Source organism: Brucella grignonensis, assembly GCF_002252505.1.
GTDB lineage: Bacteria > Pseudomonadota > Alphaproteobacteria > Rhizobiales > Rhizobiaceae > Brucella > Brucella grignonensis.
Genome location: NZ_NNRL01000158.1, coordinates 168,993 through 225,118, shown reverse-complemented (window position 1 = coordinate 225,118; position 56,126 = coordinate 168,993). Strand labels below are relative to the sequence as shown.

The following is a 56,126-nucleotide window of genomic DNA, read 5'->3' as shown; positions in this document are numbered from 1 at the left end:
TACCTTTCTCGTTGAGACGCTCTTGGAACGGCAGGAAAAGAAGTAAGGCGCGGCTTGAGCCGCCCCTCGCATCTACTCGACGCCCACGTCCGCATGAACGCCGGATATGCCAGACATATCGAGCTTTGGCCGGATCGTCGGAGCCATCACGGTTGAGGCCATGCCCTGAATGTCAGCCATTAGCTTTGCCATGATGGCGCGAGCTTCGTCGGCCTTGGCCTGCATGGTTTGATTGAAACCGCCCATCGTCACATCGGCGGCGGCCGAACCTGCAGCGCTATTGCCTTCAGGCGCTAGGTCTTTGACCTTCTGGTCGAGCATCGTCCGCTCGGCCTGCAAGTTCTCGCGCTCCATGTTTGGCATGTCGCGCATTGACGGATGCGTGTTCTTCTCGATCTGAGAAAGACGAGCATCAATCGCGGCCTGTCGAGCCTGCCATTCGGCAAGATCGTGTGCCCGACCTTCCTCCGGCGTCGCTTCCGGGCCGACCCGTTCGCTTGCGCCGACCTTAGACGGATTGATCCCGGTCTTGCTCGCGACCCATGCGTCGATCCCGCTCGTCAGGCCCCACAGGTTGCCTTCCGGGTCGATGGCGCCGAGGGCTTCGTTAACCGTCAAGGCCGTGCCGACGATGCCAGCACCCTTGAGGAGCTTCCTGAAAAGAGAGGTTCCCTTAGAAGCTGCGCCAGCTCCGGCCGCTGTGCCTGCGGCCGCCGATCCTGCCGCCCCGCCTGCCGCCGCTCCGGTTACGCCCATTGTCGCCGCCGCTACCCCTAGCGTTCCTTTACCAAGGGCGACGGCGATCCGCATAACATCTATGAGAGACCGGAAAAAAGAAAGTACGCCAGCGCCGACGATAGTAATCGGGCCGAGCGCACCCGCGATCAAGAGCGCGTAGGTGCCAAATTCGAGCATCTTCGGATTGCTCTCCGAAAGCGACTTGATGCCGTTTGCCAGTGCCTTAAACGCTTCCGAGGCCGTCTTGAGGACGCCGCTCTCCGCAATCGAGACGAACAGATTTTCGACGGACGCTTCAAGCTCGGCCCAATCCCCGACGATACCTTTCATCATGGTCTTAGCCATGCGGTCGGTCGAACCCTTCGCGCCGCCCTCAACATCGGCCTTAGCCTTGTCGAGATCGCCCGCGAGGAGCGTAATCAATCGCGAACCTTGCCGGGCGTCGAAGATACGAGCGATATCGCCGAGGTCCGCGCCCTTCTCTCGAAGCGCTCGGATAAAGCCGAAGAAATCGACCTCAGAACCCGCCGCCGTGAGGGCGTCGGTAATCGTCTCCGAGAGCTTCGCCTTATCCATAACCGAGCCGTCGCCGCCGATGACATTCGTCAACCGCTCCGAAAGCTTGCTCAAGGATTTATTGAGGCTCGGATCGTTAAGAACCTGCTCGATCTGCTTCGCGTATGAAGTCGCGTCGATGCCGTCAACGGCAAGCGACGAGACGATATCCTTCGCGCTGATCTGTCGTCCGCCTTTTACGAAATCATTGACATTGACATTCATACGCTCAAGAGCGGCGAGCATTGGCTTAGTCGGCCGGACCATGCGGACGAGAGCGGATCGCATTGCGACGCCCGCCTCGCTCGCCCGGATGCCGTTTCGGGCCATAACCATTGAAGCGGCCGCGACCTCTTCAATTGACATTCCGGCTGCGGCGGCCATCGGGCCGACGTACTTAAAGGTTTCGCCCATCATGCGAACATCGGTATTCGAGTTCGAGGCGGAATAGGCGAGCGCGTCGTTAACGCGGGTAAGGCTTTCCGATGCCTGCTCGACGGTCTTCATCGGCAGGCGCATAGCCGTCAAAATATTGGTGGCAATGTCGGCGCTTTCCTTGATCGCGATATCGCCAGCAAGGGCCAGATTGAGCATTCCTTTCATGGAACCCATAATCTGATCGTACTTGAAGCCAGCGCGGCCGAGTTCGTAAGCGCCTTTCATGATCTCGGAATTTGTCGCGGGAAAAAGCTCGTTTAGCTCTTTCGCGTAATTCTGGATCGCTTTGCGCTGAACGTCCGTCGTGTCCGTTACCGCCTGCAAGGCGTTCGACGTTTTCTCGAAGTCATAGACCGCGCGAGCGCCGAAGAACGTAAGGAAACCAGCGGGCATTGATAGCCCGGTGGTCATGTTGTGCATATTCCGCCGCAGGCGATCCGTCGCCTTACCTACGTCCGTCACCATCGAATTGACCGCGCCGCCGATTGCAAGGCGACGGGCGTTCGTGGTGTCAACGGCATTACCAATTCCACGGATGGAATTAGCGGCCGCACGCGCCGGAGCCGTAACCGCGTCGATCAAGCGGACGGTAAGAATTGAAGTAAGATTTGCCATCCCGTGGCCTCTCTATTGTGTTTCCTTGCTCCGATGGCAAAATTTCGGGTAGGCAACGCTGCAAAAAAGTAAGAAATAAGCCGCTTTTGCCAATGTTAAGTATATCAAAATCGATAAATCGTACGATTGACAATGACTGACAGTTGAAGCTGGTGATGCGGAATTTTTCCAACTTGGATTTCCAAACGATATTCCAAATATATTGTCCCGTTTAAACGTGCATCATGCTTTCTTCTTTGTTGAGGAAAGAATATGATGATTGCATACGAGCCACTTTCGAAAGCGCAACGGCGGGACGTCGCCCGGCTGGCCTTTATGGCAGTCCGGGCCGGTAGCATCCCGGCGAGACAATGGCGGGCATGGCGTCGGGCCTCTCCCGTCCGTGTCCTGTTCATGGCGATGGACCCGGAAGGCGAGCGAGCGAAGATATTAGCAGAGGCACGGTATGGAGGTCAGAACACATGAAAGCAGCCCCGGCAGCGTCGAGAAATGCGAACGAGCGTCCCAAGGTCCGTTTCCGCTCACCGCCTCTTGAGGCGATTGCGGATGCCGTCGAGAAGGCCGTCGCGAAGCGAACGTCCGAGATCGAGAAGAATGCGGAGAAGCGCGTCAAGCAGGCCGAGAAGCGCGCCGCCGAGGCAATGCCGCGTCGTGTCTGGTACGGCCCCGACAAGATGCGCGCGGCGTATCTCGCAGGGCAAGGCAAGAGCGGCGAGGAGATCGCACGGATCATTGGCGGCACCACAGCGCCTCGCGTTCGCACCATGCTTCACGGACACGATATTCCGCTCATGAGAAATGGCGGACATGACGACTATTGCTTGCTGAAATGGAAAAAGGCGGATCGCGAGTTGATAGAGAAGTACGCCGCCAAGCGGGAACGCGATCCGGCAGAGCTTGCGGCTCTTCTGGTTAGAAAGATCATGCAGGGCGGCGATAAGGCTATCGACGCGCTCGTCAGCGAGTTTGACGTAATCGGTTAATCCGCGTCGCTTTCAAAGGCTTGCCGTCACAAACGGTAAGAAGCACGTCACGCCCCGCTGTTTACGCGGGGCTTTTCTTTGAAAGGTGCGGGATGGTCTGAAATGCAAAAGGCCGGGAAAACCCGGCCTCCATACTCTGCTTGCGCGTACATCCGGCGTCAGGCAAAGCGCTAATTTCAATATGGTGTCATTCGCCGGGATGGCAAGGTGGGCAGCAGGATTATCCAAAAGTTGTTTGTAGGGGATCGTTGCTACTCGCAGGTGCAAACAAAGTTTCTGCCGCTATACTTGGCCGGATTACGGGGGGCGATTCGGATGTGGATAGGGGTGCGGCAGCGGTTCCGCCGATTTCATGATGGTCTGAAGTTATCGAAGGATCAACTTGATGATGGCGTGGGCAAGCAACTCGGTGTGCGGAAGTCGCTTCACCGGGCGTATTATAGCGAAGCCTCCGATAACCCGTGCGGGTTTATCGTGGGGTCTTGGGGCAAAGGAACCGCAGTCGCTCCCCCAAGCGATGTAGATATCTTTTTTGAGTTACCAGTTGCGGTTTACCATCGCTTCGAAGCGTACCAAGGCAATAAGCAGTCGGCGTTGCTTCAGGAAGTTCGTGAAAATCTCTCGAACACCTACCCACAAACGACCATGCGCGGTGATGGGCAAGTCGTTATTGTGGGGTTCAATACTATCACCGTAGAGGTTGTTCCAGCGTTTCGATACGACAATAGCGGCCGGTTCTACATGCCCGATACGAATGATGGCGGGCGGTGGAAGATGGTCGATCCACTGGCTGAAATTGCTTATATAGATGCGGCTGATCTCAACGCATTTGGCAATGTGCGGCCGATGGCGCAGATGCTCAAGACATGGAAGCGGCATTGCAACGTACCGCTAAAATCGTATCAAATAGAGTTGCTCGTTGCCGAGTTCATGCCGAGCTACGTGTATCGGCATCAGGATTATTTCTATTACGATTGGTTTATCCGAGATTTCTTGATTTGGCTTTGCAACAAGGCTTGGACGAACCAAACCATCCCCGGAACATTAGAACTCGTCAATCTGGGCGATACGTGGCTTTCACGAGCGCAAACCGCCCGTGATCGAGCGATCCGGGCGTGCGAACATGAACATGAAGATTACACCATCTTGGCAGGCGAAGAATGGCAGAAAATATTCGGGGATCGGATACCAATCCACGTTTTGTAGATGATCGCCGACGAGCGATTATCGCGGAATGCAAGAGGCAGGAGGAGTCCTGTCTGTATACCTCCACCACGCTCTACATTTGGCTGCGCCGGGTTCGCCGTCAAAAGCAATTTTTTGTTGCCGCTCCTATCATAATCGGCGGCGTCGCCGGACTTTCGATCCTACAGGATTGGGGTTGGGATTGGGTTGTTGCGGTGTTGGCTTTTATCGCCAGCTTGTTTCCGGCTATGGCTGACGCGTTGAAGTTTGAAACGAGCGTCGATGAAATTTCCCGTTTAGCAGCCGATTTCAAGGCTTTGCAGGATCGCTTCAGGCGAACGGCGAATATCACCGCTTTAGGCGACGTGCAGGCAGCTGAAGCCGCACTGGCTGAGTTGATGGACCGGATGGATATTGCTCGAAGTAGCAGCATTACGCCACCTGAAACAGCTTTCAAGGAAGCTCAACGTAAAATCGCCGACGGCCATTACGACTTTAGCGTCGACAGCGAAATTCATCGGAGTAACTAACCGCCCGCGTCGCGCTGCTTGCGCCAATCCCACGGCGCGATTGACGGACTTTGCCAGACACCGCGACGGGCGGCTTTGGCCGCCGTCTCGGAGGGGACATAATCGAGAGAATAACGACGATAGGCCCACGCGAGGCCGGAACGGACAAGTGCTTCGCCGATATTGATCCCCTCGGCGAAGCAGTCGGCCACGATCCGTCCGTAACGATCCCGATCAACCGGGGAGCATTCGAGGCTTCGATCTGCGATAACCTCGACAAGCCGATCCGTAGCGGCCTTTCCGCAGTCCCATTCCGTGCCGTCCGTAAGCTGGCAAGTCTGCCCGTCTTCCGGTGCGTCGATGCCATGGAGCCGGATGCGAACAACGCCCATCGCGACCGTATCGCCATCGAGAACGCGCACTGACCCGCTGATGATCGTTTCGGCATGGGCCGGGGCGGAGGCCGCGAGAGCCGCCGCGACAAAGATGGAAAGTCTATTCATCGTCCTGATCTTCCAGCGGATCGCGACCGTTCCGCAACTTGGTGACCGCTTCCGCGACCTTTGCCTCGGCTCGTTCGAAAGCGGTCCCGGCAGCGGCAAGAGCGAGCGGCAAGACCTTAGCGTCGAGCGTCCCCATAGAGGCCAGGACTTCGGCCCGCAGGGTCGAGAGAGTATCGGTGAAGAACCGATCAAGGTCGGCAGTTTCGATCAGCGTCGCAGCCGCGCGAGCGTTCCGAAGTTCGATCTCGCGGCGCTTGGCGTCGGCTAAGGCCACCGCCGCGCCGTCTGTCCGACCGGGATTGTTCGTGAGAAAGCGGACATAACCTTGCACCGATCCGATGAGAGGATAAGCGCCATTTATAGCGGCAGGGATCACACCTTGTCGGGCAAGCTGGCGAAGTCGCTCAAGAGAAAGGTTCAATAAAATTCCAAGGCGGCGGGCCGGGATAAAGCCGGAGGGTATTTCGGTCATTTTGGAAACCCGTTCTTTTGTTTTTTCAGGACGTTTCAGCCAAGCAAAGTTGAGAATTGGAAACGTGAGAAACACGCGAATAGGGGGAGGCGGCGACCCCGCAAGGCACGCCCTAGGGGTACGGTCCCTATTCGCTTTCCGGGCTTTGCCCCTGTTCGCCCCGTATCAGCCCCGTGGCTCGCGTTCAGCGTCTTTGCCTTATCGGGATACCCGTTCTCGCTCTCGCGCTTGTATGGCCTGTTATGAGAGGAAAGGGTCGGGGCGTCTTTGAGTTGATTGAGAGGAGTGAGGGCGCGGGTCTCACTCCTCTCGGATACGTCCGGGGAGGTCTGCGGGGTTGGATGCCCCTTAGACCCGGACGATAGGATCAGGCTTCGATATTGAGATAGGCACGTGGGTCCAGATCGAAGCGACGAGCTATAGCTAGGCCATCAACAGCCGCAGTCGCGATCAAACATTCTTCTATGCGTTCAAGTTTGAGGCGTGCAGCGGCAAGATCAGCAAAAGCTGTCTCGCGTTCATCGTCACTCATTGCGCCTGCCTGTGGCAGCGCATTGATCATCGCGGCAACGGCCCCTTTTAGGTCGTCGCGAAGAAGCCAGACCAGAACTTCAGAACCGCCAGTGCCGATCAGCGAATTTTCACCCACCAGCGCGATAGAGAGTTTTTGAGCAAGGCCGAGCGGCGTGCCGGTACGGTTTGAAGGATGGACTTTGAGAACGCCGGTTTCCGCAATCCTATCGATCTCAGCAAAAGCACGGCTTCTGAGATCATCGGCCGGAACCGGTGCCCGTTCAACCTTGGCGAAGGTCGCTTCAATCTCAGCGATGCGAGCGCGGATTTTCGTAACTTCTGTAGCAAGGGGGCCTTTGGTTTTCACGAGGGCCGGATCAATCCGCGCCTCGCGAAAGTGCCCGCCCGGCGCCGCGGTACGGCGCAACCATTCCAAAATATTTTCAAGAAAGGCGAACTTGTCCTGATGCTCACCGGCGCGCTCCCTCGCAGCGGAAGCCACTTGCAGCGCCCGTTTTGCAGCCTCTACCGGAGCGGAAATTCGCTCCTGCGTTGTCGCAGTCGGCTTAGGATCAGGAGCGCCGGGATAAGTCGTTTGAGAACCGGGATGGGCTTTGAGCCGACTGGCTGCGAAACCACCTACGAGGCCATATTCAGCGCGGGCCGACTGTTCGCGGTCTGATGCTTGGCGATAGGCTGCAAATGAAGCGTCACGGTCAGCTAAGTGACGCTCAAGCTTCATGCGAGAAGCTTCGGGCAAGGTGTCGAGAATTGCGTCTGGAAGATCGAGCATGTGGTGGCTCCGGCTGATTGGTTTGTTTCCTCGACAATGCCAAAGCCGGTCGCGTTTTTCTGCTGACAGGATGAGACATGTTCTGCCAGAAAAGGAAAAGGCGGCTCGAAAGCCGCCCTCATTGACCGAACAGCCTGCGCCGACTGATCCATATGCGACCAAATACTTTGATCGCTATGTCCCGCTCCGCGTGCTGCCGCCAGATGGTCCGTTCTGAAACTCTCGCAACTGCGGCCGCCTGTTGCGGGGTCAGCCATTGTCCGTCGTTCAGATCGATGGTTGCAGGGTCCGGGGGCCAGTTCAAATCGGTCTTGTCAAAAAGCTCCATTGTATCCGCGCCTCATAATCGGTTGCGACGGCAGCCGTCGCGCCGTCGTTAACCTTGGATTGCGTGACCATCGGCGTTGAGGTCGCCCGTGATTTTCTTCCAGAGCGATTTCGTCTTCTGCTCAGGCGACTTGCGTATCGCTGCATGTGGATCGGGGGTCCGCTCGAAGCTACTAAGCGAAACGCTCGGAGTGACGTTGCTTCCGCCATCTGATCCCACATCAACCGAGGCAATCGCCCCGGCTGCGGCATCGAAGGCCACAAGCCCGGTAGATGTGTTGCAGGCGCGTGCGACTGTTGCCGGAAGGCTTTGAAGTGCCTGCGCTAGCGTCGCCGGGGCGACGGTTTGCATGAAAGCAATAGCTTCCTTGTCCGTCATAGACGTACCGAACGCGAGATGCTTTGCAGCATCCATTCGGTCGGCTGCGAGCGGGTCCGTCAAGATCGCCCGGAGGCGCTGGCGCTCGAAGGCGGCTCCGGCGCGACGGCCGTCCTCGCGTGCTTCGTCAAGCGATGCTTGTGGCACCGGCTGCTGTGGCAATACAGGCGCGGACGATGTGCCCTCGACCGTTGGTTTTCCCTTCCATTGCTCGGCAAACGAAACAAGCGTCGCCTCGGTGCCAATCAGGCCCGACAGTTTGGCTGCCTCGATAAGTCCTTCGAGAAAAAGGGCATCGTTTCCGCGAATGTGTGCGTCTGCGATGTGCTGTAAGGTTGGGCTGAGTTCCATATTCAAAAATCCTTTCGATACGGGCGGGCCGCTCACGCGTCCGCCATGCGGTCGGTTTCAGTTCAGTGTGGGTTGGTCGGCGGCAGGCTCCGGTTCGCCCGTTACGTTGGCCTCGAAGTTCGCGAGCTTCGCGTTCAGATTGGCGTGGAACTCCGAAGCCCGGCGCTCTAATGCCTCCTGCGCCGTCGCAAATCCGGCTGCTACACCGAGTTCGTAGGACGCAGCCTCCGCGTTGATGTTCGCTGCAACGGCCAAGATATCGGCCTCGCTTGCTCTAGGCCGGATAGAGACCGCAATCTCGAAGCCCCGAAGCCAATTGTCCGATGCGTGCGGGTTGATTGCCTCCGCAATGATGCGAAGACGGTCGGGGCTTATCGTTGTTTCAGGCTTGTGCTTGCCGGGCATGGGGTTCGTCCTGATCGTGTGAAGGGAAGGGAAGCAGCGCCTCAAAACGAGAGGGTTTTTGGAAGCAAGGGAGCGGATTGCGATATTCTTCGCGCGCCAGATCGGCCCATGCTGAAACGTCGGCCTCAGCGACTTCGCGGGACAGGCCACAGGCAATCCGGCTGCGAATAAGCGCTCCGGTTCGTTTTCCCCATAACTTGCGACGTTCTTCGATAGTGGGGATTGCTCGAAGCTCCTCTCCAAGAAGTCGTGAGGATGCAAAGTGGCGGGCGAGCGGAAAGGCAACAATTGTGCCGAAAGGCTCCGGCTCGGGCTGAATGGCCGGTGTCGTGATTGGTTTGTCGAAGTCAAATTCCATTTGCATATTCCTATCTCCAAGCCTGCTGCTTCTCTTCTTGATGGCTGTCGAACGGAAGGACGTCGGCGTAATCCTCATCCGTCCCTTCGAGGGGTTCGAAGTCATCTTCCGGGTCTGGCGTTTCGGCGTCGTCGTCTTCCTCGACTATCGGAGCGAATGCGCCACCGCCGACTTCGATCTGATCTCCGGTATGAGGACCGTCGAGATTGTCGGGCGTCTGAACCTCTGGAAGCGGACAATTATCGAGTTCGATTTCATCGGCTTCCGGGATGAAGATCGCTTCGTCGTCGGAAGGGTCGCTGCTCTTATCCTCGCCGGTATCTGACAGGCTTGCGTAAGCAAAAGCCTGTCGAGAAGATGAGTTCTCCTCATCCTTTAATTGGTGAGGATTGATATTAAAGGCGGAGGCCACTTGAGTGGCCCCGCCAGTAATCAAAGGCTCTACGGTATTTGGGGGTAAAATTTGATCCTTTGACTTAGGGGTAAAATTTGATCCCTTGAGCGCCGTTTCACGAGCGTTCTCTATTGGGGGTAAAATTTGATCCCTTGAGGAAAGCTCTCTTTCTCGATCTGAGATCATTAAAGCGACGACTTCGCGCCTCTCATTCCGAAGTTCATACCGGGTTGCGCCTCGCTGTGCCGATGGTCCCTTGCTTACCAAATATCCGAGATCGATCAGCTTGCGCCGGGTCCGCTTGATTGTCGGCTCTGAAAGATTTGTCCTCGCCACGAGGGTGGACATTGCGCAGTATGGGAAGGGGTTATCTTCCGTGCAGAAATTGAGATAGACGCGAAGGATGTTCAATCCGCTCGATGGTATCTCCGGGTCGCCGTTGACGGTGTCTTCCAACTCAAATTTCCAAGTCGCGGACAATGGCTCGGCGACCTTTTTCTGCTTGTGTTTCTCGGTATCGTTTGACATATTGTAATTCCTTTTGTTGCTGCGATTTGCGAAGCCCGGTCCCAAGCCGGGCTTTTGCTTTTCAGGCTGCAATCCGTACGATAGCGATGCCGATGTTTAGGCCGATCATCGCTGAGAAGATGATCGCGAAGCTCATTGGAGAGCCTGCAATGTGCTTGATCTTTCCAACTGCGTTTGACATGGTTATCTCGACTTTCATTTGCTGGTGAATGTCTCGCCCTGCTGATCCTCCTACGGACGGCGGGGCTTTTCTTTTGCGGTATGTTCAGCGAGAAGCCTTTCGAGTTCAGCCCGTGCGTCCGCCTTGGATTGCCGGGCTTTCGGCCTGCTGTGAAACTCGGTCGGGATGGTTGTGTCCGAAATGCTTTCGGAGCCGTATCGGCGTTGCCTGTCGGCTGATGCGCGCTTGTGGAAATCAAATTTCGCCATCGTCATGCTCCTGATCTCGGAGAGCGACGCGGCTTTCCATCCACGCGGTGACTTCGTGCTCAAGAAAGCCCCGGCGCTTTTCGAGGATTGGTACAGCTCGCGGGAAATCTCCGGCGTTGCGGAGCTTCAAAAGCATCGAGCGGGAAATGGATACGCGATCAAGGACCTGCTTCACGGATAGGAAGCGGATCGGCGCAATGTCGGTTGTGGAGTTGGTATCAGTCACAAATCACCTGTTCGAACGTTGTCAAGCCTTTTGGCTTGGGTTTTTGTTGCTTCGTTCGACGGTTGATTTGCCCGTTGAGGTTATTAGGCCGGACAATTCGGTAAAAATCAATAGTGGGCAAATAAATATTATCAATCAAACCAATTTATCGCGGTGAATATGTCTTCTGGTTGTTGATAACTATGTTTGAGTTTCTAAAGTTATTATCAAAAACATGGGAATTTGGAAATCTATACATCAAACGACACGGCCCGGCTTTAAGGCCGGGCGCGTTGTGCGTAAGTGATTTGGGTTAAGCGGCTTCGCGAGACGAGAGCCAAGCATCGAGATCGGCTTTGCGATAAAGCGTCTTGCGCGTGCTCTGTTTGATGTGGATGGGGCCGCCGCCGTACATGCGATATTTCGCCAATGTGCTGGTGCTTGTGCGGAGATAAGCGGCAGCTTCGGCGCTATCCAAAACGGTGAGGGTCGCTAGAAATTGAGGGTCAAGGTTACGCTTGTTCATTGTCGGCTTTCCTTTGTTGAAGTCAGCCGACAATTGCCCTTGTCGTTCTCGAACGCGAAAAGATAGAAAAGAAATATTTGCAGTCTAAATTTTCTTGAAACCGTATCGAGCGAAAGCGCCGACCGGATAGCCGTCGGCGATTAAGCCGAGATCGAAGGCCAGAGCCTCGGCAATCAGATCGCGGGCTTTGATCGCGTCTGCGTTCGTTGGCCTAACGCTATCCTTCCACCATGCCGAGAACGCCGTGAAATAGCCCCGCACAAGGTGATCTGTTCTATTCCCTCCCTTCGGTACTATCTCGCGCTCTGTCGCGATCCTGCGGGCTGCTCTGGCGGTTTCTGCAAACAAGGTTGCTTGACGCCGCCGCTCGGCGACCATCTCGTCCGTATCTGCGTCCGTCGTTTCGGTGGCTTCGAGCAGCGCCGCCAGCGCGTCGGCTTCGTCGGATAGATCGAGAGCGAGGAGATCGAGAGCCTTCGCCACCTTGCGGGCCGATGCCTGCCGTTCTTTCGCCGCCTCTCTTGCGTCTCTTTCGCCTTTGGCGATCAAGGCTTCGCCCCACGCCTCAGCAACGATAAGCGCAAGGCTCAATCGATGATCCTGCTCGTCTCCGGCGAGAATACCGGCATCGATGGCCGCCTTTAGCGGCTCATCGACTGCGCAAGCCACATCGGGCGCGAGGAGCCGGGACGTTCTTCGGATAAGCCGTTGCCGGAGTTGCCTATCACTCATTTCCGGCGACCTTCCGCATCGGGATCACTTCGGCTTTGCGACCCGTCATAGAAGCGGCGATCCGTCCGGCGACGGTGTCGGCTGCGGCCTTGAGCGGATCGTCCGCAAGGTGGGCATATCGCTGCGTCGTGGCCGCTGACGCGTGTCCGAGCATCTTTCCAATGACGGCAAGCGGAACACCGCCTGAGGCTGCAACCGAGGCGAAGGAATGGCGGAGATCGTGGATACGAACGTCATCAAGCCCGGCATGGGCGCGGATTGCTCTCCATGGTCGATTAAGATCGTGCCGAGGCTTGTCGCGAGCATCGCCCCGGATCACGTAATCGCCGAGATTTTCAATCTCTTGCAGGAGGGTGAGGGCAGGGGCGGAGAGAACAGCATAGCGTCGCCCGGTCTTGGTATCGGGCAGGAGCGCGACGCCACGCTCGAAATCGATATCGGCCCATTTCATATTCAAGACTTCGCGCAATCGAAGGCCGGTCAGGATCAAGAGCCGGATCGCGTCGCAGGCGTGCCGATCTATGACGGTTTTCTGATTGGTTTTCGGGACGTGTTTGCTCTGGCTCTCCTTCCACGGCAGGCCGTCGCTCTCGGCGAGCGCCAAGGCGTCGCCGAGGCGGGCAAGCTCATCAGCCGAAAGAAAACGCTCGCGGCCTTCCTCTCGATAGGCTGCAATGTCGGCTGCCGGGTTGTGACCTTTGGGGACGTGGCCCGCGAGGCCAGCATGGCGATAGATCGAAGATACGATCTCAAGCATCCTGTTTGCCGTCGTCGGCATGGTCTTCCCCATCCTGCGATGAAGACGGGCAACGTCTGCCGTGGTCACCTTGTCGATCTGCAAAGTCCCGAAGGCGGGATTTATATGCCGGTTGATGGCGCTCTTGTAATTTGCCAGCGTTCGGACCTTGAGCCGGTCTTCCTCGTCCTTGAGGAACGTATCGACCGCGAAGTCCTGAAAGCGAGGAATTGATCGCTCCTTTGATCTCTCCGCAGCCGGATCGCCGCCAAGGCGAACGGCGGCGAGGACGTCAGAGGCACGTTTACGGGCATCCTCCGGGCTAATCTCAAGAGACGTTCCAATCGTGTATCGCTTCTTTGCAACGTTTCGCCCGCCAGCGCCGGGACGGTATTCCACAAAATAGGTTTGCCGACCGCTCGGCTCGACACGAAGGCCGAAGCCCGCGAGTTCTGCGTCATAGAACGTTGTTCGTTTTTCGACGGGTTTGATCGACGCGAGGCCGCGCCGTGTAAGTTTCGCAATTGGCATCTTCATTCACCCTTCGGGGTCGTCGTTCGCCACCGTGCGCCACATGTGCGCCACGGCGGATTGAATTACATGGAACGACGTTAAGCGATGCAATACGAAAAAAGCAATATGGCGCAGCAATTTAGTAGAAACGCGGAACGACACGAAACGACGGTGAATGTTAAAAAATCAAACTCATAACCTGAAGGCCGCAGGTTCAAATCCTGCCCCCGCAACCAAATATAACAAACCCGTCGCAACAGCGGCGGGTTTTTGCGTTTTAAAGAAAACAAGCCTCAACGCAGAAAGAACAGAGAAGGACGCCCTATCTGAATCTACAAGCCGATGGCAAAAACGCCCTCAGCTTTTTTGCGGGTTGAGGGTCGTAGGGGTGCTGTTGAGAAGAGGATTTCCAGCCATTCAAGCTCGCTTTAGCTATTCTCCAACACATGGGGTGGGGGTGGCGTTAATGCGTTGCCAAATGAAGAGACGTTTTGCTCGGGGCAGGTAACAGTTCCCAACATTTATAATGTGCCGATCATTCTGGCGCGTATGATGCTCAAAGAATATGGCTGGCAGCCAGAGCAGAGCAGGCAGGAACCAGATGCTACGTCGCAGGGCTTGCTGGATATGGGGATCAACGAGGTCGACGGCTGTGCGGGAACAGGCTGTGGCTTCTGTCGCTTCGCATATAAGTATGCCGGTAACAGCCTTTCCGTCACAACAGTGGGAGACTCGCCCGATACGCCGTCCGTCATTTCTTACGATGTGAAGTGCTCGAATTAGAATACAGCCCGAAATGTATGAAATTGCTTTCGTATTTTAAGTCACCACAATCTTTGCTTTAACGAAGACGTCGTAGCGCGTGCTTTTGCCCAATATCTGATGGGAGGGCTTGCGTAGCCCAGCCATGGGTTCTGCACGCAAGGGCCATTTCAGCACGACACGATTTTGCACATACTCCAGTGCGATCAGCATCAGCTTTTCGGAATCCGGGTCGGTGCCGACAATGTTCCGGATTTGGCGCATTTCCTTTTTGACCAGTGCTGAATTGCCTCGTGGCGGATGCATGGGGTCAACCAGCACCACTTGTGGCTTGAGTGTGGGGAGCAACTGGCAGGAATCGCCGTGCAGCAACGTCATTCGCGCCACAGTTTCGGCATATAGTCCGCCCTCAGCTGCCGCGCGTGCCAATCCTTCGGTGAGCAGATCGTGCATCTTTTGTGAGCGCTCTATGAGTGTCACCCTGGCACCCAGTGACGCGAGCAGGAAGGCATCCCGCCCAAGTCCCGCTGTTGCGTCCACGATATCGGGTGTGACGCCGCCGACTAGACCTGCAGCCTTGGCGAGTGCCTGGCCGCGACCTTCTCCAGAGCGGAATCTGTGGCCAACTGCGCCACCAACAAAATCAACGATAAGCTCTGATGCTTCGGCTTTTTGCGACATGGTTGCTCTTAGAACGGGCAGGGAACGGTGAATTTAACATCGCGACCATCAGGATGACGAAAAGCGACTTCTTCTGCATGCAATAGCAAGCGATCTGCGGCGGAGAGGGCAACCCCTTCCGCATAAAACTCATCACCAAGAATCACATGACCGATTGCTTTCATATGAACGCGCAGCTGATGGGTGCGTCCAGTCATCGGAAACAGACGGAGCCGGGTTGTGTTTTCACCACGCTCCAGAACCGTCCAATGCGTCTGAGCGGGCTTACCGTTTTCATGGTCAACCCGATGGCGTGGTTTGTTGTCCGGGTCAATTGCCAACGGCAGGTTAATCATCCCCTCATCTTTTTCCACGAGTCCGAAGACTTCAGCCACATATGACTTTTGGGTCGTTCGTGCCTCAAATTGTGCGGCAATGGCAGCATGCGCTTTGCGATTGAGCGACATCAACACCAGGCCAGACGTATCCTTGTCCAGACGGTTGATCATCAGTGCATTTGGAAACTGTTTTTGTACGCGTGTCGCAAGACTATCCGACAAGGCAGGATGACGCCCCGGCACAGACAATAACCCGCTCGGCTTGTCCAGCACCAGAATGTCCGCATCACGATGAATGATCGAAATATATGGCTCCAAGGGTGGAGTATAAATGGGAAATTCAGAAGATAGCACACTCATATTGGTGATCTAGCACGGTTTGGCTCTCTCCGAGAAGTGCAGAGACCAGGTAATTGGATATGCTGGGCTGACGCAGTTTAGCTGTAAGTGCGCCAGTCTGAGAATTGTAAGTGCACAGTGCCGATAGGATAATGACGGAAAGGGTGGAGTAGCAGGGTCGTTGAGCCTGACGTGTATATAGGTTATCTTCACAAGCAATAGCTTAATAATAAGGTCCTTTGGGATCCAAAAGCGTGACTGACATTGTTGCTGCAACGGTAGAGAATATTAATGCCCATCAAGAATGACGTCGTGCTGAGCAAGTTGCGAGATGAGCTGGAGTGTCTGCGACTTGAATTAGAAAGCAAAGAAAAGCTCCTCAATGAGCAGGCACAAACGCTTTCACACTTCAAAAAAATATACGGGCAATCTTCTATTGTCGCTCAAATCGGCATTTGGGAGTGCACGTTGCCCGAAGAGGAGTTAACGTGGTCGGACTATGTGTATGATATTTTTGAGCTTCCACGGGGCGCGCCGCTTAATCGAGCTGAGACACTGACTTGCTATACTGAGAGTTCCCGGCAGGAACTGCAAAAGCGCAGATCAGGTGCTATTGCAGAACGTAGCGGTTTCACTCTGGAAGCTGAAATACGGACATTTCGCGGTAACAAGCGCTGGATACGCATTACAGCTTCCATCGAATGTCAGGGTGATATGCCTGTCAGAATTTTTGGTATGAAGCAGGATATTACCGATCAGAAAGCTTTATTTGATCGGATCGTTTATCTTGCTGAGTATGATCAAATGACAGGGTTGGCTAATAAGAGCCAGTTCCATTTAAAGCTGGCTTCGGCGCTGGAATATGCCAGCATCGATAGTACGTCAGGGTTTCTTTTGCTCATTGATCTGGATGGGTTCAAAAATATAAATGACGACTATGGTCACCTCGCCGGTGATGAATGTATCAAGGTTATGGGAGAGCGCCTCAATACAATAAATCACGTAGGAAATAGTATTTTCAGAATAGGCGGAGATGAGTTCGCAGTTATTACGTCGAACTGTTATGATAAAGAAGCAACCGAGAAGCTTGCTCAAAACATAATTGACCGTCTCTGTGAAGATGTGATTTTTGACGATCAGAAACTAAGGCTCGGAGCATCTGTTGGAATAGCGCGGATATCTGGAAGTTCTGCATCGAGCGTATTTATCAATGCGGATGCGGCACTTTATTCTGCCAAGGCTGACGGGAAGGCGACGTTTCGTTGTTATCAGACGGGTATGGAAAGCCGACCATCCAGAATCGAATTTTGATCAGAGTTGAGTTTTTGCTTCCAATTGTTGGGTGCTGTCTTAGCTTATAGGAGCGCGTGTCCGGAAACGGCTCGTATTGCTGCAACAAGGGAGATAGCGAATGTCACAGTTGAATGTAGCTGTTCTGGTTGGAAGCCTGAGAAAAGATTCGTTTAATCGCAGAGTGGCTGTGGGGCTGAACGCGGTTGTGCCGGATGGTATGACTTTAAGGATAATCGAGATCGGCGATTTGCCGCTTTACAATCCGGATCTGGATACGGATACACCACCCGCAGCATGGACGCGGTTTCGATTAGAAGTGAGCAAGGCAAATGCTGTTCTGTTTGTGACGCCCGAATATAACCGATCCGTGCCTGCTGCTTTGAAGAACGCACTCGATGTGGGTTCGCGCCCTTATGGTCATAGTGTGTGGAGTGGAAAGCCAGCTGCAATTATAAGCGGTTCACCGGGAAACCTCTCTGCTTTTGGCGCCAATCATCATCTGCGACAATCGCTGGTATTCCTCGATATGCCGATCTTGCAACAGCCCGAGGCTTATCTCGCGCATGTTGATAGGCTCGTTGATGAAAGCGGCAAGCTGGTGCCTGATGCCGCCAAGTTCCTCGGCGATTTCCTCATCGCATTTGACAGATTTGCTCAGAAGAACCTTTAAAACTTCATGCTGCTTGCAAGCACTGGCGCGCTTTCGGAACGGGAGCCGCCTCTGATTTCCGGATCGTAGTCGGGGAACAGTCCAGTACTACACGCTAAGCCCGTTTGGTGTCTGTTGACAGGGGTTGCGGGTGACTCTAGTTTATATTCAGATGTTCTAAAATATATTATAATTTCATGGTGATAGGATGATGACTCGCCGCCAAACCTTGTTGGGTGCTGCTGCCGCTGCCATTGGAATGTCTATGCAGTCACGGAGGGGGCAGGCGAAAGGTTCATCGGCTCGCTCTGCCGGTTTTTGGTATCCGGAAGAAACGGAGCCGCATGAGCGTACTTTCATGCAGTGGCCGGTCAATCCGAATGTGTATGACGATCCTGATTTTCTTGATGATATTCAGAAAACGATCGCGAAAATCGCCAACACTATTGCAGAGTTTGAGCCAGTTGTGATGCTTGCCGCAGCAAAGCATCATCCTGCTGTTCGCAAGCTGGTGTCGCGGAATGTGGAATTATGGGACATTCCGACCGACGATTTGTGGTGTCGCGATTCCGGCCCGTCCTTTGTCATTGATGGTAAGGGCGGGCTGGCCATTACACAGTTCAACTTCAACGGTTGGGGCAATAAGCAGACCCACGCGGCAGACGGCAAGATCGCCGCGCGGATAGCCGAACGGATGGGGTTACAGGTTCTCGATGCAGGTCTGGTGGGGGAGGCGGGCGGTGTTGAAACCGATGGCCATGGAACGCTGATCGCTCATGAAAGCAGTTTCATCAATGCCAATCGTAACCGGGGCAGCAAAGCTGAAATTGAGAAGATGCTGCTGGACACGATGGGTGCACGCAAGATGATCTGGGCACCCGGGATCGTCGGTGCCGATATCACCGATTATCATATCGATGCGCTTGCGCGTTTTGTTAAGCCGGGACAGCTGGTAATCCAGATGGGAGATAAGATCGATCCCGACGATCCCTGGTCGGCTGCCGCCTTCAAAACACATGACATACTGGCTGCAGCAACCGATGCTGAGGGGCGCAAACTGGATATGGTCGTTTTGCCGGAACCTTATAACATCCGCTCGAGCAACAGCGACTTTGTCTCTTCCTATGTCAATTACTACGTTTGTAACGGCGCGGTGATTGCTGCCGAGTTTGGTGACCGCGAAGCCGATGAACGCGCTGCGGCCCTTCTTGGCAAGCTGTATCCCGGTCGGGAGATTGTTACGCTGAATATCGATCCGGTGGGTGAAGTTGGCGGCGGTATCCATTGTGCCACCCATGAGCAACCCAAGGTCTGAGCATGTGGAACTGGTTACGGCGCAATACTGAACCATTAGCCGCTCTTGGCGGGATTGCTACGGCCTTTGCCGCACTCTCGGCACTGGTTATCATTCCTTACCAGGTCAGTCAGGCCGATCTCATTCAGCGTGATCAGACGGCACGCGAAATATATCGCGAGTTTCTGAACCTGACGGTGCAAAAGCCCGAACTGGCGCAGGCCAGTTATTGCTCGCTGAGAGGCACGGCACAGCTCACCGCCTATGGGGCATATGTTGAGTATCTGCTTTATACATCTGAACAGATGATTGAAACTTCGCCAGACTGGCGTGCGCCAATGGCCGGATATTTGAGTGATCACATGGAGTATCTGTGCGATCCCGAGGGGTTGGGTGCGCGTGACGGGGTGGCTGATCTGCTGGCGCAGGCCGGACTGACTTGCAAGCCGAAAAATACCTGTCAGTGAAAGCATATAAGTTTGAAGAAAATGGCGGAGAGGGTGGGATTCGAACCCACGGTGGAGTTACCCCCACGCCGCATTTCGAGTGCGGTACTTTCGACCACTCAGCCACCTCTCCGCATTGTGCACTACGGTAAAACGATTTGTGAAAACCGCGCCGTTGGTAAGCATCTAAAGCGAATGCTAAGTGTGTAGCGGCTCAATAACGGGCCAAACACAATTAGACAAGACCTAATTTGCATTCCAGGACGAAAATTCTTGACTTTTCCGCTACCTCATATCTATAAGCACCTGACTTTATGTGTGGGGTAGTCCGCGCTTATTGTTTTGATTGGAGATTTCCGGTTTTCGGGTCTCTGGTCAGGGGGGCGAAAAGCTTCCAAAATCAATCGACTGATAAAAAGACGGCCCGTGCCCAAGGCGCTTGCGTTGCAGGGTATGAGAGCTGGACCGAACGACCCGAAAGGAAAACAAATGTTCGCAGTCATTAAGACTGGTGGCAAGCAGTACCGCGTTGCCGCAAACGACCTGATCAAGGTTGAAAAGGTTGCTGGCGAAGCCGGTGACATCGTAGAATTTGCAGAAGTTCTGATGGTCGGCACGACCATTGGCGCGCCAGTTGTTGAAGGCGCTCTGGTAACGGCTGAAGTCGTTGAACAGGGCCGCGCTCGCAAGGTTATCGCGTTCAAGAAGCGTCGCCGTCAGAATTCCAAGCGTACCCGCGGTCATCGTCAGGAACTGACGACCATCCGTATCTCGGAGATCCTCACCGATGGTGCGAAGCCTTCCAAGAAGGCAGAAGCCAAGAAGGCAGCTCCGAAGGCAGACGCCGCTGAAGGCGAAGCCGCAAAGCCAAAGAAGGCAGCGCCTAAGAAGGCTGCAGCCAAGGCTGAGTCGGCTGAGTAAGTAGAAGAGATTAAAGGAGAAATCCAATGGCACACAAAAAAGCTGGTGGTTCGTCGCGTAACGGTCGCGATTCAGAGTCGAAGCGCCTTGGCGTAAAGAAGTTCGGTGGCGAAGCTGTCGTTTCTGGCAACATCATCGTGCGCCAGCGCGGCACGAAGTGGCATCCGGGCGCCAATGTTGGCCTCGGTAAAGACCACACTATTTTTGCTACCACCAACGGTTCCGTTGCTTTCCGCACGAAAGCCAACGGCCGCACCTACGTATCGGTTAACCCGATCGCGGAAGCAGCAGAGTAAGCCGGGCACTCATAAATACCGGCGTCCCATTGGACCCGGTATATATGGCGCCAGCCTAAAGATCGAAGGGAAGATGGGACAACCATCTTCCCTTTTTGCATCTGGAGGACAGAAAAATGGTCGTCGAAGTTTTGGAAGAAGATTATTACGAGAGCTGTAGTGAGCGGGAGGACAGCTATGCTGATCTCTCGCCGGGTTTAGAGCATGCACTGGATTGCCCCGTTCTCGTCACAGACAGGCTGGTTCTGCGCCCGCCACATACCGAAGACGTGGATGCAATTTCCTATCTTGCCAATAATACCCGCGTCTCCGTCATGCTCGCCCGTATGCCACATCCATACACCCGCGAAAATGCCGTCGATTTTGTCGAGCGCGTCCGAAAAGGCGAGATGGGCAATTGCATTTACGCGATTACCCAAGCTGAAACCGGTATATTTATGGGCTGTTGTGGCATTCATGCGCATAAGCATGGCGAGGGGCTGGAGATTGGGTATTGGCTCGGCGAGCCCTATTGGGGGCATGGCTTCGCTACGGAAGCCGCTCACGCTCTGATCGATCTGGCCTTCCGCGCCACGCCAATCGAACGGTTGCATGTTTCGTGCCGGGCCAGCAATGACGGCTCGCGTCGTGTGATCCATAAGTGCGGCTTTCAGTTCAGCGGCATGGGCATGTCGGATTCGCTTGCTGCCGGGAATGTCCCTGTCGAGCGTTACGTCCTCGACAGGCGTACATGGATAGGCCTGAGAAGCTGGCAGTCATAATCAAAAAAGACGGTCCTGCGCGATAACCGCAGGACCGATAAAAATCGGGGAATATGATGAACGATATTTATGCTGTCGCCCGTGAAAGGGTTGTTGTTCGCGCACTGGACAAGGGTGACTTGCATCGGTTTCGCGCGATGCGGCTTTCGGCACTGCAGCTTGCGCCGCAAGCCTTCGGCTCGACCTTTGAAGAAGAAAATGCCTATTCCGACAATGTGTTTGCGCGTCGTCTGGAACAGGTAAACGGCAATGTCATTTTCGGTGCCTTTGATGGTGAGAACCTGATGGGCATTGCCGGGCTGTTCCGGCATGAGCGCAGGTCGGAGCGCCATCGTGGTACGCTGGTCAGCGTCTATGTTGCTCCCGAAGCGCGTGGGCTGGCTCTGGGCAAGGCACTCGTTGGACGGATTATCGAACATGCGGCACAGCATGTGGTGATACTGGATGCGAAGGTCGTGACAACCAACGAGCCCGCGAAGCGTATCTATGATCAGCTTGGCTTCAAATCCTATGGTGTTGAGCGCAAGTCGCTTTATGTGCAGGGGCAATATCTGGATCAGGAACTGCTCTATATCGACTTCAGCGATCCTGCGTGGAAACTGAATTTGGGCTGAAATCCATTCGTCTTCAATAGTGGCTGGTTGTCTTCTCGATTTCGACATTTGTTTGTTGCTTGTCGCAGAGTGATGCAAATGTCGAAATCAGACCACTAGCTGTTTGCAGGACAAGGGTTTTGCTGTAATTGCAAATCGGATTGCGCGAGATTGCGTGCGGTCCCAAGTTTAAGACGCGCTACGATACAAGTTTCGAATGCGTCACAAGAGGTAAGTTCAATGAAATTTCTCGATCAGGCCAAGATTTACATTCGCTCGGGCGCGGGCGGTGCGGGCGCTGTTTCGTTCCGGCGCGAGAAGTTTCTTGAATTCGGCGGTCCTGACGGCGGTGACGGCGGTCGCGGTGGCGACGTCTGGGTCGAGGCCGTCGATGGTCTCAATACGCTGATTGATTATCGCTACCAGCAGCACTTCAAGGCCAAGACCGGCATGCATGGCATGGGCCGCAACATGACTGGCGGCAAAGGCGATGATGTCGTGCTCAGAGTGCCGGTTGGTACGCAGATTTTTGAAGAAGATAATGAAACGCTGATTTGCGATATTACCGAGCTCGGCCAGCGTTATCGTCTCGCCAAGGGCGGGAATGGTGGCTTTGGCAATCTGCATTTCACCACATCCACAAACCGTGCGCCGCGCCGGGCCAATCCCGGCCTCGACGGTATTGAGCGCACAATCTGGTTGCGTTTGAAGCTGATAGCCGATGCCGGTCTGGTCGGTTTGCCGAATGCGGGTAAATCCACATTCCTCGCAAGTGTGACAGCGGCCAAGCCAAAGATTGCTGACTATCCTTTTACCACGCTGCATCCCAATCTTGGTGTAGCGCGTGTTGATGGTCGCGAGTTTGTGATCGCCGACATTCCAGGCCTTATTGAAGGCGCAAGCGAAGGCGTGGGCCTTGGCGACCGCTTCCTTGGCCATGTCGAGCGCACGCGCGTTCTGTTGCATCTGGTGTCAGCGCAGGAAGAAGATGTTGCAAAGGCTTACACCGTCATTCGCGGTGAGCTTGAAGCCTATGAACATGGCCTTGCCGAGAAGACAGAAATTGTAGCTCTGTCGCAGATTGATACGCTTGATCCGGATGCGCGCAAGGAAAAGATCAAGGCACTGAAGAAGGCCTGCGGTCGCGATCCGCTGCTGCTCTCCGCCGTCAGTCATGAAGGTCTGAATGATGTCTTGCGCCAACTTGCAAGCGTGATTGACAAGAGCCGTGCAGCGGAAGCTGGAACAGCCGAAGAAGAATAACAGTTGAGGACGCGGCGCGGGAACTGAATGCATGTTGAAACAACTCAAAGATTATCGCCGCATCGTTATCAAAATCGGATCTGCGCTTCTCGTAGATCGTTCAACGGGTCTCAAGCAAAGCTGGCTTGAAAGTCTGGGCCAGGACATTGCCAGCCTCTCGCAAGCAGGTGTGGAAGTTCTGGTCGTTTCTTCGGGAGCCATTGCGCTTGGCCGTACGGTTCTTGGTTTGCCGAAAAAGTCTTTGAAGCTTGAGGAAAGTCAGGCTGCAGCTGCTGCTGGTCAGATCGCACTCGCCAAGGCCTACGCCGATGTGCTCGGTAGCCACGGCATCAAGTCTGGTCAGATTCTGCTCACACTGGCCGATACTGAAGAGCGTCGCCGTTATCTCAATGCGCGAGCGACCATTGAAACGCTTTTGAAGCTTGGCGCTGTGCCGATCATCAACGAGAATGATACAGTCGCAACCACTGAAATTCGTTATGGTGACAATGACCGTCTGGCGGCTCGAGTTGCGACTATGATGGGAGCAGATCTGCTCATTCTGCTTTCAGACATTGATGGGCTTTATACAGCCCCGCCCCATAAGAACCCGGATGCGCAGTTCCTACCTCTTGTGACGGCGATTACTCCGCAAATCGAGGCTATGGCGGGAGCTGCCGCATCCGAGCTATCCCGCGGCGGTATGAAGACCAAGCTTGATGCGGGCAAGATTGCCAATGCCGCAGGCACGGCAATGATCATTACATCCGGCACGCGTATGGCGCCGCTTTCAGCTATCGATCATGGCGAGCGCGCAACCTTGTTTGAGCCGTCGCGTGCGCCGGTCAATGCCTGGAAGACATGGATTTCCGGCAATCTTGAACCTGCAGGTAAACTGCTGGTCGATGCGGGTGCGGCAAAGGCGCTGAAGTCTGGCAAATCGCTACTGCCCGCAGGTGTCAAAGAGATTGAAGGTCAGTTCGAGCGCGGCGATACGGTTGCAGTGCTGAATGAAGATCGTCGCGAAATTGCGCGCGGCTTGATTGCTTATGATGCCGCCGATGCGCGCAAAATTGCCGGGCATAAAAGCGATGAGATTAGTACCATTCTTGGTTATGATGCGCGCGCTGCGATGATACATCGCAATGATCTGGTTGTGCGCGGCGTGACTGCGGTTGAGACAGAAGAAGCATAAAGGGTGGAGCGGATGCTGAACAAAGTGGATGGGGGAGCTGACATTGCAGCCATCATGGCGGAAGTTGGTCGCAAGGCCAAAGCTGCCGCAGCACCACTCGCAATAGCAAGCGCCGAGCAAAAGAACAAAGCTCTGCTTGCCGCCGCCGATGCGGTCCTCGCAGACAAAGATGCAATTCTTGCAGCCAACAAACTTGATCTCGCCAATGCAGCAGAGAGCGGCATGGCTGCATCTTTTGTCGACCGATTAACGCTCGATGACGGTCGCATTCAGGCGATTGCCGATGGTATTCGCGCGATTGCCGCTCTACCCGATCCTGTCGGTGAGGTGATTGCCGAATGGGACCGTCCCAATGGTCTGCATATCGAGCGCGTGCGCACGCCGCTCGGTGTGATTGGTGTCATCTATGAAAGCCGCCCCAATGTGACGGCGGATGCAGGTGCGCTCTGCCTCAAGGCCGGTAATGCGGTGATCCTGCGTGGCGGTTCAGATTCTGCCCACTCCTCGGCTGTGATTCACAGGGCCCTTGTGACTGGTCTTGAAGCCGGTGGACTGCCTGCCGATGCTATCCAGATCGTGCCCGTAACGGACCGTTCTGCGGTTGGCGAAATGCTCAAAGGTCTGAACGGCACGATTGATGTGATTGTGCCCCGTGGCGGCAAAAGCCTTGTTGCGCGGGTGCAATCAGAAGCGCGTGTTCCGGTCTTTGCACATCTCGAAGGCATCTGCCATTTGTATGTCGATGCTTCTGCCGATCTTGATATGGCACGCGCCATTGCCGTCAATGCCAAGATGCGCCGCACCGGCATTTGCGGCTCAGCTGAAACGCTTCTTGTGGATTGCGACGTTGCCGCAACGCATCTTGTACCAGTTCTGCAAGATCTGGCTGCAAAAGGCTGTGAAATTCGTGGAAGCGACGAGGTGAGGGCGCTTTATCCGAATGCCAGGCCTGCAACGGAAGAGGACTGGTCGACCGAATATCTCGATGCGATCATTTCCGTAAAGCTCGTCGACGGTGTTTCGGGCGCGATCGAGCATATCAATCGTTACTCATCACATCACACCGAGGCGATTATTGCTGAGGACGCCGAAGCCGTTGCACGCTTCTTCAACGAGATCGATTCAGCCATTCTGCTGCACAACGCCTCGACGCAATTTGCTGATGGCGGCGAGTTCGGTATGGGCGCGGAAATCGGTATCGCAACTGGCAAGATGCACGCACGCGGGCCGGTGGGCGTCGAACAACTGACCTCGTTCAAGTATCGTGTTCGCGGTAACGGACAAGTTCGCAGCTAATGCGTTTCGGCTTCGGGCTTTCCGCACTGAAAGAGCAATATCCGGATGTCGATGCGCATTATCTGCGCATGCCGCATGTCGAAAAAGGCATGACGGTCGGTCTGTTTGGTGGCTCGTTCAACCCTCCGCATGGAGGGCATGCGCTGGTGGCAGAAATTGCGATCCGGCGGCTCAAACTTGATCAGCTCTGGTGGATGGTGACACCCGGCAATCCGCTGAAAGACAGCCGCGAACTGGCGCCGCTCGCTGACCGACTGAAATTGAGCGAAGATGTGGCGAGCGATTCGCGTATCAAAGTGACGGCTCTGGAAGCTGCCTTCAACGTGCGTTACACGGCCGATACGCTGGCGCTCATTCGCAAAGCCAATCCCGGTGTGCATTTTGTATGGGTGATGGGGGCTGACAATCTTGCGTCGTTCCATCGCTGGCAGCGTTGGCGTGAGATTGCGCAGAATTTTCCAATCGCAGTGATTGATCGACCGGGTTCGACACTGGCTTATTTGTCCTCGCGCATGGCGCAGACATTTTCCGATAGCCGGCTGGATGAACATTATGCGCCGGTGCTGGCGCGCCGCACGCCGCCTGCCTGGACATTCATTCACGGACCGCGTTCTTCGCTTTCTTCAAGTGCACTACGCAAACAGAAATTGAAAAAGTGAATGATGTTTATGTTTCGGGCGTATCCTGAAAGGTATGAAACAGTTTTCGGGTGAGATGCACGTCAAAAAAACCCAAGACTCTTGAAAGAATACAGGGACTCTGCCTATCTTAGGCATGTACGGTGCTTATGATTGCCGTACTGCGTTGTTCTTGTCGGAAAGGAACTACACTGAGAACAGCAATTGAGAAGAAGGCTCACCACGCGCCTTCACCGGTCGGGATGAACGAAACAGCTTTCGTGTCCCAGGCCTTCGACGCGGCTTTGGCCAGTCTCGAAAACTCCAAAGCAGAATCCATTATCCCCATCGACATTCGCGGAAGATCCTCGATCGGCGATTATATGATCGTCGCGTCTGGTCGCTCGCATCGTCATGTGACGGCTGTCGCTGATCATCTTTTGCAGGCTCTTCGTGAAATGGGCTGCAAAGATATGCGGGTCGAAGGACTCGAGGGCGGTGATTGGGTTCTCATCGATACAGGCGATATTGTCGTCCATATTTTCCGTCCGGAAATCCGTGATTTCTACAATCTGGAAAAGATCTGGATCAACGACGATTTCGAAGATCAGCGCGCATCGGGAACGGTGCACTGATCAAGTCGTAAAGAGGACGTGATGCGTGTGAGTGTGATGGCCGTGGGCCGGATGAAGGCCGGCCCCGAGCGGGAGTTGGTCGAGCGTTATTTTGACCGGTTTTCCAAGGCTGGGCCGCCATTAGGGCTCGAATTTGCGGGCGTGAATGAGATACCCGAAAGCCGAGGACAAACGGCTGATCTGCGCAAGGCCGAAGAAGCACAGCGCATTCATGAAGCTCTCGATAATGGTGCTGCCCTTATCCTGCTGGACGAGCGTGGCAAAGCGCTCGGCTCGGAAGCTTTTGCTGAACGCATTGGCCGGATGCGTGACGATGGCAAGCGGCAACTGATTGTCGCCATTGGCGGCCCGGACGGACATGATCCTGCTTTGCGTTCGCGTGCAGATTTGGTTCTGGCGCTGGGCGAGTTGACGTGGCCGCACCAGATCGCCCGCATCCTGATTGCCGAGCAGCTTTATCGCGCCGCAACAATTCTTGCGGGACATCCTTATCATAGGTCCTAGTACTTTACTGCATATGGTGACCGAGATGCTAAACACAGCGGGCGTCTCTATCGTCGAAGACAAACCACTGGTTGGCTATCCAATGTGCTATATCTCCGATCCATTCGGAATCGTATCGAATTGACGGAACAGCTCACATCATGACGGCTATAATCCACACGAGTGGTTATGGTTGATGGTTCGTTAACGGTATGCGGCTAGTTTTGGCCTTGTTTGTTCCTGATATAGCGCGCCATGAGTCTTTTTCGTCTTCCCAAAAAGCCTAACCTGTCTGCCGTGTTGCGGACTGGTTTTGTCGCGGCTGCTCTCATGGCAGGCGTGCCGCAGGTTTTTGCACAACAGGCTCTTCAACAACAGCGCGATCAGGCAGCGAGTGAATATGAGCAACTCAGCACCGAATTGTCGGTGACGGGCGACAAGCTAAAGCAGCTTGAAGACGAGGTGGCAAACCTCAAAAAGGATCAGGCGACCATTACCGCAGCGCTGATCCAGTCGGCCAAGACCGACAAGAAATTGCAGCAGGATATTGCCGATAGCGCTGACAAGCTCGTGTCTCTGCGTGAGCAGGAAGACGGCATTCGTATTTCTTTGCGAGCACGACGCAGCATTCTGGCAGAAGTGCTGGCAGCTCTTCAGCGGATGGGCTTGAATCCGCCACCCGCAATTCTCGTACGACCCGACGATGCCCTGGCATCGGTGCGCAGTGCCGTGCTGCTTGGCGCGGTTGTACCGGAAATGCGTGAACAGGTGGAAGAGCTCACCAGCGATCTCAAGGATATGCAGCGCGTCACCGCTTCAATTACCCAGGAACAGGACAAGCTCAAGGAAACGCGGACAGCCCAGGCTGAAGAGCAGAAGCGTCAATCACTTCTTCTTGAAGAAAAGAAGAAGTTGCAGGCGCAATCCGAGCAGGAAATCGAGGCACAACGCAAGCGCTCGGAAGAACTTGCGGCCAAGGCGGGTAGTCTCAAGGAACTGATCGACGGGCTTGATGAGCAGATGGCAGGGGTGCGTGACGCGGCGGATGCTGCGCGCAAGGCGGAAGCCGAACGTCTTGCAAAAGCGCAGGAAAAGGCCGGAGAAGCAACGCCTGACGAGAACCGCCTGCATGCGCAGCTTGATTTTGCATCACTGCATGGAAAGCTGGCATTGCCTGCTGCGGGCAAGACAATCCGGCATTTTGCTGAAAAGGATGGTGTTGGTGGCAACATGATGGGGCAGGTTGTCGAAACCTTGCCCGCTGCCACGATTACGTCACCTTCCGATGGCGTTGTGCTTTATGCAGGTACATTCAGATCTTATGGGCAGCTCTTGATCCTGGATGCTGGCGGCGGATATCATATCGTGATGGCTGGCATGGGCCGAATCGATGTGGCGCAAGGTCAGTTCGTGCTGGCGGGTGAGCCTGTCGGTGCAATGGGTGAAAAACTTCTCGCAAGTGTTGCGCCGATAGAGGTGGGCAATGGTGCGCCATTGCTTTACATTGAGTTTCGAAAAGATGGAAAACCCGTTGATCCGGCCCCGTGGTGGTCTGAGCGGCTTTCTGGAAGGACACAAAATGATACGTAAACTGTCGCTGCTGTTCGCCGGAGCCCTGATGGGCGCGTCAGCCATGGTGATGGTTCAGGGCGCGCCTGCCTCCACTGCTTTTGCAGCAGCGGGGAAAGATAGCGATGTCTATAAGGACCTGGCTCTCTTCGGTGATATTTTCGAGCGCGTGCGCCAGCAATATGTGACGCCGCCAGATGACAAGAAGCTGACCGAAAGTGCCATTAACGGCATGTTGACGTCGCTCGATCCGCATTCGTCTTATCTCAACCCGGAGGCAGCGCAGGACATGCGCGTGCAGACCAAGGGTGAGTTCGGTGGTCTTGGTATCGAAGTGACAATGGACAATGATCTTGTGAAGGTCATCGCGCCGATTGATGACACGCCAGCTTCCAAGGCCGGTGTTCTTGCAGGCGATCTGATCAGCAAGATCGACGGTCAGGAAGTCCGTGGTCTGAGCCTGAGCGATGCCGTTGAAAAGATGCGCGGTGAAGTTGGTTCGCCGATTGAACTGACACTTATTCGTCAGGGTGCCGACAAGCCAATCACGCTCAAGATCGACCGCGCGGTCATCAAGGTCAAGGCAGTTCGCTCGCGGATTGAGAATGACGTCGGTTATCTGCGTGTGATTTCTTTCACTGAGCAGACTTCGGAAGACCTGAAGAAGGCGATCAAGGATATTCAGGAAAAGGTTCCGGCCGACAAACTGAAGGGCTATGTGCTTGACCTCCGCCTTAATCCGGGCGGTCTGCTCGACCAGGCGGTTGCTGTTTCCGACACATTCCTCGACAAGGGTGAAATTGTTTCGACCCGCGGTCGCGATCCGCAGGATGTAACCCGCTTCGATGCACGCAAGGGTGACCTTGTCGATGGAAAGCCGGTGATTGTGCTGATCAACGGTGGCTCGGCCAGTGCTTCGGAAATCGTTGCCGGTGCTCTTCAAGATCATCGCCGTGCCACGGTGCTTGGCACACAGTCTTTCGGCAAGGGTTCTGTCCAGACGATTATCCCGCTTGGTGAAAATGGCTCGCTGCGTCTGACAACAGCGCTCTATTACACGCCGTCGGGCAAGTCGATTCAGGGTAAGGGCATCACGCCGGACATCAAGGTTGAACAGCCATTGCCGCCAGAACTGCGCGGTGAGGATGTTGTTCGTGGTGAGTCTGAACTTAAGGGCCACATCAAGGGCAATGCTGAAGACGATCAGGGATCGGGTTCTGCAGCTTATGTTCCACTTGAGCCTAAAGATGACGTTCAGCTCAACGAAGCGATGAAGCTTCTGCGTGGTGAAGAAGCCAATGCTGCTTTCCCACCAGACCCTAAAAAGGGTGTTCTGAACTGATCTGCCTTAGAGCGCCGTGTGTCCTTTCGGACGCACCAAGGTCGCTCCAAGCTATTGAATCCACCATGCTGTTGAAGGCGAATGAAACAAAAAAACGCGGGAGTTCAGGCTCCCGCGTTTTCTTTTGTCGCAGTTTACAGCGGCTCCAGATAAGATTGAATCGTTGTAACCGCTCTATAACACTCGTTCAAACGCGCGCATACGGAGATACCATGTCGAAGCATAAAGGTCCTGTCGATCCTGAAAGCCTGCCTTATCGCCCTTGTGTGGGGCTGATGGTGCTCAACAGGGAAGGTCTCGTCTGGGCCGGCCGACGCATCGTTATTCCCGGCGACGAGATGGATGGGGCTACGCAGCTTTGGCAGATGCCGCAGGGTGGTATCGATAAGGGTGAAGATCCAGCGGTTGCATCGCTGCGTGAGCTGTATGAAGAAACCGGCATGAAGTCGGTTTCGCTGCTTGCGGAAGCCCCAAACTGGATCAATTACGATCTGCCGCTGCGTCTGGTCGGACATGCCCTCAAAGGTAAGTATCGTGGTCAGACCCAGAAATGGTTCGCATATCGTTTCGAGGGCGATGAGAACGAGATTGCGATCAACCCGCCTCCCGGTGGGCATACAGCCGAGTTTGAAGAATGGGCCTGGAAGCCGATGCAGGAACTGCCTGAGCTGATCGTGCCTTTCAAGCGCAAGGTCTATGAAGAAGTGGTGGCAGCCTTCAAACATCTGGCGCCTTAATTCTCATAGCCTCTTGTCTGACAGGCCAACATATTGTCAACTCATCGCAGATGCGTCGGGGACGCGTTCTGAAAGGGAGAATTGCTTATGGACGGTATGAGTCTTCTTGTATTCCTTTTCGTTGGCCTGATTGCTGGCTGGCTTGCCGGCAAGGTGGTGCAGGGCGGTGGTTTTGGCCTCATCGGCAACGTTATTGTCGGTGTAATTGGCGCTTTCTTTGCAGGCTGGCTCTTGCCACGATTGGGCTTTTCGGTCGGTGGTGGCATTATCGCTTCCATCGTCAATGCCTTTATCGGTGCTGCGATCCTTCTTGTTATTCTGCGCATCGTTAAACGCGTCTGACGACGCGTTCCAATCCTGAATAAAGGCCCGGTTTTTCAAAAGCCGGGCCGCTCTTTTTCAAAGTTCAATCCAATGACACCGAATTCGCGACTGTCTCTCGGTCTGGCTCTGACCGCGTCGGCAGGCTTCATTGATGGAATTGCTTTTCTCGAACTGGGTGGCTTTTTTGCCTCTTTCATGAGCGGCAATACCACACAGCTGGGGCTCGCTGTTTCCGGGCAACCGGATGCTTTGGGACGGGTAATTATCTGGCTTCCCGCTGCTCTTATCGCCCTGTTTTTCATAGGCGCATTTTTGGGTACGCTTGCCGTTCGCGCCCATGGCAAGAACGGTAGTCTCGCAGTCATGGCAAGCGTGGCGGCGATCCTTCTTCTGGTCAGCATCTTGCGTCATGAGGGTCTCGATCTGATCCATCCGGTTCTGCTGCTGGCAGCCGCCATGGGTGCGCAGAATGCCGCCGTACAGCCCATAGGCTCTGCGCGTCTCGGTGTGACTTATGTGACCGGAACTTTGTTTAATTCAGCTGCTGATCTTGCCGGGTCATGGCGGGGTGAAGTGCCACGATGGCGCTGGTTGCAACATTTCGCTGTTTGGCTGTCATTGATGATTGGTGCCGTTCTTGGCGGCTTTGCGCATTATTTCATTGGCCTCGATGCACTGCTTATTCCTGCAGCTATGATCATCGGTGTGATGGCATTTTATTGGAAAGCAAATTAGAGCGCATTTCGATCTCATCATTTTTTACGCGCATCTTATCCGAAACCGTTTCACACTTTCGGTATACGCCCTAACTGAACAGCGATTTCTCGCTCTCCACCAGCTCGGAAATCAAAGCTGAAACGGCCGTAACACGTCGCAGTGTGCGCGCGGATTCATGATAGGTCAGCCAATAGGCCCGGCGGATGATACGATCAGGCAATACAGGCACAAGATTGGGATCAGCGCGTGCGATGAATGCGTGCAAAATGCCGATGCCGGCACCCGCACGAACCGCTTCCATCTGTCCCAATGCGCTTGAAACCTCAAAAGCAGGCTTCCAGTCGCGGCTGATTTCCGGCGCATAGGCGAGAGACGGATTGATCACCAGATCTTCCACATAACCAATTGTCCGATGGTGGTTCAGATCTTCGACGCTTTCAGGCATGCCATTCGCTTCGAGATAGGAACGATGGGCAAAAAGGCCCAGCGTATAATCGACCAGCCTGCGGGCGACCAGCCGTCCCTGTTCCGGACGCTCGACCGTGATGGCGATGTCTGCTTCACGTCGCGACAATGAGAAGGAGCGCGGCACAGGCACAAGCTGGATGGTAAGATCGGGATATTGTTGTGTGAGCCGCGCCAGTCTCGGAGCCAGAAACGTAACGCCAAAACCATCAGGCGCACCAATTCGCACCGTACCTGATACAGCAATATCCGCATTGCCAACTTGCGAACGTGCAGAAAGCATTTCTGCTTCCATGCGTTCGGCTGCGAGCAGAAATTCTTCGCCCGCCTGCGTGAGTGTTGAACCGTTGGTTCGGCGCGTCAGCAGTGTCGTGGAAAGTGCAGCCTCAAGTGCAGTCAGCCTGCGGGCGACTGTTGTGTGGTTGAGGCCGAGTCTTTTGGCCGCGCCCAGAATCTGCCCAGAGCGGGCCACAGCAAGGAATATGCGGATATCGTCCCAGTTCATGGTGTTCTTTGTTTGAGTGTGATTTTGATTTGGCATGATCTCGAAAAGCACCACGCGCTTTTCGAGATTTATCTTATTGGTACTATAAAAAATGCACAACAGATACGCTTTTCAGCGCCTTGCAATTGTGAATTTGCAGAGTCAGGATGGCCTTCAAGATGGCAGGTTTTGGATCTGTCAGACGGAACCAGAATTCAGGGAGGTCTTCCAATGCGCACTGTAGGGCATTTCATCGGCGGCAAGCATGTAGCTGGCAAAAGCGGCCGCACGTCGGATATTTTTCAGCCGCTCGATGGCACGGTGCAGGGCACAGTTGCTCTCGCCACAAAAGACGAAGTTCGCGCAGCAGTAGAAAATGCCAAGGCTGCCCAGCCAGCATGGGCTGCAACCAACCCGCAGCGCCGCGTTCGCATTCTTCGCAAATTCCTTGAGCTGGTTGAAGCTGAATATGACAGCCTTGCCGAACTGCTTGCACGCGAACACGGCAAGACTATTGCCGACGCCAAGGGCGATATTCAGCGCGGTCTTGAAGTGGTCGAAGTCTGCCTTGGTTCCGCACACATGCTGAAGGGCGAATTCACCGACAATGCAGGAACGGGCATCGATACCTATTCCATGCGCCAGCCGCTGGGTGTTGTGGCGGGTATTACGCCGTTCAACTTCCCGGCAATGATTCCACTCTGGAAAGCCGGTCCTGCGATTGCCTGCGGCAATGCCTTTATCCTGAAGCCGTCGGAGCGCGATCCTGGCGTGCCGATGCGTCTTGCCGAACTGTTCATGGAAGCCGGTCTTCCAGCTGGCATTTTCAACGTCGTCAATGGCGACAAGGATGCTGTTGATGCGCTGCTTGATGATCCTGATGTTCAGGCCATTGGCTTCGTCGGTTCTACGCCGATTGCGCAGTATATTTATGGACGTGGTTGTTCGAACGGCAAGCGTGTGCAGTGCTTTGGTGGCGCCAAGAACCACATGCTGATCATGCCGGATGCCGATATGGATCAGACCGTCGATGCGCTGATTGGCGCAGGTTACGGTTCGGCTGGCGAACGCTGCATGGCGATCTCGGTTGCCGTTCCTGTTGGTGAAGACACTGCAAACCGGCTGATGGAAAAGCTGATCCCACGCGTTGAATCGCTGAAAATTGGTCCTTCGACCGATAATTCGGCAGATTTCGGTCCGGTTGTTACCAAGGCGGCACTCGACCGCATTCGTGGCTATGTTGATCTCGGTGTCGAAGAAGGCGCAAAGCTGGTCGTCGATGGCCGTAATTTCAAGATGCAGGGCTATGAAAACGGCTTCTACATGGGTGGTTGCCTGTTCGACAATGTCACGTCGGACATGCGCATCTATAAGGAAGAAATTTTCGGTCCGGTTCTCTCGGTTGTTCGCGCCAAGACCTACGAGGAAGCACTGGCTCTGCCGAATGAACATGAATTCGGCAATGGCGTTGCTATCTTCACCCGCGACGGCGATGCAGCGCGCGATTTTGCAAGCCGCGTTCAGGTTGGTATGGTCGGTATCAACGTGCCGATCCCGGTTCCGATTGCTTATTACACCTTTGGCGGCTGGAAGGCTTCGGGCTTTGGTGATCTCAACCAGCACGGCCCTGATGCTTTCCGCTTCTACACCAAGACCAAGACAGTCACCTCGCGCTGGCCGTCTGGTGTCAAAGACGGAGCCGAATTCGTCATTCCAACGATGAAGTAACGCCAGACGTTCCTTTGCTTGCGCGTCCTCGCTCCGCTGCGGGCGCGCGGCATGGCGTCAAGGATGGGGCGGAGTTCGTGATCTCGATGATGAAGTAATTTCGGACATTTCCCTTACAGAGTATCGACCCCGCCCATTGTGGCGGGGTTTTCTTTTCTAACTATTTGATGGGGAGGGAACGGAGTTTCTTTCCAGTCGTTTAAAACAAGCATGAAGATTTCCATGCGGTCGTTTCGCAGTCGAAGCGATTCACTTACGTTCAGATGAAGAGTGAGAGGCAGAGTGCCTTATTGATCAGCCAGAATGTGCAGGAGTTTCCCATGACCGCGAAAGTCAATCAACGTATCGTCCTCGCTTCACGGCCCGATGGGCAACCGGTAGCACAGAATTTTCGGCTTGAGGACGTGGCGATCCCAAGTCCGGGTGAAGGCGAACTGCTTCTGAAACTGCGTTATCTTTCGCTTGGTCCCTATATGCGCGGGCGCATGAGTGCTGCAAAATCCTATGCTGCACCGGTCGAGATCGGTGCCGTCATGGATGGTGGAACGGTGGGCGAGGTGGTTGAGAGCCACAGCGCAGGCTTTGCGCCGGGTGATCTGGTGCTTTCGCATTCGGGTTGGCAGAGCTATGCGCTTGCAAAAGCCACAGATGTTCGCAAGCTTGATCCGAAGGCGGCACCAGTAACGACGGCGCTCGGCATTCTCGGTATGCCAGGGTTTACGGCGTATTCGGGTCTTCTCACGATCGGTCAGCCGAAAGAAGGTGAGACCGTGGTGGTTGCCGCTGCAACCGGACCCGTGGGCTCTGCTGTGGGGCAGATTGCGAAGCTGAAAGGCGCACGCGCGGTTGGCATTGCGGGCGGCGCGGACAAATGTCGTGCGCTGATTGAAGAGTTTGGCTTTGACGCAGCAATTGATCATCACAGCGAAAACTTTGCAGAAGAGCTGGCCGCAGCCTGTCCGAAAGGTATTGACGTCTATTTCGAGAATGTAGGCGGCAAAGTCTTTGCGGCAGTTTTCCCGCTGCTCAACCAGTTTGCCCGTGTGCCCGTGTGCGGTCTGATTGCCCAATATAACCAAAGCGGCGCATTTGACGGACCGGATCGTCTGCCGGTTTTCATGCGGGACGTTTTGTCGAAAAGCCTCACGATTCGTGGTTTTATCCAGCGTGATTTCGTGGAGCAGCGTCCGGCCTTCTATCATGATATGGCGAAGTGGATTGCCAATGGTCATGTGCGCTATCGTGAAGACATTGTCGACGGGCTTGAAAATGCACCAAAAGCCTTCTTCTCGCTGCTTGAAGGCGGTAATTTTGGCAAGCTGATCGTGAAAATCGCGTGAGTGCATTCCGAAAATTTGGATCTGTTTTCAGGTGAGTTACATTTGATCAAACATTCTGCTTGCAGAACGGCGCTTCGGGCGTGATGCTGTGGCTCTTCTTTGGGACGCGAGTCTTTTTTTGAGGGCAGACAGGTCATGGGCGAACGCCAGCAGGCGGGTGTAGGCGGGGGCGGAGGTCCGGGACGCGAGCGTCAGGACGAGGCGCAGCGTATTCTCGATCGGCTTGCGCGCGAACAGATCGGTGCGGAAGGCATTGTGCGGCGCGGGCTGTCCCGTACCGCCGAGCATCTGTCGGCCAGCGACGCACCGGAGAATGATCCAATAGAACTTTGGGCTACTCGCGTTGGGCGCGGATTGGGGCTCATCATCACGCTGGCGATAATCGGCTGGCTCCTTTTCTATCTCATGCAAAGCTAGGTTCAACATGACGCTTTCTGCGCCGTCGGATGCGACAACCGTTATTGTCATTTCAAGTCATGTCGTGCGTGGTTCTGTGGGTAACCGTGCAGCAGTTTTCGCCTTGGAAACGCTGGGCTTTCCTGTCTGGGCTGTGCCGACTGTGGTGTTGCCATGGCATCCCGGTCATGGGCCTGCCGGGCGCATCGTGCCGCCACCGCACGAATTTGCAACATTGATGCAGGATCTGGAACGCGCACCGTGGCTTGGTGAAGTAGGTGCAATCCTGACCGGTTATCTCGGTCATCCCGAACAGGCGGACGCTGTCGCCGGACTTATCAAAGCGGTGAAAGCGCGTAATCCCAATGCGCTTTATCTGTGTGATCCGGTGATCGGTGATCAGAAGGGGCTTTATGTTCCCGAAGCGACAGCCAATGGTATCCGTGACAAACTGTTACCGCTCGCTGATATTGCCACGCCCAACCGGTTCGAGTTGTCGTGGCTGACGGGGGTTCCGCTGGAAGACAATAAGGCTTTGATGGAAGCAGCACTTGATGCAGGTCCTGCGACAATGCTGGTAACGTCTGCTTTCCCGCTTATGACGGGCAGTATCGGCAATATCCTGCTGACGCCAACGGTTGCGCTGATGGCTGAACATCGCTGCGTCGAAGGACCGACCAATGGTCTTGGCGATCTGACTTCAGCGGTATTTCTGGCGCGCAAGCTGTCCGGTCTTTCCGACGAGAAGATGCTGCAAAGCACGACAGCCGCAGTGTTTGAAATCATGGCGCGCTCCGCCAAGCGCGGCGCTGATGAACTGATGCTGGAAGCAGATGCTTCCAGTCTCGCGGTACCAATGGCAATGGTGCAGACGCGGCGACTGGTGCATCCGACCAAGGGATTGCGGGCGTAGGGCTGTGGTTTCAGCAGTATTCTGCACCATGCTTATGCGGTTTATGATGGCTGCGAGAGATCGCAAATGCTTGAACTTGAACGCCAACGTTTTTTATTGCTCTCGGTTTTCGATAGGGATATTGGAAAGTCATGGCTGATCTACCAGATTCACTACTCGCCGGTTATCGTACCTTTATGAGCGAGCACTTCGCGCAGGAAACAGCGCGTTATCGGGAACTCGCGGAAAAAGGCCAGTCTCCTCAGACTTTGGTCATCGCGTGTTGCGATTCGCGCGCTGCTCCTGAAACCATTTTCAATACGGCACCGGGCGAAATCTTTGTCCTGCGCAACGTAGCAAACCTTATTCCACCCTATGAGCCGGATGGCGAATTCCATGCGGCATCGGCTGCCCTCGAATTTGCAGTGCAGAGTCTCAAGGTGAAGAATATCGTCGTTATGGGCCACGGCCGCTGCGGCGGGATCAAGGCTGCGCTCGATACGGAGAGCGCTCCGCTTTCTCCTGGTGATTTCATCGGCAAGTGGATGAGCCTGATTGCACCCGCGGCAGAAACAGTCAGTGGCAATCAGCTGATGACCCCGACGGAGCGTCAGACGGCCCTTGAGCGTATTTCAATCCGCTATTCTCTCAATAATCTGCGCACTTTTCCTTGTGTCGATATTCTGGAAAAGAAGGGTAAGCTCACCTTGCATGGCGCGTGGTTCGATATTTCGACCGGCGAACTTTGGGTGATGGATCACCAGACCGGTGATTTCAAGCGACCGGATGCCGGGCCGTTACAGCCCGCATCGGATATATCTGAGTAATAAAAAAGCCCGGGAAACCGGGCTTTTCTTTTATGGTTTTGACTGGATTAGAGCGCCGATCTGATTCAATCAGATCGGCGCTCTAATCATTTATTTTTACGCGCATCTTTTCCGAAAACCGTTTCACACTTTTCGGGATGCGCTCTAGTTCCCGTCGATTGCCTTGCCCATTTCGGCAATGGCGCGCTGGTAAACACTTGCAGCGTTCCAGCCCTGAATGGCACCATAGTTCGCTTCGCCTGGCTGATAGCCTGCACCGCGCCTCCAGCCGTGACCGACAAGGAAGTTCGCGGTCGAATAGAGAGCATCCGCCTTGGAGCGGGCCATGTCGATATGGCCGCTGCCGTCGCCGTCGACGCCGTATTTCAGGACGTTGACCGGCAGGAACTGCGTCTGGCCGATTTCACCATGCATAGCACCGACGGCATTTGGATCGAGATCCTGGTTGTCGATCAGCTTGAGTGCTGCATAAAGCTGCTGGGTGAAATAGTCGCTGCGGCGGCAATCATAGGCGAGCGTTGCAACAGCCGAAAGCGTGTGCTGCTTGCCGAGATAGGCGCCGAAGCCGGTTTCCATACCCCAGATTGCGATCAGCGGACCAGCTGGAACGCCATAGCGCTTTTCGATTGCAGCAAAGAGCGCCGCATTCTGCTTCTTCATCGAACGTCCGCGCTGGATGATCGTGTTTGCGCCGCGCTTCTGCATGAACTGCTCGAAGGAAAGCTTGAAGCTCTTCTGATTGCGATCAGCATTGATCGTGGCCTGCGCATATTTGGTGTTGGAAAGTGCACCAAGTGCACGCTTGCCAATACCACGTTCCTGCGCTTCCTTGACCGTCTGCTGGAGCCAGGCGCTATAGCCGGCGCCATTGTTTCCGCACTGGGCTGCCTCAGCGAGGCCGGTTCCGGCCATCATGCCCACTGCAAGAACTGCTGCTGCCGTCAAAGACCGGCCCTTGGCAAACAATGCCATTCGTTTCTCCTTTGGAGTTGATTCTACCTCGGCGCGAACTTGCCATTCTTTACGTCAAATGTCATGCCGGAACCGGACATCAGGTTCCACCATTTCTAGTATTTTATCGCTAAAACAAGGGATTCTGACAAGTTTAGAGCTTTAGAATAAGCATTTTCGCCCCTGTTGACAAAGTGCTTCATACCCATCGACTATAGTAGGGCTGGTAAAAACTATTTACCACTGCGATTACAATTTGATCTTTGAGGCCACGACATTGACGAGGGAGGACGCCACGTGTCGAATGGATTTCTTGCATTATTTGCATTTTTACCGATTTTCGTAGCCGGTGTAATGCTGGTTGGATTTCGTATTCAAGCCCGGACCGCCATGCCGGTCACTTATGTACTCACCGTGATTATTGCGATGGCTCTATGGGGTATGAGTGGCAATCGCATCATCGCTTCTACTCTTCAGGGATTGATCCAGACTGCCGGATTGCTCTGGATCATTTTTGGGGCGATTTTGCTGCTCAATACGCTGAAGCATTCAGGCGGCATTTCCGCGATCCGATCTGGTTTCGCACAAATCAGTCCTGATCGGCGTGTTCAGGTGTTCCTGATTGCGTGGCTTTTCGGTTCCTTCATCGAAGGGGCGTCTGGCTTTGGAACGCCAGCGGCTGTTGTCGCTCCATTGATGGTTGCTGTTGGCTTTCCAGCACTTGCAGCCGTCACATTCGGTCTCATTATTCAATCAACACCAGTTTCTTTTGGTGCGGTTGGAACGCCGCTCATTGTGGGCGTTCAGTCGGGTCTCAATCGTGAGGCGTTGACGGGGCAACTTCAGGGAGCCGGCTCAAGCTGGGAATACTTCTTTCACGTCATCACGTCGGAAGTAGCCATCCTGCATGCCGTTTGCGGCACTTTCATTCCGCTCTTTCTTGTTCTCATCATGACGCGCTTCTTCGGGCGTAACAAGTCGTGGACAGAGGGGCTGGCGATTCTGCCTTTTGCACTCTTCGCAGCCTTTTCATTCACAATACCCTACGTTCTGAGCGCGGTTTTTCTGGGTGCAGAATTCCCGTCGATGATTGGCGGTCTGGTCGGTCTGGCTCTTGCAACGCTTGCGGCACGTGCCGGATTCCTGATGCCAAAGGACGCTTGGGATTTTGCGCCAGCGTCAGAATGGCCGGAAGGCTGGATGGGCAGCGTTGAGATGAAGCTCGACGAGCTGACATCGCGGAAAATATCGTTGGGACTTGCCTGGACGCCTTACATACTTCTGGCCGTGTTCCTTGTGGTCAGTCGTACATTCCCAGCCGTTGGCAGCGCATTGAAGTCGGTGACTTTCGCTGCAACCAATATCATGGGGGAAAAAGGAATAAGTGGTGACTTTACACCCTTGTTCTTGCCCGGCGGATTGCTCGTTATTGTCTGCCTGATCACCTTCTTCATTCACCGCATGTCGGCGGTGCAATTTTCGAAGGCGTTTGGTGAAAGCACCAAGACCTTGCTTGGCGCGGGCTTTGTGTTGCTCTTCACTGTGCCAATGGTTCGCGTGATGATCAATTCCGGTGTCAACTCAAAGGATTTGGTCAGCATGCCGCTGATGGTTGCAGATTGGGTGGCTGTCGAGGTTGGGAATATCTATCCGTTCTTTGCTCCATCGGTCGGTGCGCTCGGCGCGTTTCTTGCGGGCTCCAATACGGTTTCCAATCTCATGCTCAGTCAGTTCCAGTATGGTGTTGCGGAAGGGCTTGGAGTCTCCGGGGCGTTGATGGTTGCAGGGCAATCGGTGGGTGCTGCGGCGGGCAATATGATCGCTATTCATAATGTCGTCGCTGCTTCTGCAACGGTTGGATTGTTGGGTCGCGAAGGCGTGACGATGCGCATGACCATCATTCCAACGATCTATTATGTGACACTGGCAGGCACATTGTTGCTGATTGGCTTCTATGTGCTGGGGATCGGCGATCCTCTGGTCGGAGCCGTTCCACAATAACGCTTGGGCAAACGGCTCTGTGCTACTGAATTGCGCAGGGCCGTTTGCCGCCTTTTGCTTGACATTGCGGGCTTATCACCTTAAAGCCTGCCCCAATCTATCCGCGATCTTCAGAACGCGAGCCGCCGACCGGGACCCATTGTGGTATAAAACGATCCCGGAGGTCCACATCCGACAGCGCGATGCGCCCTCGGGTGCTGTATCGCTTTGGTTGCTTCTTGAACTGACCAGTTCGCGGGACGATCTATCCCTGAGAACGCATTCAGCCTCCTCTCGGATTAAAAGGAAACTCGATGTTTGAATCACTTCAGGAGCGTCTTGGCTCCATTCTGAACGGCCTGACCGGACGCGGCGCTCTCTCTGAAAGCGACGTGGCGGCTGCGCTGCGCGAAGTGCGTCGTGCGCTGATCGAAGCCGACGTTTCGCTGGAAGTGGTTCGTTCTTTCACCGACCGCGTTCGTGAGAAGGCTGTCGGCGCAGAGATTCTGAAAAGCATCAAGCCCGGCCAGATGGTCGTTAAGATCGTCCATGACGAACTTATCGAAATGCTCGGTACCGAAGGCGTTTCGATTGACCTGAATGCACCGGCACCTGTCGTCATCATGATGGTGGGTCTGCAGGGCTCGGGTAAGACGACAACGACGGGCAAGATTTCCAAGCGTCTGACTGAACGTCAACGCAAGAAGGTGCTGATGGCGTCGCTCGATACGCGTCGTCCAGCAGCGCAGGAACAGCTTCGTCAGCTCGGCATCCAGACTTCTGTCGACACGCTGCCGATTGTCGCTGGCCAGTCGCCGGTTGAAATCGCCAAGCGCGCCGTTCAGGCTGCAAAGCTCGGCGGCCATGATGTGGTTATCCTCGATACCGCTGGTCGTACGCATATCGATGAGCCGCTGATGGTGGAAATGGCGGATATCCGCAAAGCCGCCAATCCGCATGAAATCCTGCTTGTGGCCGACAGCCTCACCGGTCAGGACGCCGTTAATCTTGCGCGCAATTTCGATGAGCGCGTTGGCATTACCGGTATCGTTCTCACCCGTATGGATGGCGATGGCCGTGGCGGTGCAGCCCTTTCGATGCGCGCCATCACCGGCAAGCCGATCAAGCTGATCGCCACCGGCGAAAAGATGGATGCGCTTGAGGAGTTTTATCCCAAGCGCATTGCCGATCGAATCTTGGGCATGGGCGACATTGTTTCGCTCGTGGAAAAGGCTGCCGAAAACATCGACGCGGAAAAAGCCGCAGCGATGGCCAAGAAGATGCAGTCGGGCAAGTTCGATCTCAATGATCTTGCCGACCAGCTTGGCCAGATGAAAAAGCTTGGCGGCATGGGCAGCATCATGGGCATGATGCCCGGCATGGGCGGAATGAAGGACAAGGCAGCAGCTGCCGGTCTTGACGACAAGGTATTTGATCGTCAGCTCGCCATCATCGGCTCGATGACCAAGGCTGAGCGCGCCAATCCCGACCTTCTCAAGCACAGCCGCAAGCAGCGCATTGCCAAGGGTTCCGGCACGAGTGCTGCTGACATCAACAAGCTTCTCAAGATGCACCGCCAGATGGCCGACATGATGAAAGTCATGGGCAAGGGCAAGGGCGGAATGATGAAGCAGATGATGGGTGGCCTTGCCAACAAGATGGGCCTTGGTGGTCTCGGGGGTGGGATGGGCATGCCCGATCTTTCCAAGATGGACCCCAAACAGCTCGAAGCGCTTGCCAAGCAGGCAGAGGCGGCCGGTCTTACAAAGGGCGGCGGTTTGCCAGGATTGCCGGGTTTGGGTGGACCTAAGCTTCCGGGTCTTGGTGGCGGCTTGGGTGGTGGTCTTCCCGGCCTGCCGAAGAAGAAGTGAGTAAGATGGCTGACGAACAGAACACTGCACCGGCTGAACTTCTGGCACTGCGCGCTTCCATCGACAATATCGATGCAGCGCTGATCCATATGCTGGCGGAACGTTTTCGCTGCACCAAGGCTGTTGGCGTCCTGAAGGCTGAACGCGGCCTCGCACCGGCTGATCCTGCCCGCGAAAAGCGTCAGGTGGAGCGCCTGCGCGCTTTGGCTGTCGATGCCCATCTCGATCCAGATTTTGCCGAAAAATTCCTGAACTTCATCGTGAAGGAAGTTATTCGGCACCATGAGCATGCCGCTGCAAATCACAGCGGAAACTGAATACCGTAAAAGCGGTTCAACCAATTGCCCATCTGGGCAGAACTATTGTCTAAAGGAAAGAAAAAATGGCTCTTAAGATTCGTCTCGCCCGCGCTGGCTCCAAGAAGCGTCCTTACTACCACGTTGTTGTTGCTGATGCTCGCAGCCCACGTGATGGCCGTTTCATCGAAACCGTTGGCGCATGGAACCCAATGCTTGCTAAAGACGCTGAACGCGTAAAGCTCGACGCTGACCGCATCCAGCATTGGATTGCACAGGGCGCACAGCCAACCGACCGCGTTCTTCGTTTCCTCGACCAGGCCGGTCTTGCCAAGCGTGAAGCACGCAGCAACCTGACCAAGGGTCTGCCAGGTAAGAAGGCTCAGGAGCGTCTTGCTCTTACCAAGCAGGCTGAAGAAGAAGCAGCTGCAAAGGCTGCTGAAGCTGCGGCGGCCGCTGCTGCTCCTGCTGAAGAAGCTGCAAGCGAATAATTTTTCGCAACTTGCGAATGGAAAAGCGGCGGATTACTCCGCCGCTTTTTTATGTTTAGACTATCGATTGGTCCTATGGATTTTCGGTGAGCGCCAATTCCCAGGTCTGCCCCACCAGATCGCTACCGAATGAATGGTGCGGGGCCTCATCAACAAGCTTGAAACCGGCCCGTTCATAAAGACGCCGGGCTGCTGTCAGAACGCTGTTTGTCCAAAGTGTAAGGTGATCGTCACCGACCGCGCGCGCGTGTTCGATGCAGGCATTCACAAGTTTCGCCCCAACGCCCGTGCCACGTGCTTCCTGCTCGACATAGAGCAAGCGTAGCTTGCCGAGTTTTGGTCGATCTCCATGCACCAGAAAGACCGATCCGACGATGCGGCCATTCATTTCCGCTATCCAGGCTCCATCATGAGCTGGATCAAAAGATTCGATGTAGTCGGCGAGAATACGGGCGACGAGTGCCTCATATTCGTGATTCCAGCCATATTCTTTGGTGTAGAGCAGGGCCTGCCTATGGATAACCCAGCCAAGGTCGCCAGCTTTTAGGCCGCGTATCTGCACGTCCCGCAGGTCCGGTTCGTTGAATATGCGTGTGATTGTTGTAGCCGATGCAAGTAAGTCCTTGCGTTGGTCTGGTCTTAATCCGTCGAGAAGCTCACCGACTGCCCCGCATGTATTCCGTTCCAGAGCGGAGTAAGCCTCGCGACCGGCTTTGGTAAGCTTGATGGGACGGCTGCGACCACCTTCCGGGTGCTGTGATGTTTCAATTAATCCGCGTTCGGCAAACCGTTTGAGCATCCTGCTGAGCTGGCCGCGATCAAGATCAAGTGAGCGCATAATTGTTGCAGCCGTCGGGTTGGTGCGATGTGCGATTTCGTAAAGGATACGCGCTTCGGATAGAGAGAACGGGCTGTTGTCGAGATGCGTGTTCAGAAGGCCGAGACGGCGCGTATAAGTGCGGTTAAAAGCGCGCAATTCGCTGATGTCTTTTTGATTTTCGTTCAATGTCATGGCTGTATACGCCGTTGCACAGCGCCTCCTATGTTGACTCTATCAATATGTAATATGTTGATGGAGTCAACATAGTTTTTTGGACGATCACTCGCCCCAGAGAACACTCCTCAATGGTGCGTGAGAAATGTTTGTGTGTTGCGCGTCTATGTACTCAAGGCAAACAGACTGGACGACACATGAAATTCGTCTATCCTATTGATTTGACGGCTCGCATTTTTGTGAATGCTCATATGCGAGTACCAAATTTGTTCGGCGCAGCAAATGCGCCTTTTTCAGGAGAACACCATGTCGGCTGTGACCGCTATCCGTTCTTTTTCTTTTCGTCGTATCATCGTAGCACTCGGGCTTGTGGTCCTTGTGCCGCTGCTTTCGGCCTGTGGTTTTAATACCATTCCGACGAATGAAGAAAAGGCCAAGGCTGCATGGAGCGAAGTGCAGAACCAGTATCAGCGCCGTGCTGACCTCGTGCCTAATCTGGTCGAAACGGTGAAGGGCTATGCTGCGCATGAAAAGGAAACTCTTCAGGCGGTGATTGATGCGCGTGCCAAGGCGACACAGGTGCAGATCACGCCGGAAACGCTCAACAATCCAGAGCTCTTCAAGCAGTTTCAGGACAATCAGGCCAATCTCACCAGCGCACTGTCGCGCCTGATGGTGGTGGTCGAGCGCTATCCGGACCTGAAAGCCAACCAGAACTTCCTTGCATTGCAGTCGCAGCTCGAGGGCACTGAAAACCGTATCACCGTTGCACGCCGCGACTATATCGAGGCGGTTCGCGTCTACAACACGGCGATCCGCACCATGCCGACGATGATCTGGACGTGGATCTGGTATCGCGATGCTGTACCGATGCAGACATTCAGCGCGGATGCGGGAAGCCAGACAGCCCCTCAGGTCAACTTTAACAATTGATCGGGTTTTTCGTGGCAGCTTCGCTTCCCATGCGCGCAGCATTTCGCGGCCTGAACTGGCTGCGGGACCTTCGTGTCTTTGTCTTGCTCTTCCTCGCATTCTTTGTTGCGGCGGGTGCAAATGCACAGGATGCGGCAAAGCCTGCACAGGCTTTGACAGGTCGGGTGGTCGATGCCGCGGGTATTATTGACCCAACAGCAAGGCAGCAGCTCACGCAGAAGCTTGCCGATTTTGAAGCGAAGTCGTCGGATCAGGTGGTTGTGGTGACGGTTCCGAGTCTCAATGGCGAAGACATCGAAACCTATTCCAATCGCCTGTTCCGCGCCTGGGCGCTGGGGCAGAAACAGGAAAATAACGGCATATTGCTGGTGGTTGCGCCCAATGACCGTAAGGTGCGGATCGAGGTCGGCTATGGTCTCGAAGGCGTCATGACCGACGCGCTTTCAAGCGTCATCATCAATGGCACCATCATTCCCGAATTCCGTACCGGCAATTATTCGAACGGCATCGTACAGGGTGTCGACGGCATTCTTTCGGTGCTTTCCGGCGATGCCGCCGAACTTGAAGCGCGGGCCAAGCGCAATGTGCAGAGCAACTCCGACGACATTGACTGGGTGTTCGTTGTTTTCATCGCCTTCTGGTGCCTGATCTTCTTCGGCGGCTTCGGCATGGCGATCCTGACGCCGGTTTTCGGACGCAAGATCGGGCCGGGCAAATATCAGTGGCTCGGCATGGTCGTGGATTACAACAATCGCGGCGGCGGCTCTGGCGGCAGGGGTGGTGGAAGCTGGGGCGGCGGCGGTGGCTGGTCGTCCGGCGGGGGAGGCGGTGGTTTCTCCGGTGGTGGTGGTTCATCCGGTGGCGGCGGCGCCTCGGGTAGCTGGTAGGGAGACGCAAACATGAAGCATCACACGCTGATTGGCGCCGAGGACCATGCCCGCATTGCCGAGGCTATCCGCAAGGCGGAAGCAGAAACCAGCGGCGAAATCTATGCCGTTCTGGCGCGCTCGAGCGATGACTATTTCTTTGCGGCGGGCTTTGTGGCGACCTGCGGCATCCTGATTGCTTCGGTGATCGCGGCCTTTCTCGCCCATTGGTACTGGTTCGATATCCGCCTGCCCATGTTTGGGCTTGCAGTGCTGGCGGCGTTCCTGACTGCGATGCTCGTGCTTTGGTTCTTTCCGGCCATTCGTATGCTGCTGGTGCCGCGCCGCATTCGCTACAAACGCGCCCATCTCAATGCGCTGCAGCAGTTTTTGGCACGCAACGTGCACATCACAGAACACCGCACTGGCATTCTGCTCTTCGTCTCGATGGCCGAACATTATGCCGAGGTGATTGCCGATGCGGGCATTCATGCGCGGGTCGAGCAGGAAGAATGGAACGAGATTGTTGCAACGCTCATCCATCATGCATCGCGCGCGCAAGTGGCCGAGGGTTTCGTACTGGCTATCGGTCAAGCGGGCACTTTGCTGGAGAAGCATTTTCCTGCTGGTGACAATGATATCAACGAGCTGGACGATCATTTGATCGAGCTTTGATTGGGGTTACCAAGTCTCAGATTCGCCGCTGATTTGTGGCGGAATTTAGCTTTTATGACGCTTACGTAAACCTGTTGTGTTGCCTGTAGTGTGATTGACACGAAGCAAAACGGCATATTTCGAAATTTCTTGGAGAGTTTTCGAAGTTTTGTTCCAAATTAAATGGATTAGATGCGAGTTTTCTGACTTTCACGGAATTTTTTGGTTGTTTTCAACGATTTGTCATCGAAACCAATGCCCAATCTGCTAGTTTGGCGCGCATTGCCATCATGACAGGAGTATCCGACGTGACTGCAAAGCAGGATCGGTCGAGCAGGGTTAAAGGTTCCAAGGCAAGCAAGGAGGAGAAGAAGGGAGGAAAGTCGAAGGCGCTTACGGCCTTCTCGCAACTTCTCTTCGAATGGGCGCCGCCAGAAGATCTGGCCGCTTACGATGCTGCCGCTCTCGACAGTTCAGCCCGTCACGGCTATGCCGCCCTCGAATCCTATCGCAAGGGCAAGAGCATCATCAGTGTCGATAACGGTATCGAACGCCGTGGTCGGCCGGTGAGTGTCATCACCATCGTCAACGACAATATGCCGTTCCTGCTCGACTCTATCATGGGTGAGCTGAACGATCATGTCAGCCAGATTTTCATGGTGGTGCATCCGGTTCTGGATATTGCGCGCGAAAAGGACGAGCTGGTCATTCTGGGTGAAGCATCGCAGCTCGCGTCTGCCAAAGGCGTTGAGCGCGTCAGCCTGGTACAGATTCATCTTCCGGCTCTCGACAAGCAGACCAAGGCCGATCTGACTGCCGCCATCAAACGCGTGCTCGGACAGGTTCGCTCTGCTGTCAGCGACTGGAAGCCGATGTTGAAGCGTCTCGATAGCGCTATCGCCGATTACAAGCGCGTTTATGAAATGACGAGTGATCCGGCCATGCCGGAGGCCATCGCGTTTCTGGAATGGTTGCGCGACGATCGTTTCATCTTCCTCGGACTTCGCGAACTGACCTTCAAGGGCAAGGGCGACAAGCGCGAACTGGTTCCGGTTAAGGAAACGCTCGGCATTCTCAACGACAATGAAGTCCGCGTCCTGCGCAAGGATGACGACGACACGGTGACGCCGCGTGAGGTAACGGAATTCCTCGACAGCAACGAGCCGCTGATCGTGACCAAGGCGAATTCGCTTTCGCTGGTGCATCGCCGCTCCTATCTCGATTATGTCGGCGTGAAGATATTCGGTGAGAAGGGCGAAGCCATCGGCGAACTGCGCCTGGTCGGTCTCTTCACCTCGGTTGCCTATACGAGTTCGGTTGCAGGTATTCCGTTCATCCGCTCCAAGGCCGATGCGGTCATCAAGCATCTTGGTTTCAACCGGGAAGACCATTCGGGCAAGGCGCTCATCAACGTGCTGGAAGAATATCCGCGCGACGAGCTTTTCCAGATCGATGTGGAAAGCCTGACTGCCAATGCTGAACTGATCCTTGCGCTCGGCGAACGCCCGCGTGTGCGTGCCGTTCCGCGTCTCGATCGGTTTGGCCGTTTCGCAACTGTGCTGGTCTATATTCCGCGTGATCGTTACGACTCGGTCGTGCGCGAGAAGATCGGTCACTATCTCGTCGATATTTATAGCGGTGACAGTTTCGAATTCCACCCGGTCTTCCTGCAGAACGGCCTGACACGCGTCCAGTTCGTCATCCGCCGTCATGAGCGTTCCACGCCGCATGTGGATCGTGAAGCGCTGGAAGCTGAAGTGCGTTCCATCGTTCGCACCTGGGACGATGCGGTTCGTGAAAGCTCTGACAGTGCCGACGCAAAGACCGTCGCGCTTGCTGCAAGCTTCCCGCCATCCTATCGCGAAATCTTCACGGCACCGGAAGCGCTGGTCGATGCGGAGCGCATCGCTGGCCTCAGCGCAGAGGCTCCGCTTTTCGTGGACTTTTATCGCTATCGTACCGATGGTCCTGATGCGGTTTCGCTGAAGCTTTATCATCACGGTGCGCCGGTTGTTCTGTCGCAGCGCGTGCCGCTTCTCGAAAACATGGGTTTCCGCGTTGTTAGCGAACAGACCATTGATCTGCCGCAAGCAGGCAAAGATGGCGCTCCGGTCTATGTCCATGACATGCAGCTTGTGAATGCTTACGGCGCTCCGGTCGATCTTTCCGACGATGGCGAGATGCTGGAAGATGTATTCCGCAATGTCTGGGACGGTCTGGCTGACAATGACGGCTACAACGCGCTGGTGCAGACCGCACGCCTGACGGCACGCCAGATTATGATCCTGCGTTCCTATGGCCGTTATCTGCAACAGGCGGGCATCGCCTATTCGCAGGGCTTTATCGCAGCCGCACTGAACCGTTATCCGGAAATCGCCAGCGACCTCTATTCGCTGTTCGATCTGCGCTTCAACCCATCGGCCAAGCGCCGTGATGCAGCTGAAAAGAAGCTGGTCGATGCCATCGAGACCGCATTGCTTGGCGTGCCGAGCATCGACGACGACCAGATTTTGCGCCGTTTCCGCAATCTGATCGAAGCGACGCTGCGCACCAATGCCTACCAGCCGGATGCCGACGGCAAGCCGCGTGTCACCTTTGCCTTCAAGCTCAATCCGCGTCTGGTCGAAGGCCTGCCGGACCCGCGCCCCTATCGCGAAATCTTCGTCTATGGGCCGGAAGTGGAAGGCGTGCATCTGCGCTTCGGCGCTGTCGCCCGTGGTGGTCTGCGCTGGTCGGACCGCGCACAGGATTATCGCACCGAAGTGCTGGGCCTCGTGAAGGCACAGCAGGTCAAGAATGCGGTGATCGTGCCGGTTGGCGCCAAGGGCGGCTTCTATCCGAAGCGTCTGCCGGTCGGCGGCGACCGCAATGCAGTGTTCGAAGCTGGTCGCGATGCCTACAAGGTGTTCATCTCGACGCTTCTGTCCGTCACCGATAACATTCATGACAATGATGTCGTGCCGCCTGCGGAGGTTGTTCGTCACGACAAGGACGATCCGTATTTCGTCGTTGCTGCCGACAAGGGCACGGCCACCTTCTCCGATACGGCCAATGCCATCAGCCAGGCACATGATTTCTGGCTGGACGATGCCTTCGCATCCGGCGGTTCCGCCGGTTATGACCACAAGGGCATGGGCATTACCGCGCGCGGCGCATGGGAAGCCGTGAAGCGGCATTTCCGTGAATTTGACATGGATATCCAGACCGAGCCTTTCATGGTTGCCGGTGTGGGCGATATGTCGGGCGATGTGTTCGGCAACGGCATGCTGCTTTCCGAACAGATCAAGCTGGTGGCTGCGTTCGACCATCGCGATATTTTCATCGATCCGAACCCGGTTCCAGCCGACGGCTTTGCCGAACGCAAGCGGCTGTTCGAATTGCCGCGTTCGAGCTGGCAGGACTATGACCGCTCCAAGCTTTCGGCTGGCGGCGGCATCTATAGTCGCAGCCAGAAGACGATTACCCTGTCGGCAGAAGCTGCTGCAGCTATCAGCCTTGGAAAGACCTCCGGCACGCCGCAGGAAATCATGACCGCGATCCTGAAATCGAAGGTCGATCTCCTCTGGTTCGGCGGTATCGGCACCTATATCCGCTCGTCCGCTGAAACGGACGCGCAGGTTGGCGACCGCGCCAATGATGCGATCCGCATCACCGGCTCGGAAGTCGGTGCACGGGTGATCGGCGAAGGCGCCAATCTCGGTGCGACCCAGCGCGGGCGTATCGAATATGCGCTGGCAGGCGGTCGTGGCAATACCGATGCCATCGACAATTCGGCAGGCGTCAACTGCTCGGACGTCGAGGTCAACATCAAGATCGCTCTGGCTGCTGCCATGCGTTCGGGCAATCTCAAGCGCCCGGCACGCAACAAGCTTCTGGTCAGCATGACCGACGACGTGTCCGAACTGGTTCTGCGCAACAACTATCTGCAGCCGCTGGCGCTTTCGCTCAGCGAAAGGCAGGGTCTGGCGGAGCTACCCTATCAGGCACGGTTCATGGCGGAGCTGGAAAACCGCAAGCTTCTTGACCGCAAGGTCGAGTATCTGCCGTCCGATGCGCTGCTGGCCGAACGCCAGAAGGCAGGCCAGCCGCTGACGCGTCCGGAACTGGCGGTTCTGCTCGCTTATGCCAAGCTGTCGCTGTCGGATGATCTGGTGGCAAGCCAGCTTCCAGACGAGCCTTACTTCCAGTCGCTGCTGTTCGGCTATTTCCCGAAGCGCATGACCAAGACTTACGCCGAGGAAATCTCCGGTCATCGTCTGCGCCGTGAAATCGTCGCTACTTTACTGGCAAACGATGTCATCAACCGTGGCGGTATCACCTTCATCAGCCGTCTGGCCGATACGACGGGCAAGTCGCCTGCCGATATCGTGCGTGCCTATGTGGCGGTGCGTGATGGCTTCGATATCGACACTATCTACGATGCCATCGATGCGCTCGACAGCAAGGTGCCGGGCGATGTGCAGAACCAGTTCTACCATCTTGTCGGCGAAATGCTGCAGGCGACGACGGCTTGGGTGCTGCGCAACGATACGACACGCGCCGACCTGACGGAACTGGTGGATACGATCACCAGGGCACGTGCCGAACTGGAACCGCGTTTCGACGGCCTGATGCCGGAATATCTGAAGAACACGCTTCAGGCCGACAAGGCCGCTTTCGTGGAAAAGGGTGCACCGGAAAAGCTGGCTCAGCGTCTTGCCAATCTGCAGCTTGCAGGCATCATGCCGGACATCGCGTTGATCGCGCATCTGGCCGGTGCCGACCGGGTGGTAACCGCCAAGACCTATTTCGGTGTTTCGGAAGCCTTCCGCATTGGTCGCATCGAGGAAGCCGCGCGTTCCATCCCCGTCACGGACTATTATGACGGGCTTGCCCTGTCGCGAGCAAGCGATACGATCACGCAGGCCGCGCGCGGTATCACCATTGCGGCGCTCAAGCGTTTTGCCAAGGACAAGGACCCGGCAGCAGCCTGGTTCGCAGCCGATGGTGCGCGTATCGAGCAGGTGAAAAACCGTATGGTGGCGCTGACGGAAGGTGGTGACCTGACAGTCTCGCGACTGGCGGTTGCAGCCGGCCTGATGTCCGATTTAACACAGTAAAGCAGAGCAACTCTGAGTTAAGAGGGCGGCTTCGGTCGCCCTTTTTTGTTTATTGTGGGTGGTGACAGCGCAGTATAAGGTCCAGCTTAATTATGTAGAGGCAGCTTCGGGCAGAGACGTTCAGCTGTTGCGGGGAGCAGCTTCAAGCATCGGGGGCAAGGAGCAATTCGTGAGCGATCAATCTGTGAGCGCGGGAGGCTATGCTTCCCGACGCGGCGTATGGGGCTGGATATTTTTCGATTGGGCGGCACAGCCGTTTTTCACGGTTGTCATAACTTTTATTTTTGGGCCTTACTTCATCTCCCGTATGGCCGAAACGCCAGAAGCCGGGCAGATTGCATGGGGCTATGGCTTTGCGGCGGCGGGCTTGGCAATCGCCATTCTATCGCCCGTTCTGGGTTCGATTGCCGACCAGACCGGTGCGCGCAAGCCGTGGATCGGTTTTTTTGCAGTTCTCAAGATCCTCAGTCTGATGACACTTTGGTTCGCGGTGCCCGGAGCCAATCTGTTCTGGGTATTGCTTGCCTTCAGCATAGCGATGGTCTCTGCCGAGTTCTCCATCGTTTTCAACGATTCCATGATGCCGCGTCTCGTGCCGCGAGAAGATATAGGAAGAGTTTCCAATCTCGCCTGGGGACTTGGTTATCTGGGTGGTATGATCGTTCTGATCTTTGTCGTCTTTTGTCTCGCGGCATCACCTGAAACCGGCAAAACGATCATTGGCATGAAACCCTTGTTCGGGCTGGACCCGGTACAAGGAGAAGATGCTCGCATCACAGGGCCGATTGCCGCGATCTGGTATTTGATTTTCGTTCTGCCAATGTTTTTGTTCACCCCTGATCAGGCGCGTGGAAAGCCTTTGCGACAGGCGCTTGGCAAAGGCCTCTCGGAGTTGAGAGCAACATTGGGCGAGATACGCAAGCGTCCAGGCGTCGCACGATTTCTGGTCGCCCGAATGATTTATCAGGATGGCGTCAATGCCATCATCGCCTTGGGTGCAGGCTATGCTGCATCGTTGTTTCACTGGTCGATCACGGAAATTGGACTTTTCGGCATGATCACCAATGTCATGGCAATTTTCAGCTGCCTTGTTGCAAGCCGCATGGATACGCGCTTTGGCTCCAAAGCGATTGTGATGATTTCGCTGGTATTGCTGTTTTTCGCTTCCATAGGCATGGTATCTACGGGGCGGGACTATCTGCTGTTTGGTATGGTGGCGCTCGACTATTCGCCGGCTCAAGGCTTGTTTGCGACGTCTGCGGAACATGCTTTCCTGATTTACGGTATCATGATGGGTGCAGCCTTTGGCCCGGTGCAGGCCTCATCTCGCTCCTGGTTTGCGCGCAGCATCAAGCCGGAAGAATCGGGTCGATATTTTGGTATCTACGCGTTGGCTGGCAGAGCAACCAGCTTCCTTGGTCCATTCCTGGTGGCAACCGTGACAGCGTTCACGCATTCGGCGGCATTGGGTATGTCAGTATTGGTGCTGTTTTTTGCCGTCGGTTTGGCGCTTGCTGCGAGAACGCCTTATCCGGCTGATAGATAAAAAATGCGGTACACAAATGAAATGCGCCGATCTGATTGGATCAGATCGGCGCATCTTTAATGTTTAATCTCTAATACCAAAGATCATTGAGTGAAACTCATTGGACTTTGGTTGAGCCCGAGTGGCGCTTGAACTTTATCAAGGCGTGATGCGTTAGCATCTTGAGCCGCCTTGGTTATAATGTTTACATCATGCCAGCGGCTTTGGCACAGGCAATGGCGATAAGACCGCCGACCACAGGTGCTGCAACCGGCACCCATGCATAGGACCAATCGGATCCGCCTTTACCCGGAATGGGCAGCAGAGCATGCGCAATGCGTGGTCCGAGGTCGCGTGCCGGATTGATTGCATAGCCGGTCGGTCCGCCGAGTGACAAACCGAGCGCCCATACGAGAAGACCAACCGTCAGTGGGCCCAGAACGCCGACGGTACCAACAGCCTTTGCACCAATGGCGATGACAACGAATACGAGCACGAAAGTGCCGATGATTTCCGTGATGAAATTGGCCGGAATGTTGCGGATTGCTGGGCCTGTACAGAAGACGGCAAGCTTGAGATCTTTGTCTTCGGTTGGCTTCCAATGAGGCAAGTAGGTCAGATAAACCAGAACAGCGCCCGCGAATGCACCAAGCATCTGCGCCGCAATATAGGGGGCGACGTCAGCAGCAGGAAATGTGCCAGCTGCATAGAAGGCGAGGGTCACAGCCGGATTGAGATGGCCTGAAGCACCCGCTGAAACCGCAACTATGACACCACAAAGAACGGCAAAACCCCAGCCCGCTGTTATGACGATCCAACCTGAGTTCTGACCTTTGGATTTGGCCAGAAGCACGTTGGCGACGACGCCGTCACCCAGTAGGATAAGCACCATTGTGCCGAGAAATTCTCCAATAAAACCATGACCCATTTTTTGCTCCGAGGATAATTGGGCGCTGAAAAACCGTCCGGTGGGCAGATGTGCTCACCGGCTGTGCAAAACTATTGTCCATTTTCAAGCGATGGCCCGTTGATCGGGCCAGATTGAAACCCTTATTCGACCCAGTTGAGGGAACGCTGAACAGCCTTTTCCCATGAGGCGAACAGGCGGGTTCTTTCCTTTGATGTCATCTTGGGGTGCCAGCGCTGACCAACTTGCCAGTTTTCGATAATGTCGTTCGTCGATTTCCAGTAGCCAACGGCAAGACCCGCTGCATAGGCGGCACCGAGAGCTGTGGTTTCGATGATCTTGGGACGTACAACCGGTACATCCAGGATGTCGGACTGGAACTGCATGAGAAGCTCGTTGATGGTCATGCCACCGTCGGCGCGCAATTCGGTGATTTCAACACCGGAATCCTTGACCATTGCTTCCAGCACTTCGCGCACCTGATAGGCGCTTGCTTCGAGTGCTGCACGCGCGATGTGACCCTTATTGGCAAAACGTGTCAGACCGGCGACAACACCACGTGCCGAATCTTCCCAGTGGGGGGCGTAAAGACCAGAGAAGGCAGGAACGAAATAGACATCGCCATTGTCTTCGACGGTGCGAGCCAATGTTTCAATGTCGCCGCTGGTTTTGATGATGCCGAGATTGTCGCGCAGCCATTGCACCAGAGCACCGGTGATGGCAATCGAGCCTTCAAGCGCATAGATCGGCTTTTTATCGCCAAGCTGATAGGCAACTGTGGTAAGCAGGCCGTAGGTCGATGGAACCAGCTTTTCGCCGGTATTCATCAGCATGAAGCAGCCAGTGCCATAGGTGTTCTTGGCTTCGCCCGGCTCAAGACAGGCTTGACCGAAAAGGGCTGCCTGCTGATCGCCCAGAATACCTGCGAGCTTGACGCCCTCAAGCGCCGGCAGGGAGATATCGCCATAGACCTCGCTGGATGAGCGAATTTCTGGCAGACAGGCAGCTGGAATATTGAAAAGACGCAGAATTTCCTCGTCCCATTTCAGGGTCGCAAGATCCATAAGCTGCGTCCGGGAGGCATTGGTGACATCGGTAATATGGATGCCGCCATTGGTGCCGCCTGTCAGGTTCCAGACAACCCAGCTATCAATAGTGCCGAACAGAGCGTCGCCCGCTTCAGCCTTCTCGCGTGCACCCGGAACATTATCCAGAATCCAGCGTAGCTTGAGGCCCGAAAAATAAGTCGAGATAGGCAAGCCAGTCTTGCTGCGCAGACGATCCGCGCCGCCATCCTGCACGAAATGGTCGACCAGTTCGTCGGTACGTGTATCCATCCAGACAATTGCATTATAAAGCGGTGTGCCTGTTTTTTTGTCCCAAAGCAGTGTGGTTTCGCGCTGGTTGGTGATGCCGACCGATGCGATATCGGAAGCCTTGAGCTTGGCTTTCTTCAAGGCTGCTGCGATGACATGCTGCGTGTTGCGCCAGATTTCATTGGCGCTGTGTTCAACCCAGCCCGCTTTTGGATAAATCTGCTCGTGTTCGCGCTGATCCATGGCGATAATATCGCCATGCTTGTCAAATATAATGAAGCGTGAACTCGTGGTCCCCTGATCGATGGAACCGATAAATTGAGTCATGTGCTTTTGCTCCTCCCATTCGGGTGCTTGTTACCGGCAGAGCGCAAAATCGTGCGAACTGCCTGCTTTCCAAATCAACTTAATACAG

Annotated in this window: 59 protein-coding genes and 1 tRNA gene (1 of these 60 only partly in view); 38 read left to right on the top strand and 22 right to left on the bottom strand. The window is 55.1% G+C overall.

Annotated elements, in window-relative coordinates:
• Positions 1-46, top strand: the end of a protein-coding gene (locus tag CEV33_RS10735) for an abortive infection family protein (protein ID WP_094540476.1). The gene continues 716 nt to the left of window position 1, outside the view; the window shows 46 of its 762 coding nt (coding positions 717-762); its start codon lies beyond the left edge, outside the window; its stop codon occupies positions 44-46.
• 26 nt (positions 47-72) lie between these two features.
• Here CEV33_RS10735 and CEV33_RS10730 read toward each other — a convergent pair whose 3' ends face one another.
• Complete coding sequence (locus CEV33_RS10730) at positions 73-2,346, bottom strand: phage tail tape measure protein (protein ID WP_094540475.1); 2,274 nt, start codon at positions 2,344-2,346, stop codon at positions 73-75.
• Between the two features lie 461 nt (positions 2,347-2,807).
• Between CEV33_RS10730 and CEV33_RS10720 the strand changes: the two genes are divergently transcribed.
• From CEV33_RS10720 to CEV33_RS10710, 3 genes are all read left to right on the top strand, one after another.
• A complete protein-coding gene (locus CEV33_RS10720; RefSeq protein ID WP_094540473.1) occupies positions 2,808-3,329 on the top strand; it encodes a hypothetical protein in 522 nt (173 codons plus the stop codon).
• 315 nt (positions 3,330-3,644) lie between these two features.
• A complete protein-coding gene (locus tag CEV33_RS10715) occupies positions 3,645-4,535 on the top strand; it encodes an SMODS domain-containing nucleotidyltransferase (protein ID WP_094540472.1) in 891 nt (296 codons plus the stop codon).
• Entirely contained in the window at positions 4,490-5,044 is a 555-nt protein-coding gene (locus CEV33_RS10710; RefSeq protein WP_094540471.1) for a hypothetical protein, read from the top strand. The genes CEV33_RS10715 and CEV33_RS10710 overlap by 46 nt, the downstream gene beginning before the upstream one ends.
• On the opposite strand, the gene CEV33_RS10705 is transcribed toward CEV33_RS10710, so the two are convergent.
• From CEV33_RS10705 to CEV33_RS10645, 13 genes are all read right to left on the bottom strand, one after another.
• Positions 5,041-5,526, bottom strand: a complete 486-nt coding sequence (locus CEV33_RS10705) for a thermonuclease family protein (RefSeq protein ID WP_094540470.1) — start codon at positions 5,524-5,526, stop codon at positions 5,041-5,043. The genes CEV33_RS10710 and CEV33_RS10705 overlap by 4 nt on opposite strands.
• On the bottom strand, positions 5,519-5,998 hold the full coding sequence (locus tag CEV33_RS10700) for a hypothetical protein (RefSeq protein WP_141211579.1): 480 nt from the start codon (positions 5,996-5,998) through the stop codon (positions 5,519-5,521). Before CEV33_RS10700 ends, CEV33_RS10705 begins: the two co-directional genes overlap by 8 nt.
• A gap of 367 nt (positions 5,999-6,365) precedes the next feature.
• The gene (locus tag CEV33_RS10695) at positions 6,366-7,304 is read right to left on the bottom strand and encodes a hypothetical protein (RefSeq protein ID WP_094540468.1); all 939 of its coding nucleotides are present in this window, start codon (positions 7,302-7,304) and stop codon (positions 6,366-6,368) included.
• Between the two features lie 118 nt (positions 7,305-7,422).
• Positions 7,423-7,632: a hypothetical protein gene (locus tag CEV33_RS23720; RefSeq protein WP_141211578.1), complete on the bottom strand. Its 210-nt coding sequence runs from the start codon at positions 7,630-7,632 to the stop codon at positions 7,423-7,425.
• Positions 7,633-7,680: 48 nt separating this feature from the next.
• Complete coding sequence (locus tag CEV33_RS10685) at positions 7,681-8,361, bottom strand: hypothetical protein (RefSeq protein ID WP_094540466.1); 681 nt, start codon at positions 8,359-8,361, stop codon at positions 7,681-7,683.
• Between the two features lie 57 nt (positions 8,362-8,418).
• Positions 8,419-8,766 (bottom strand): hypothetical protein, encoded by a 348-nt coding sequence (locus CEV33_RS10680; protein ID WP_094540465.1) that lies wholly within the window; start codon positions 8,764-8,766, stop codon positions 8,419-8,421.
• On the bottom strand, positions 8,744-9,124 hold the full coding sequence (locus tag CEV33_RS10675; RefSeq protein ID WP_141211577.1) for a hypothetical protein: 381 nt from the start codon (positions 9,122-9,124) through the stop codon (positions 8,744-8,746). Before CEV33_RS10675 ends, CEV33_RS10680 begins: the two co-directional genes overlap by 23 nt.
• A 10-nt stretch (positions 9,125-9,134) precedes the next feature.
• The gene (locus CEV33_RS10670; protein ID WP_094540463.1) at positions 9,135-10,046 is read right to left on the bottom strand and encodes a helix-turn-helix domain-containing protein; all 912 of its coding nucleotides are present in this window, start codon (positions 10,044-10,046) and stop codon (positions 9,135-9,137) included.
• A gap of 231 nt (positions 10,047-10,277) precedes the next feature.
• Positions 10,278-10,475, bottom strand: a complete 198-nt coding sequence (locus CEV33_RS10665; RefSeq protein WP_094540462.1) for a hypothetical protein — start codon at positions 10,473-10,475, stop codon at positions 10,278-10,280.
• Entirely contained in the window at positions 10,462-10,701 is a 240-nt protein-coding gene (locus CEV33_RS10660; RefSeq protein WP_094540461.1) for a helix-turn-helix transcriptional regulator, read from the bottom strand. Before CEV33_RS10660 ends, CEV33_RS10665 begins: the two co-directional genes overlap by 14 nt.
• 292 nt (positions 10,702-10,993) lie before the next feature.
• Positions 10,994-11,206, bottom strand: coding sequence for a helix-turn-helix transcriptional regulator (locus tag CEV33_RS10655; RefSeq protein WP_094540460.1), 213 nt, complete (start codon positions 11,204-11,206; stop codon positions 10,994-10,996).
• 84 nt (positions 11,207-11,290) lie between these two features.
• Positions 11,291-11,938: a hypothetical protein gene (locus CEV33_RS10650; protein ID WP_094540459.1), complete on the bottom strand. Its 648-nt coding sequence runs from the start codon at positions 11,936-11,938 to the stop codon at positions 11,291-11,293.
• Positions 11,931-13,205 carry a tyrosine-type recombinase/integrase gene (locus tag CEV33_RS10645; protein WP_167388145.1) on the bottom strand — a complete coding sequence of 425 codons (1,275 nt, stop codon included), beginning with the start codon at positions 13,203-13,205 and terminating at the stop codon, positions 11,931-11,933. The genes CEV33_RS10650 and CEV33_RS10645 overlap by 8 nt, the downstream gene beginning before the upstream one ends.
• A gap of 453 nt (positions 13,206-13,658) precedes the next feature.
• Here CEV33_RS10645 and CEV33_RS10640 point away from each other — a divergent pair, with 453 nt between their 5' ends.
• Positions 13,659-13,970, top strand: a complete 312-nt coding sequence (locus CEV33_RS10640; RefSeq protein WP_141211576.1) for a hypothetical protein — start codon at positions 13,659-13,661, stop codon at positions 13,968-13,970.
• 36 nt (positions 13,971-14,006) lie between these two features.
• On the opposite strand, the gene CEV33_RS10635 is transcribed toward CEV33_RS10640, so the two are convergent.
• Positions 14,007-14,630, bottom strand: a complete 624-nt coding sequence (locus CEV33_RS10635; protein ID WP_094540456.1) for a class I SAM-dependent methyltransferase — start codon at positions 14,628-14,630, stop codon at positions 14,007-14,009.
• A gap of 8 nt (positions 14,631-14,638) precedes the next feature.
• Positions 14,639-15,307 (bottom strand): RluA family pseudouridine synthase, encoded by a 669-nt coding sequence (locus CEV33_RS10630; protein WP_094540455.1) that lies wholly within the window; start codon positions 15,305-15,307, stop codon positions 14,639-14,641.
• A gap of 270 nt (positions 15,308-15,577) precedes the next feature.
• Here CEV33_RS10630 and CEV33_RS10625 point away from each other — a divergent pair, with 270 nt between their 5' ends.
• The 4 genes from CEV33_RS10625 to CEV33_RS10610 all read left to right on the top strand — a co-directional run bounded on the left by CEV33_RS10625 (position 15,578) and on the right by CEV33_RS10610 (position 18,989).
• Complete coding sequence (locus CEV33_RS10625; protein ID WP_094540454.1) at positions 15,578-16,597, top strand: GGDEF domain-containing protein; 1,020 nt, start codon at positions 15,578-15,580, stop codon at positions 16,595-16,597.
• 100 nt (positions 16,598-16,697) lie between these two features.
• Complete coding sequence (locus CEV33_RS10620; protein ID WP_094540453.1) at positions 16,698-17,249, top strand: NADPH-dependent FMN reductase; 552 nt, start codon at positions 16,698-16,700, stop codon at positions 17,247-17,249.
• Between the two features lie 187 nt (positions 17,250-17,436).
• Positions 17,437-18,543, top strand: coding sequence for an agmatine deiminase family protein (locus CEV33_RS10615; protein ID WP_208620185.1), 1,107 nt, complete (start codon positions 17,437-17,439; stop codon positions 18,541-18,543).
• 2 nt (positions 18,544-18,545) lie between these two features.
• The gene (locus tag CEV33_RS10610) at positions 18,546-18,989 is read left to right on the top strand and encodes a hypothetical protein (protein WP_094540452.1); all 444 of its coding nucleotides are present in this window, start codon (positions 18,546-18,548) and stop codon (positions 18,987-18,989) included.
• A gap of 22 nt (positions 18,990-19,011) precedes the next feature.
• Here CEV33_RS10610 and CEV33_RS10605 read toward each other — a convergent pair.
• A tRNA-Ser gene (locus CEV33_RS10605) sits at positions 19,012-19,101 on the bottom strand.
• A gap of 356 nt (positions 19,102-19,457) precedes the next feature.
• On the opposite strand from CEV33_RS10605, the gene rplU reads away from it, so the two are divergent.
• The 15 genes from rplU (at position 19,458) to CEV33_RS10530 (ending at position 31,714) form a co-directional block, all read left to right on the top strand.
• On the top strand, positions 19,458-19,889 hold the full coding sequence (gene rplU / locus CEV33_RS10600; protein WP_024895852.1) for a 50S ribosomal protein L21: 432 nt from the start codon (positions 19,458-19,460) through the stop codon (positions 19,887-19,889).
• A gap of 26 nt (positions 19,890-19,915) precedes the next feature.
• The gene (rpmA, locus tag CEV33_RS10595) at positions 19,916-20,185 is read left to right on the top strand and encodes a 50S ribosomal protein L27 (protein WP_007876947.1); all 270 of its coding nucleotides are present in this window, start codon (positions 19,916-19,918) and stop codon (positions 20,183-20,185) included.
• Positions 20,186-20,301: 116 nt separating this feature from the next.
• Positions 20,302-20,946: a GNAT family N-acetyltransferase gene (locus tag CEV33_RS10590; RefSeq protein ID WP_094540451.1), complete on the top strand. Its 645-nt coding sequence runs from the start codon at positions 20,302-20,304 to the stop codon at positions 20,944-20,946.
• A 56-nt stretch (positions 20,947-21,002) separates the two neighbouring features.
• On the top strand, positions 21,003-21,560 hold the full coding sequence (locus CEV33_RS10585; RefSeq protein ID WP_094540493.1) for a GNAT family N-acetyltransferase: 558 nt from the start codon (positions 21,003-21,005) through the stop codon (positions 21,558-21,560).
• Between the two features lie 219 nt (positions 21,561-21,779).
• Positions 21,780-22,802, top strand: a complete 1,023-nt coding sequence (gene obgE, locus CEV33_RS10580) for a GTPase ObgE (protein ID WP_094540450.1) — start codon at positions 21,780-21,782, stop codon at positions 22,800-22,802.
• A gap of 31 nt (positions 22,803-22,833) precedes the next feature.
• Complete coding sequence (gene proB / locus CEV33_RS10575) at positions 22,834-23,976, top strand: glutamate 5-kinase (RefSeq protein ID WP_094540449.1); 1,143 nt, start codon at positions 22,834-22,836, stop codon at positions 23,974-23,976.
• Positions 23,977-23,988: 12 nt separating this feature from the next.
• Positions 23,989-25,272, top strand: coding sequence for a glutamate-5-semialdehyde dehydrogenase (locus CEV33_RS10570; RefSeq protein ID WP_094540448.1), 1,284 nt, complete (start codon positions 23,989-23,991; stop codon positions 25,270-25,272).
• Positions 25,272-25,931, top strand: a complete 660-nt coding sequence (locus CEV33_RS10565; protein WP_094540447.1) for a nicotinate-nucleotide adenylyltransferase — start codon at positions 25,272-25,274, stop codon at positions 25,929-25,931. The genes CEV33_RS10570 and CEV33_RS10565 overlap by 1 nt, the downstream gene beginning before the upstream one ends.
• Before the next feature lie 221 nt (positions 25,932-26,152).
• Positions 26,153-26,524, top strand: a complete 372-nt coding sequence (gene rsfS / locus CEV33_RS10560) for a ribosome silencing factor (RefSeq protein WP_007876933.1) — start codon at positions 26,153-26,155, stop codon at positions 26,522-26,524.
• Between the two features lie 21 nt (positions 26,525-26,545).
• Positions 26,546-27,028, top strand: a complete 483-nt coding sequence (gene rlmH, locus CEV33_RS10555; protein WP_094540446.1) for a 23S rRNA (pseudouridine(1915)-N(3))-methyltransferase RlmH — start codon at positions 26,546-26,548, stop codon at positions 27,026-27,028.
• A gap of 234 nt (positions 27,029-27,262) precedes the next feature.
• Complete coding sequence (locus CEV33_RS10550) at positions 27,263-28,597, top strand: murein hydrolase activator EnvC family protein (protein WP_094540445.1); 1,335 nt, start codon at positions 27,263-27,265, stop codon at positions 28,595-28,597.
• Positions 28,587-29,918 (top strand): S41 family peptidase, encoded by a 1,332-nt coding sequence (locus CEV33_RS10545; protein WP_094540444.1) that lies wholly within the window; start codon positions 28,587-28,589, stop codon positions 29,916-29,918. Before CEV33_RS10550 ends, CEV33_RS10545 begins: the two co-directional genes overlap by 11 nt.
• 212 nt (positions 29,919-30,130) lie before the next feature.
• Positions 30,131-30,655 carry an RNA pyrophosphohydrolase gene (locus CEV33_RS10540; protein WP_094540443.1) on the top strand — a complete coding sequence of 175 codons (525 nt, stop codon included), beginning with the start codon at positions 30,131-30,133 and terminating at the stop codon, positions 30,653-30,655.
• Positions 30,656-30,742: 87 nt separating this feature from the next.
• Complete coding sequence (locus CEV33_RS10535) at positions 30,743-30,997, top strand: GlsB/YeaQ/YmgE family stress response membrane protein (RefSeq protein WP_094540442.1); 255 nt, start codon at positions 30,743-30,745, stop codon at positions 30,995-30,997.
• Positions 30,998-31,069: 72 nt separating this feature from the next.
• Positions 31,070-31,714, top strand: a complete 645-nt coding sequence (locus CEV33_RS10530) for a YoaK family protein (RefSeq protein ID WP_094540441.1) — start codon at positions 31,070-31,072, stop codon at positions 31,712-31,714.
• A gap of 70 nt (positions 31,715-31,784) precedes the next feature.
• Here the strand turns inward: CEV33_RS10530 and CEV33_RS10525 are convergent, their stop codons facing one another.
• The gene (locus CEV33_RS10525) at positions 31,785-32,666 is read right to left on the bottom strand and encodes a LysR family transcriptional regulator (RefSeq protein ID WP_094540492.1); all 882 of its coding nucleotides are present in this window, start codon (positions 32,664-32,666) and stop codon (positions 31,785-31,787) included.
• Positions 32,667-32,876: 210 nt separating this feature from the next.
• Between CEV33_RS10525 and CEV33_RS10520 the strand changes: the two genes are divergently transcribed.
• The 5 genes from CEV33_RS10520 (at position 32,877) to CEV33_RS10500 (ending at position 37,828) form a co-directional block, all read left to right on the top strand.
• A complete protein-coding gene (locus CEV33_RS10520; protein ID WP_094540440.1) occupies positions 32,877-34,373 on the top strand; it encodes a CoA-acylating methylmalonate-semialdehyde dehydrogenase in 1,497 nt (498 codons plus the stop codon).
• A gap of 320 nt (positions 34,374-34,693) precedes the next feature.
• Positions 34,694-35,713, top strand: a complete 1,020-nt coding sequence (locus CEV33_RS10515; protein WP_094540439.1) for an NADP-dependent oxidoreductase — start codon at positions 34,694-34,696, stop codon at positions 35,711-35,713.
• Positions 35,714-35,848: 135 nt separating this feature from the next.
• Positions 35,849-36,130, top strand: a complete 282-nt coding sequence (locus tag CEV33_RS10510) for a hypothetical protein (RefSeq protein ID WP_094540438.1) — start codon at positions 35,849-35,851, stop codon at positions 36,128-36,130.
• A gap of 7 nt (positions 36,131-36,137) precedes the next feature.
• Positions 36,138-37,022, top strand: coding sequence for a pyridoxal kinase PdxY (pdxY, locus tag CEV33_RS10505; protein ID WP_094540437.1), 885 nt, complete (start codon positions 36,138-36,140; stop codon positions 37,020-37,022).
• Positions 37,023-37,153: 131 nt separating this feature from the next.
• Positions 37,154-37,828, top strand: coding sequence for a carbonic anhydrase (locus CEV33_RS10500; RefSeq protein ID WP_024895831.1), 675 nt, complete (start codon positions 37,154-37,156; stop codon positions 37,826-37,828).
• A gap of 144 nt (positions 37,829-37,972) precedes the next feature.
• On the opposite strand, the gene CEV33_RS10495 is transcribed toward CEV33_RS10500, so the two are convergent.
• Positions 37,973-38,800, bottom strand: coding sequence for a lytic murein transglycosylase (locus CEV33_RS10495; protein WP_094540436.1), 828 nt, complete (start codon positions 38,798-38,800; stop codon positions 37,973-37,975).
• Positions 38,801-39,076: 276 nt separating this feature from the next.
• On the opposite strand from CEV33_RS10495, the gene CEV33_RS10490 reads away from it, so the two are divergent.
• The 4 genes from CEV33_RS10490 to rpsP all read left to right on the top strand — a co-directional run bounded on the left by CEV33_RS10490 (position 39,077) and on the right by rpsP (position 43,417).
• Positions 39,077-40,780, top strand: coding sequence for an L-lactate permease (locus CEV33_RS10490; RefSeq protein ID WP_094540435.1), 1,704 nt, complete (start codon positions 39,077-39,079; stop codon positions 40,778-40,780).
• A 293-nt stretch (positions 40,781-41,073) separates the two neighbouring features.
• Positions 41,074-42,630 carry a signal recognition particle protein gene (ffh, locus tag CEV33_RS10485; protein ID WP_094540434.1) on the top strand — a complete coding sequence of 519 codons (1,557 nt, stop codon included), beginning with the start codon at positions 41,074-41,076 and terminating at the stop codon, positions 42,628-42,630.
• Positions 42,631-42,635: 5 nt separating this feature from the next.
• The gene (locus CEV33_RS10480; protein WP_094540433.1) at positions 42,636-42,947 is read left to right on the top strand and encodes a chorismate mutase; all 312 of its coding nucleotides are present in this window, start codon (positions 42,636-42,638) and stop codon (positions 42,945-42,947) included.
• Between the two features lie 65 nt (positions 42,948-43,012).
• Complete coding sequence (gene rpsP, locus CEV33_RS10475) at positions 43,013-43,417, top strand: 30S ribosomal protein S16 (RefSeq protein ID WP_094540432.1); 405 nt, start codon at positions 43,013-43,015, stop codon at positions 43,415-43,417.
• A 73-nt stretch (positions 43,418-43,490) separates the two neighbouring features.
• Here the strand turns inward: rpsP and CEV33_RS10470 are convergent, their stop codons facing one another.
• Positions 43,491-44,429: a bifunctional helix-turn-helix transcriptional regulator/GNAT family N-acetyltransferase gene (locus tag CEV33_RS10470; protein ID WP_094540431.1), complete on the bottom strand. Its 939-nt coding sequence runs from the start codon at positions 44,427-44,429 to the stop codon at positions 43,491-43,493.
• Positions 44,430-44,717: 288 nt separating this feature from the next.
• Here CEV33_RS10470 and CEV33_RS10465 point away from each other — a divergent pair, with 288 nt between their 5' ends.
• From CEV33_RS10465 to CEV33_RS10445, 5 genes are all read left to right on the top strand, one after another.
• Positions 44,718-45,344 carry a LemA family protein gene (locus CEV33_RS10465; protein WP_094540430.1) on the top strand — a complete coding sequence of 209 codons (627 nt, stop codon included), beginning with the start codon at positions 44,718-44,720 and terminating at the stop codon, positions 45,342-45,344.
• A 29-nt stretch (positions 45,345-45,373) separates the two neighbouring features.
• Positions 45,374-46,231, top strand: coding sequence for a TPM domain-containing protein (locus CEV33_RS10460; RefSeq protein ID WP_235818394.1), 858 nt, complete (start codon positions 45,374-45,376; stop codon positions 46,229-46,231).
• 12 nt (positions 46,232-46,243) lie between these two features.
• Positions 46,244-46,885 (top strand): TPM domain-containing protein, encoded by a 642-nt coding sequence (locus tag CEV33_RS10455; RefSeq protein ID WP_094540429.1) that lies wholly within the window; start codon positions 46,244-46,246, stop codon positions 46,883-46,885.
• Between the two features lie 287 nt (positions 46,886-47,172).
• The gene (locus CEV33_RS10450) at positions 47,173-51,963 is read left to right on the top strand and encodes an NAD-glutamate dehydrogenase (RefSeq protein WP_094540428.1); all 4,791 of its coding nucleotides are present in this window, start codon (positions 47,173-47,175) and stop codon (positions 51,961-51,963) included.
• Positions 51,964-52,132: 169 nt separating this feature from the next.
• A complete protein-coding gene (locus CEV33_RS10445; RefSeq protein WP_094540427.1) occupies positions 52,133-53,509 on the top strand; it encodes an MFS transporter in 1,377 nt (458 codons plus the stop codon).
• 184 nt (positions 53,510-53,693) lie between these two features.
• On the opposite strand, the gene CEV33_RS10440 is transcribed toward CEV33_RS10445, so the two are convergent.
• Positions 53,694-54,416, bottom strand: coding sequence for an MIP/aquaporin family protein (locus tag CEV33_RS10440; RefSeq protein ID WP_094540426.1), 723 nt, complete (start codon positions 54,414-54,416; stop codon positions 53,694-53,696).
• A gap of 122 nt (positions 54,417-54,538) precedes the next feature.
• Positions 54,539-56,038 (bottom strand): glycerol kinase GlpK, encoded by a 1,500-nt coding sequence (gene glpK, locus CEV33_RS10435; protein WP_094540425.1) that lies wholly within the window; start codon positions 56,036-56,038, stop codon positions 54,539-54,541.
• Between the last annotated feature and the right edge of the window lie 88 nt (positions 56,039-56,126).

Bases quoted from the DNA above. Each gene is read 5' to 3' on its own strand.
- CEV33_RS10550 (WP_094540445.1), top strand. From the start codon at position 27,263: ATGAGTCTTTTTCGTCTTCCCAAAAAGCCTAACCTGTCTGCCGTGTTG.
- CEV33_RS10615 (WP_208620185.1), top strand. From the start codon at position 17,437: ATGATGACTCGCCGCCAAACCTTGTTGGGTGCTGCTGCCGCTGCCATT.
- CEV33_RS10695 (WP_094540468.1), bottom strand. From the start codon at position 7,304: ATGCTCGATCTTCCAGACGCAATTCTCGACACCTTGCCCGAAGCTTCT.
- CEV33_RS10530 (WP_094540441.1), top strand. From the start codon at position 31,070: ATGACACCGAATTCGCGACTGTCTCTCGGTCTGGCTCTGACCGCGTCG.
- CEV33_RS10715 (WP_094540472.1), top strand. From the start codon at position 3,645: ATGTGGATAGGGGTGCGGCAGCGGTTCCGCCGATTTCATGATGGTCTG.
- CEV33_RS10650 (WP_094540459.1), bottom strand. From the start codon at position 11,938: ATGAGTGATAGGCAACTCCGGCAACGGCTTATCCGAAGAACGTCCCGG.
- CEV33_RS10510 (WP_094540438.1), top strand. From the start codon at position 35,849: ATGGGCGAACGCCAGCAGGCGGGTGTAGGCGGGGGCGGAGGTCCGGGA.
- CEV33_RS10635 (WP_094540456.1), bottom strand. From the start codon at position 14,630: ATGTCGCAAAAAGCCGAAGCATCAGAGCTTATCGTTGATTTTGTTGGT.
- CEV33_RS23720 (WP_141211578.1), bottom strand. From the start codon at position 7,632: ATGGAGCTTTTTGACAAGACCGATTTGAACTGGCCCCCGGACCCTGCA.
- CEV33_RS10500 (WP_024895831.1), top strand. From the start codon at position 37,154: ATGGCTGATCTACCAGATTCACTACTCGCCGGTTATCGTACCTTTATG.
- CEV33_RS10590 (WP_094540451.1), top strand. From the start codon at position 20,302: ATGGTCGTCGAAGTTTTGGAAGAAGATTATTACGAGAGCTGTAGTGAG.
- ffh (WP_094540434.1), top strand. From the start codon at position 41,074: ATGTTTGAATCACTTCAGGAGCGTCTTGGCTCCATTCTGAACGGCCTG.
- CEV33_RS10675 (WP_141211577.1), bottom strand. From the start codon at position 9,124: ATGGAATTTGACTTCGACAAACCAATCACGACACCGGCCATTCAGCCC.
- CEV33_RS10495 (WP_094540436.1), bottom strand. From the start codon at position 38,800: ATGGCATTGTTTGCCAAGGGCCGGTCTTTGACGGCAGCAGCAGTTCTT.
- CEV33_RS10665 (WP_094540462.1), bottom strand. From the start codon at position 10,475: ATGGCGAAATTTGATTTCCACAAGCGCGCATCAGCCGACAGGCAACGC.
- rplU (WP_024895852.1), top strand. From the start codon at position 19,458: ATGTTCGCAGTCATTAAGACTGGTGGCAAGCAGTACCGCGTTGCCGCA.
- glpK (WP_094540425.1), bottom strand. From the start codon at position 56,038: ATGACTCAATTTATCGGTTCCATCGATCAGGGGACCACGAGTTCACGC.
- rpmA (WP_007876947.1), top strand. From the start codon at position 19,916: ATGGCACACAAAAAAGCTGGTGGTTCGTCGCGTAACGGTCGCGATTCA.
- CEV33_RS10670 (WP_094540463.1), bottom strand. From the start codon at position 10,046: ATGTCAAACGATACCGAGAAACACAAGCAGAAAAAGGTCGCCGAGCCA.
- CEV33_RS10525 (WP_094540492.1), bottom strand. From the start codon at position 32,666: ATGAACTGGGACGATATCCGCATATTCCTTGCTGTGGCCCGCTCTGGG.
- CEV33_RS10645 (WP_167388145.1), bottom strand. From the start codon at position 13,205: ATGCCAATTGCGAAACTTACACGGCGCGGCCTCGCGTCGATCAAACCC.
- CEV33_RS10710 (WP_094540471.1), top strand. From the start codon at position 4,490: ATGGCAGAAAATATTCGGGGATCGGATACCAATCCACGTTTTGTAGAT.
- CEV33_RS10470 (WP_094540431.1), bottom strand. From the start codon at position 44,429: ATGACATTGAACGAAAATCAAAAAGACATCAGCGAATTGCGCGCTTTT.
- CEV33_RS10620 (WP_094540453.1), top strand. From the start codon at position 16,698: ATGTCACAGTTGAATGTAGCTGTTCTGGTTGGAAGCCTGAGAAAAGAT.
- CEV33_RS10585 (WP_094540493.1), top strand. From the start codon at position 21,003: ATGAACGATATTTATGCTGTCGCCCGTGAAAGGGTTGTTGTTCGCGCA.
- obgE (WP_094540450.1), top strand. From the start codon at position 21,780: ATGAAATTTCTCGATCAGGCCAAGATTTACATTCGCTCGGGCGCGGGC.
- CEV33_RS10705 (WP_094540470.1), bottom strand. From the start codon at position 5,526: ATGAATAGACTTTCCATCTTTGTCGCGGCGGCTCTCGCGGCCTCCGCC.
- CEV33_RS10685 (WP_094540466.1), bottom strand. From the start codon at position 8,361: ATGGAACTCAGCCCAACCTTACAGCACATCGCAGACGCACACATTCGC.
- CEV33_RS10625 (WP_094540454.1), top strand. From the start codon at position 15,578: ATGCCCATCAAGAATGACGTCGTGCTGAGCAAGTTGCGAGATGAGCTG.
- CEV33_RS10630 (WP_094540455.1), bottom strand. From the start codon at position 15,307: ATGAGTGTGCTATCTTCTGAATTTCCCATTTATACTCCACCCTTGGAG.
- CEV33_RS10610 (WP_094540452.1), top strand. From the start codon at position 18,546: ATGTGGAACTGGTTACGGCGCAATACTGAACCATTAGCCGCTCTTGGC.
- CEV33_RS10570 (WP_094540448.1), top strand. From the start codon at position 23,989: ATGCTGAACAAAGTGGATGGGGGAGCTGACATTGCAGCCATCATGGCG.
- CEV33_RS10535 (WP_094540442.1), top strand. From the start codon at position 30,743: ATGGACGGTATGAGTCTTCTTGTATTCCTTTTCGTTGGCCTGATTGCT.
- CEV33_RS10440 (WP_094540426.1), bottom strand. From the start codon at position 54,416: ATGGGTCATGGTTTTATTGGAGAATTTCTCGGCACAATGGTGCTTATC.
- CEV33_RS10655 (WP_094540460.1), bottom strand. From the start codon at position 11,206: ATGAACAAGCGTAACCTTGACCCTCAATTTCTAGCGACCCTCACCGTT.
- CEV33_RS10565 (WP_094540447.1), top strand. From the start codon at position 25,272: ATGCGTTTCGGCTTCGGGCTTTCCGCACTGAAAGAGCAATATCCGGAT.
- rlmH (WP_094540446.1), top strand. From the start codon at position 26,546: ATGCGTGTGAGTGTGATGGCCGTGGGCCGGATGAAGGCCGGCCCCGAG.
- CEV33_RS10455 (WP_094540429.1), top strand. From the start codon at position 46,244: ATGAAGCATCACACGCTGATTGGCGCCGAGGACCATGCCCGCATTGCC.
- CEV33_RS10700 (WP_141211579.1), bottom strand. From the start codon at position 5,998: ATGACCGAAATACCCTCCGGCTTTATCCCGGCCCGCCGCCTTGGAATT.
- rpsP (WP_094540432.1), top strand. From the start codon at position 43,013: ATGGCTCTTAAGATTCGTCTCGCCCGCGCTGGCTCCAAGAAGCGTCCT.
- proB (WP_094540449.1), top strand. From the start codon at position 22,834: ATGTTGAAACAACTCAAAGATTATCGCCGCATCGTTATCAAAATCGGA.
- CEV33_RS10680 (WP_094540465.1), bottom strand. From the start codon at position 8,766: ATGCCCGGCAAGCACAAGCCTGAAACAACGATAAGCCCCGACCGTCTT.
- CEV33_RS10460 (WP_235818394.1), top strand. From the start codon at position 45,374: ATGCGCGCAGCATTTCGCGGCCTGAACTGGCTGCGGGACCTTCGTGTC.
- CEV33_RS10545 (WP_094540444.1), top strand. From the start codon at position 28,587: ATGATACGTAAACTGTCGCTGCTGTTCGCCGGAGCCCTGATGGGCGCG.
- CEV33_RS10480 (WP_094540433.1), top strand. From the start codon at position 42,636: ATGGCTGACGAACAGAACACTGCACCGGCTGAACTTCTGGCACTGCGC.
- CEV33_RS10520 (WP_094540440.1), top strand. From the start codon at position 32,877: ATGCGCACTGTAGGGCATTTCATCGGCGGCAAGCATGTAGCTGGCAAA.
- CEV33_RS10515 (WP_094540439.1), top strand. From the start codon at position 34,694: ATGACCGCGAAAGTCAATCAACGTATCGTCCTCGCTTCACGGCCCGAT.
- CEV33_RS10540 (WP_094540443.1), top strand. From the start codon at position 30,131: ATGTCGAAGCATAAAGGTCCTGTCGATCCTGAAAGCCTGCCTTATCGC.
- rsfS (WP_007876933.1), top strand. From the start codon at position 26,153: ATGAACGAAACAGCTTTCGTGTCCCAGGCCTTCGACGCGGCTTTGGCC.
- pdxY (WP_094540437.1), top strand. From the start codon at position 36,138: ATGACGCTTTCTGCGCCGTCGGATGCGACAACCGTTATTGTCATTTCA.
- CEV33_RS10730 (WP_094540475.1), bottom strand. From the start codon at position 2,346: ATGGCAAATCTTACTTCAATTCTTACCGTCCGCTTGATCGACGCGGTT.
- CEV33_RS10465 (WP_094540430.1), top strand. From the start codon at position 44,718: ATGTCGGCTGTGACCGCTATCCGTTCTTTTTCTTTTCGTCGTATCATC.
- CEV33_RS10720 (WP_094540473.1), top strand. From the start codon at position 2,808: ATGAAAGCAGCCCCGGCAGCGTCGAGAAATGCGAACGAGCGTCCCAAG.